This window comes from Halomonas sp. SIMBA_159, assembly GCF_046536035.1.
GTDB classification, from domain to species: domain Bacteria; phylum Pseudomonadota; class Gammaproteobacteria; order Pseudomonadales; family Halomonadaceae; genus Vreelandella; species Vreelandella venusta_A.
Genome location: NZ_JAWJBT010000001.1, coordinates 1 through 56,415, shown reverse-complemented (window position 1 = coordinate 56,415; position 56,415 = coordinate 1). Strand labels below are relative to the sequence as shown.

56 protein-coding genes (1 of these 56 only partly in view) are annotated in these 56,415 nt (G+C 57.1%); 25 read left to right on the top strand and 31 right to left on the bottom strand.

The window, feature by feature from the left end; translation table 11 throughout:
- Positions 1-83, bottom strand: the beginning of a protein-coding gene (gene argH / locus R0J87_RS00280; RefSeq protein WP_498883580.1) for an argininosuccinate lyase. It extends 1,321 nt beyond the left edge of the window; the window shows 83 of its 1,404 coding nt (coding positions 1-83); the start codon lies at positions 81-83; its stop codon lies off the left edge, out of view.
- Between the two features lie 94 nt (positions 84-177).
- Positions 178-2,628 (bottom strand): sensor domain-containing protein, encoded by a 2,451-nt coding sequence (locus tag R0J87_RS00275; protein ID WP_498883578.1) that lies wholly within the window; start codon positions 2,626-2,628, stop codon positions 178-180.
- A 137-nt stretch (positions 2,629-2,765) separates the two neighbouring features.
- On the opposite strand from R0J87_RS00275, the gene hemC reads away from it, so the two are divergent.
- From hemC to R0J87_RS00255, 4 genes are read left to right on the top strand one after another with little or no spacing between them, the layout of a single operon-like run.
- Positions 2,766-3,710, top strand: a complete 945-nt coding sequence (gene hemC, locus R0J87_RS00270) for a hydroxymethylbilane synthase (RefSeq protein WP_404344288.1) — start codon at positions 2,766-2,768, stop codon at positions 3,708-3,710.
- Positions 3,707-4,456 (top strand): uroporphyrinogen-III synthase, encoded by a 750-nt coding sequence (locus tag R0J87_RS00265; RefSeq protein ID WP_404344289.1) that lies wholly within the window; start codon positions 3,707-3,709, stop codon positions 4,454-4,456. The genes hemC and R0J87_RS00265 overlap by 4 nt, the downstream gene beginning before the upstream one ends.
- 43 nt (positions 4,457-4,499) lie before the next feature.
- Positions 4,500-5,891 carry a uroporphyrinogen-III C-methyltransferase gene (locus R0J87_RS00260; RefSeq protein WP_498883576.1) on the top strand — a complete coding sequence of 464 codons (1,392 nt, stop codon included), beginning with the start codon at positions 4,500-4,502 and terminating at the stop codon, positions 5,889-5,891.
- A complete protein-coding gene (locus tag R0J87_RS00255; protein WP_159343553.1) occupies positions 5,888-7,150 on the top strand; it encodes a heme biosynthesis HemY N-terminal domain-containing protein in 1,263 nt (420 codons plus the stop codon). The genes R0J87_RS00260 and R0J87_RS00255 overlap by 4 nt, the downstream gene beginning before the upstream one ends.
- A gap of 57 nt (positions 7,151-7,207) precedes the next feature.
- Here the strand turns inward: R0J87_RS00255 and mscL are convergent, their stop codons facing one another.
- From mscL to hglS, 3 genes are all read right to left on the bottom strand, one after another.
- Positions 7,208-7,699: a large conductance mechanosensitive channel protein MscL gene (mscL, locus tag R0J87_RS00250; protein ID WP_054644912.1), complete on the bottom strand. Its 492-nt coding sequence runs from the start codon at positions 7,697-7,699 to the stop codon at positions 7,208-7,210.
- Between the two features lie 111 nt (positions 7,700-7,810).
- Positions 7,811-8,257 carry a type II 3-dehydroquinate dehydratase gene (aroQ, locus tag R0J87_RS00245; protein WP_230834418.1) on the bottom strand — a complete coding sequence of 149 codons (447 nt, stop codon included), beginning with the start codon at positions 8,255-8,257 and terminating at the stop codon, positions 7,811-7,813.
- Between the two features lie 53 nt (positions 8,258-8,310).
- Positions 8,311-9,681: a 2-oxoadipate dioxygenase/decarboxylase HglS gene (hglS, locus tag R0J87_RS00240; protein WP_498883574.1), complete on the bottom strand. Its 1,371-nt coding sequence runs from the start codon at positions 9,679-9,681 to the stop codon at positions 8,311-8,313.
- A gap of 197 nt (positions 9,682-9,878) precedes the next feature.
- Here hglS and R0J87_RS00235 point away from each other — a divergent pair, with 197 nt between their 5' ends.
- Together R0J87_RS00235 and R0J87_RS00230 are read left to right on the top strand one after the other, a co-directional pair.
- Positions 9,879-10,748 (top strand): DUF72 domain-containing protein, encoded by an 870-nt coding sequence (locus R0J87_RS00235; RefSeq protein WP_498883573.1) that lies wholly within the window; start codon positions 9,879-9,881, stop codon positions 10,746-10,748.
- A gap of 155 nt (positions 10,749-10,903) precedes the next feature.
- The gene (locus tag R0J87_RS00230) at positions 10,904-12,247 is read left to right on the top strand and encodes a sodium-dependent transporter (protein WP_498883572.1); all 1,344 of its coding nucleotides are present in this window, start codon (positions 10,904-10,906) and stop codon (positions 12,245-12,247) included.
- Between the two features lie 110 nt (positions 12,248-12,357).
- Here R0J87_RS00230 and R0J87_RS00225 read toward each other — a convergent pair whose 3' ends face one another.
- Positions 12,358-12,576, bottom strand: coding sequence for a PA3496 family putative envelope integrity protein (locus R0J87_RS00225; RefSeq protein WP_062374507.1), 219 nt, complete (start codon positions 12,574-12,576; stop codon positions 12,358-12,360).
- Positions 12,577-12,830: 254 nt separating this feature from the next.
- Between R0J87_RS00225 and hexR the strand changes: the two genes are divergently transcribed.
- The 3 genes from hexR to R0J87_RS00210 all read left to right on the top strand — a co-directional run bounded on the left by hexR (position 12,831) and on the right by R0J87_RS00210 (position 17,209).
- Complete coding sequence (hexR, locus tag R0J87_RS00220; RefSeq protein WP_311064476.1) at positions 12,831-13,685, top strand: transcriptional regulator HexR; 855 nt, start codon at positions 12,831-12,833, stop codon at positions 13,683-13,685.
- Between the two features lie 91 nt (positions 13,686-13,776).
- A complete protein-coding gene (gene uvrD, locus R0J87_RS00215; protein ID WP_498883569.1) occupies positions 13,777-15,975 on the top strand; it encodes a DNA helicase II in 2,199 nt (732 codons plus the stop codon).
- Between the two features lie 145 nt (positions 15,976-16,120).
- Positions 16,121-17,209 (top strand): TRAP transporter substrate-binding protein, encoded by a 1,089-nt coding sequence (locus R0J87_RS00210; protein ID WP_498883567.1) that lies wholly within the window; start codon positions 16,121-16,123, stop codon positions 17,207-17,209.
- 80 nt (positions 17,210-17,289) lie between these two features.
- Here R0J87_RS00210 and R0J87_RS00205 read toward each other — a convergent pair whose 3' ends face one another.
- Positions 17,290-17,703, bottom strand: coding sequence for an acyl-CoA thioesterase (locus R0J87_RS00205; RefSeq protein ID WP_188639600.1), 414 nt, complete (start codon positions 17,701-17,703; stop codon positions 17,290-17,292).
- A 130-nt stretch (positions 17,704-17,833) separates the two neighbouring features.
- Between R0J87_RS00205 and R0J87_RS00200 the strand changes: the two genes are divergently transcribed.
- The 6 genes from R0J87_RS00200 to cysZ all read left to right on the top strand — a co-directional run bounded on the left by R0J87_RS00200 (position 17,834) and on the right by cysZ (position 23,767).
- Complete coding sequence (locus tag R0J87_RS00200; protein ID WP_404466497.1) at positions 17,834-18,778, top strand: PstS family phosphate ABC transporter substrate-binding protein; 945 nt, start codon at positions 17,834-17,836, stop codon at positions 18,776-18,778.
- A gap of 95 nt (positions 18,779-18,873) precedes the next feature.
- A complete protein-coding gene (locus tag R0J87_RS00195; RefSeq protein WP_498883564.1) occupies positions 18,874-19,992 on the top strand; it encodes an ABC transporter permease subunit in 1,119 nt (372 codons plus the stop codon).
- Complete coding sequence (gene pstA, locus R0J87_RS00190; protein ID WP_498883562.1) at positions 19,992-21,404, top strand: phosphate ABC transporter permease PstA; 1,413 nt, start codon at positions 19,992-19,994, stop codon at positions 21,402-21,404. The genes R0J87_RS00195 and pstA overlap by 1 nt, the downstream gene beginning before the upstream one ends.
- On the top strand, positions 21,398-22,210 hold the full coding sequence (gene pstB / locus R0J87_RS00185; RefSeq protein WP_404344299.1) for a phosphate ABC transporter ATP-binding protein PstB: 813 nt from the start codon (positions 21,398-21,400) through the stop codon (positions 22,208-22,210). The genes pstA and pstB overlap by 7 nt, the downstream gene beginning before the upstream one ends.
- 30 nt (positions 22,211-22,240) lie before the next feature.
- Positions 22,241-22,966 carry a phosphate signaling complex protein PhoU gene (gene phoU, locus R0J87_RS00180; protein WP_498883559.1) on the top strand — a complete coding sequence of 242 codons (726 nt, stop codon included), beginning with the start codon at positions 22,241-22,243 and terminating at the stop codon, positions 22,964-22,966.
- Positions 22,967-23,035: 69 nt separating this feature from the next.
- A complete protein-coding gene (gene cysZ, locus R0J87_RS00175) occupies positions 23,036-23,767 on the top strand; it encodes a sulfate transporter CysZ (RefSeq protein ID WP_498883557.1) in 732 nt (243 codons plus the stop codon).
- Between the two features lie 63 nt (positions 23,768-23,830).
- On the opposite strand, the gene R0J87_RS00170 is transcribed toward cysZ, so the two are convergent.
- From R0J87_RS00170 to R0J87_RS00145, 6 genes are all read right to left on the bottom strand, one after another.
- A complete protein-coding gene (locus tag R0J87_RS00170; RefSeq protein ID WP_404344302.1) occupies positions 23,831-24,151 on the bottom strand; it encodes a hypothetical protein in 321 nt (106 codons plus the stop codon).
- 588 nt (positions 24,152-24,739) lie between these two features.
- A complete protein-coding gene (locus R0J87_RS00165) occupies positions 24,740-25,039 on the bottom strand; it encodes a hypothetical protein (protein ID WP_498883555.1) in 300 nt (99 codons plus the stop codon).
- Positions 25,040-25,361: 322 nt separating this feature from the next.
- Complete coding sequence (gene phoR / locus R0J87_RS00160; RefSeq protein WP_404344304.1) at positions 25,362-26,654, bottom strand: phosphate regulon sensor histidine kinase PhoR; 1,293 nt, start codon at positions 26,652-26,654, stop codon at positions 25,362-25,364.
- Between the two features lie 2 nt (positions 26,655-26,656).
- Positions 26,657-27,346, bottom strand: coding sequence for a phosphate regulon transcriptional regulator PhoB (gene phoB / locus R0J87_RS00155; protein ID WP_404344305.1), 690 nt, complete (start codon positions 27,344-27,346; stop codon positions 26,657-26,659).
- Positions 27,347-27,457: 111 nt separating this feature from the next.
- On the bottom strand, positions 27,458-28,348 hold the full coding sequence (gene ubiA, locus R0J87_RS00150) for a 4-hydroxybenzoate octaprenyltransferase (protein ID WP_498883786.1): 891 nt from the start codon (positions 28,346-28,348) through the stop codon (positions 27,458-27,460).
- Positions 28,349-28,386: 38 nt separating this feature from the next.
- Complete coding sequence (locus R0J87_RS00145; protein WP_498883553.1) at positions 28,387-28,959, bottom strand: chorismate--pyruvate lyase family protein; 573 nt, start codon at positions 28,957-28,959, stop codon at positions 28,387-28,389.
- A gap of 87 nt (positions 28,960-29,046) precedes the next feature.
- Here R0J87_RS00145 and R0J87_RS00140 point away from each other — a divergent pair, with 87 nt between their 5' ends.
- The 4 genes from R0J87_RS00140 (at position 29,047) to R0J87_RS00125 (ending at position 32,023) form a co-directional block, all read left to right on the top strand.
- The gene (locus R0J87_RS00140) at positions 29,047-30,243 is read left to right on the top strand and encodes an NAD(P)/FAD-dependent oxidoreductase (RefSeq protein WP_498883551.1); all 1,197 of its coding nucleotides are present in this window, start codon (positions 29,047-29,049) and stop codon (positions 30,241-30,243) included.
- A gap of 107 nt (positions 30,244-30,350) precedes the next feature.
- Positions 30,351-30,623, top strand: coding sequence for an HU family DNA-binding protein (locus tag R0J87_RS00135; RefSeq protein ID WP_018918476.1), 273 nt, complete (start codon positions 30,351-30,353; stop codon positions 30,621-30,623).
- Positions 30,623-30,979: a hypothetical protein gene (locus R0J87_RS00130; protein ID WP_498883549.1), complete on the top strand. Its 357-nt coding sequence runs from the start codon at positions 30,623-30,625 to the stop codon at positions 30,977-30,979. Before R0J87_RS00135 ends, R0J87_RS00130 begins: the two co-directional genes overlap by 1 nt.
- A 105-nt stretch (positions 30,980-31,084) precedes the next feature.
- The gene (locus R0J87_RS00125; protein ID WP_089675576.1) at positions 31,085-32,023 is read left to right on the top strand and encodes a LysR family transcriptional regulator; all 939 of its coding nucleotides are present in this window, start codon (positions 31,085-31,087) and stop codon (positions 32,021-32,023) included.
- Here the strand turns inward: R0J87_RS00125 and R0J87_RS00120 are convergent.
- From R0J87_RS00120 to R0J87_RS00100, 5 genes are all read right to left on the bottom strand, one after another.
- A complete protein-coding gene (locus R0J87_RS00120) occupies positions 32,002-33,552 on the bottom strand; it encodes an aldehyde dehydrogenase family protein (RefSeq protein ID WP_498883547.1) in 1,551 nt (516 codons plus the stop codon). The two genes, R0J87_RS00125 and R0J87_RS00120, sit on opposite strands and share 22 nt — an antisense overlap.
- Positions 33,549-34,454 carry an NAD(P)-dependent oxidoreductase gene (locus tag R0J87_RS00115; protein ID WP_498883545.1) on the bottom strand — a complete coding sequence of 302 codons (906 nt, stop codon included), beginning with the start codon at positions 34,452-34,454 and terminating at the stop codon, positions 33,549-33,551. The genes R0J87_RS00120 and R0J87_RS00115 overlap by 4 nt, the downstream gene beginning before the upstream one ends.
- A 94-nt stretch (positions 34,455-34,548) precedes the next feature.
- Positions 34,549-35,706 (bottom strand): M20 aminoacylase family protein, encoded by a 1,158-nt coding sequence (locus tag R0J87_RS00110; RefSeq protein WP_498883543.1) that lies wholly within the window; start codon positions 35,704-35,706, stop codon positions 34,549-34,551.
- Positions 35,707-35,716: 10 nt separating this feature from the next.
- Positions 35,717-36,211 (bottom strand): hypothetical protein, encoded by a 495-nt coding sequence (locus R0J87_RS00105; RefSeq protein ID WP_498883541.1) that lies wholly within the window; start codon positions 36,209-36,211, stop codon positions 35,717-35,719.
- Complete coding sequence (locus R0J87_RS00100; protein WP_498883539.1) at positions 36,198-37,016, bottom strand: DUF3100 domain-containing protein; 819 nt, start codon at positions 37,014-37,016, stop codon at positions 36,198-36,200. The genes R0J87_RS00105 and R0J87_RS00100 overlap by 14 nt, the downstream gene beginning before the upstream one ends.
- A gap of 198 nt (positions 37,017-37,214) precedes the next feature.
- On the opposite strand from R0J87_RS00100, the gene yccS reads away from it, so the two are divergent.
- Complete coding sequence (yccS, locus tag R0J87_RS00095; RefSeq protein ID WP_498883537.1) at positions 37,215-39,422, top strand: YccS family putative transporter; 2,208 nt, start codon at positions 37,215-37,217, stop codon at positions 39,420-39,422.
- A gap of 27 nt (positions 39,423-39,449) precedes the next feature.
- Here the strand turns inward: yccS and recG are convergent, their stop codons facing one another.
- On the bottom strand, positions 39,450-41,528 hold the full coding sequence (recG, locus tag R0J87_RS00090) for an ATP-dependent DNA helicase RecG (RefSeq protein ID WP_498883535.1): 2,079 nt from the start codon (positions 41,526-41,528) through the stop codon (positions 39,450-39,452).
- Positions 41,525-42,454 carry a hydrogen peroxide-inducible genes activator gene (locus R0J87_RS00085; RefSeq protein ID WP_054640733.1) on the bottom strand — a complete coding sequence of 310 codons (930 nt, stop codon included), beginning with the start codon at positions 42,452-42,454 and terminating at the stop codon, positions 41,525-41,527. Before R0J87_RS00085 ends, recG begins: the two co-directional genes overlap by 4 nt.
- Positions 42,455-42,603: 149 nt before the next feature.
- Between R0J87_RS00085 and R0J87_RS00080 the strand changes: the two genes are divergently transcribed.
- Entirely contained in the window at positions 42,604-43,485 is an 882-nt protein-coding gene (locus R0J87_RS00080; protein WP_404344317.1) for an SDR family oxidoreductase, read from the top strand.
- A gap of 95 nt (positions 43,486-43,580) precedes the next feature.
- On the opposite strand, the gene R0J87_RS00075 is transcribed toward R0J87_RS00080, so the two are convergent.
- From R0J87_RS00075 to gmk, 4 genes are all read right to left on the bottom strand, one after another.
- The gene (locus tag R0J87_RS00075; protein WP_083025411.1) at positions 43,581-43,970 is read right to left on the bottom strand and encodes a RidA family protein; all 390 of its coding nucleotides are present in this window, start codon (positions 43,968-43,970) and stop codon (positions 43,581-43,583) included.
- Between the two features lie 93 nt (positions 43,971-44,063).
- Positions 44,064-46,196, bottom strand: a complete 2,133-nt coding sequence (locus R0J87_RS00070; protein WP_188639580.1) for a RelA/SpoT family protein — start codon at positions 46,194-46,196, stop codon at positions 44,064-44,066.
- Between the two features lie 26 nt (positions 46,197-46,222).
- Positions 46,223-46,483, bottom strand: a complete 261-nt coding sequence (gene rpoZ, locus R0J87_RS00065) for a DNA-directed RNA polymerase subunit omega (RefSeq protein WP_188639579.1) — start codon at positions 46,481-46,483, stop codon at positions 46,223-46,225.
- A gap of 90 nt (positions 46,484-46,573) precedes the next feature.
- Positions 46,574-47,206, bottom strand: a complete 633-nt coding sequence (gmk, locus tag R0J87_RS00060; RefSeq protein WP_498883530.1) for a guanylate kinase — start codon at positions 47,204-47,206, stop codon at positions 46,574-46,576.
- 135 nt (positions 47,207-47,341) lie between these two features.
- Here gmk and R0J87_RS00055 point away from each other — a divergent pair, with 135 nt between their 5' ends.
- A complete protein-coding gene (locus R0J87_RS00055) occupies positions 47,342-48,037 on the top strand; it encodes an extensin-like domain-containing protein (RefSeq protein ID WP_498883528.1) in 696 nt (231 codons plus the stop codon).
- Positions 48,038-48,046: 9 nt separating this feature from the next.
- On the opposite strand, the gene R0J87_RS00050 is transcribed toward R0J87_RS00055, so the two are convergent.
- From R0J87_RS00050 to R0J87_RS00035, 4 genes are all read right to left on the bottom strand, one after another.
- Entirely contained in the window at positions 48,047-48,310 is a 264-nt protein-coding gene (locus R0J87_RS00050; protein ID WP_404344321.1) for a YMGG-like glycine zipper-containing protein, read from the bottom strand.
- Positions 48,311-48,417: 107 nt separating this feature from the next.
- The gene (locus R0J87_RS00045; protein WP_498883526.1) at positions 48,418-49,629 is read right to left on the bottom strand and encodes an MFS transporter; all 1,212 of its coding nucleotides are present in this window, start codon (positions 49,627-49,629) and stop codon (positions 48,418-48,420) included.
- Positions 49,630-49,771: 142 nt separating this feature from the next.
- A complete protein-coding gene (locus R0J87_RS00040) occupies positions 49,772-50,092 on the bottom strand; it encodes a helix-turn-helix transcriptional regulator (RefSeq protein ID WP_498883524.1) in 321 nt (106 codons plus the stop codon).
- Positions 50,089-51,432: a type II toxin-antitoxin system HipA family toxin gene (locus R0J87_RS00035; RefSeq protein WP_498883784.1), complete on the bottom strand. Its 1,344-nt coding sequence runs from the start codon at positions 51,430-51,432 to the stop codon at positions 50,089-50,091. The genes R0J87_RS00040 and R0J87_RS00035 overlap by 4 nt, the downstream gene beginning before the upstream one ends.
- Positions 51,433-51,566: 134 nt before the next feature.
- Here R0J87_RS00035 and R0J87_RS00030 point away from each other — a divergent pair, with 134 nt between their 5' ends.
- Entirely contained in the window at positions 51,567-52,193 is a 627-nt protein-coding gene (locus R0J87_RS00030) for a DNA-3-methyladenine glycosylase family protein (protein ID WP_498883522.1), read from the top strand.
- Positions 52,194-52,200: 7 nt separating this feature from the next.
- Here R0J87_RS00030 and R0J87_RS00025 read toward each other — a convergent pair whose 3' ends face one another.
- Both R0J87_RS00025 and R0J87_RS00020 read right to left on the bottom strand, forming a co-directional pair.
- On the bottom strand, positions 52,201-53,076 hold the full coding sequence (locus R0J87_RS00025) for a pirin family protein (RefSeq protein WP_498883521.1): 876 nt from the start codon (positions 53,074-53,076) through the stop codon (positions 52,201-52,203).
- A gap of 98 nt (positions 53,077-53,174) precedes the next feature.
- The gene (locus tag R0J87_RS00020; protein ID WP_498883519.1) at positions 53,175-53,756 is read right to left on the bottom strand and encodes a histidine phosphatase family protein; all 582 of its coding nucleotides are present in this window, start codon (positions 53,754-53,756) and stop codon (positions 53,175-53,177) included.
- A gap of 355 nt (positions 53,757-54,111) precedes the next feature.
- On the opposite strand from R0J87_RS00020, the gene R0J87_RS00015 reads away from it, so the two are divergent.
- Together R0J87_RS00015 and R0J87_RS00010 are read left to right on the top strand one after the other, a co-directional pair.
- A complete protein-coding gene (locus tag R0J87_RS00015) occupies positions 54,112-54,648 on the top strand; it encodes a molybdopterin-dependent oxidoreductase (protein WP_498883517.1) in 537 nt (178 codons plus the stop codon).
- The gene (locus tag R0J87_RS00010; RefSeq protein ID WP_498883515.1) at positions 54,645-55,769 is read left to right on the top strand and encodes a GGDEF domain-containing protein; all 1,125 of its coding nucleotides are present in this window, start codon (positions 54,645-54,647) and stop codon (positions 55,767-55,769) included. The genes R0J87_RS00015 and R0J87_RS00010 overlap by 4 nt, the downstream gene beginning before the upstream one ends.
- 254 nt (positions 55,770-56,023) lie before the next feature.
- Here the strand turns inward: R0J87_RS00010 and R0J87_RS00005 are convergent.
- Positions 56,024-56,415: IS30 family transposase (locus R0J87_RS00005; RefSeq protein ID WP_498883514.1), on the bottom strand; the 392-nt coding region annotated here is incomplete at its 5' end.

The following is a 56,415-nucleotide window of genomic DNA, read 5'->3' as shown; positions in this document are numbered from 1 at the left end:
ACAGACGCGGTAAAGCGTGCAACAAAAGCATCGGTGGGCTCGCTAAAGCGACCGCCCCAAGACTGGTTCGTAGCTTGGCTCATCGGAGAGTTATCCTGCTGACAAAACTAAGGGAATCGTTACCGGAAAGTGTACCAGAGTCACTGCGTGGAACGGCATGCCGTTTTCGGACACCGCTTATAATGGGGTGGGCACCGCCACGCCGGTAACCATGTCTAGCGGCGCTTGTAAATACGCTTTCAGCGCGCTCAGCGCCATGGGGCGAGCAAAATAGTAGCCCTGAAAGTGGTCGCACTGAAGGGTGCGCAGATAGTGGAACTGCTCAGCGGTTTCAACGCCCTCAATCAGCACTTCTAAACCCAGTTTATCGGCCATGGTCACCACGCCCTCGATAATCGCGGCGTCGCGGGAATCCACCGCCACATCGTTAACAAAGGAGCGATCCACTTTCAGCTTATTAATCGGTAAGCGTTTGAGGTAGCTCAGGCTTGAAAAGCCAGTGCCAAAGTCATCAAGCGCAATATGCACGCCCAGCTGCCGAATGGCTTGTAGCGCCTGAATCGTGTGTTCGGCGCTATCCATTAGCACGCCTTCCGTGAGCTCAAGCTCAAGCAGTGCGGGGGGCAAGCCGCTTCGCGCCAGCACCTGTTTCAAGGAGTCCAAAAAGCCAGGGCGCTGGAACTGCATGGGCGATACGTTGATGGCCATGGTCATGGGCACCGAGCTCGTGGCATTCAGCGCCACTGCATCGCGGCAGGCGGTTTCCAGCACCCATTCGCTAATCGGAATAATCTGCCCGGTATCCTCAGCCAGAGAAATAAACTGCCCAGGCGGGATGTTGCCGCGTTCGGGATGGTGCCAACGGATGAGCGCCTCAACCCCGGCGACTCGCCCACTATGGTGAATTTGTGGCTGGTAGTGCAGCTCAAATTGCTCTTGCTCAATGGCTTGCTGCAGGGCGTGACGCAGATTGACCCGCTCAGTCACCTTTCGGTTGAGTTCATCGGTGTACCACTGAAAAGTGTTGCGCCCTCGCCGTTTGGCTTTGTACATGGCGAGGTCGGCCTGCTGAATCAGCTGGCGCGGCGCTTGAATCGTGCCGTTATCAGTGGCGATGCCGATACTGGCGGTAATTCTAAGTTCGCTATCTCGATACCAGTAGGGTGACGAAACCCGAGCCAACAGACGCTCAACCACCTGCAGCACGTCACTCTCATGAGCTAAATCCGGCAGCAGCACAATAAACTCATCGCCGCCAAAGCGCGCCACGGTGTCCCAGGGCCGCAGCTCCTCTTCTAGCCGCTTCGCCACTTCCAGCAAAATATAGTCGCCTACCTCATGCCCTAAAGTGTCGTTGATCGGTTTAAAATCATCCAAATCAATGAACAGTACGGCTATGTAACGCTGGTAGCGCCTTGCTAACAGGCAGCCTTGAGCAAGGCGCTGATCTAGCAACAGCCGGTTTGGTAGCCCCGTCAACGCATCGTGGTTGGCGTTATGGCTTAGCTGGGCTTGATACTCTCGTTGGGCAGTAATGTCGTTTTGCACACCGATAAAGTGGGTCACTACACCGGCTTCATCGCGCACGGGAGAGACGTAAAGATCGTTCCAAAAAGAGGCGCCGCTACGACGATAGTTACGAATCACCACGTGGACATCGCGCTGCTCTTGGATCCCTTTACGCAGCTGCGCTAGCGTCGCCGCGTCGGTATCGCCTCCCTGAAGAAAACGGCAGTTGCGGCCCAGCGCGGCCTCTCGCGAGTAGCCGGTAATGCGCTCGAAGGCCGCATTCACATACACCATCGGCAGGTCTGGGCATTGTGCATCGACAATCACGACGCCGTTAGTGCTCGATTCTACGCTGCGCTCCAGCAGAGTCAGTTGGCGTTCAGTGTCTTTGCGTTCGGTAATGTCTTGGGTTGAGCCCTGTACTTGAATAATGTGCCCTAGCTCATCGCGCACGGCACGGCCAATGACCCGCACCCAGCGCCGTTGCCCCTGCTGAGTAATAATCTCAAGCTCTTCGTCAAAACTTATCCCCTGCTCACAGCAGTGGGTAAACACGGCTTGAATACGCGGTCGAGAGCTTGGCGTATAAAAAGCGATGGCTTCATCCAGCGTGGGCTGATGGCCCACCTGCATGCCATGAAGTCGACACACCTCCTCTGACCAAGTTGGTATGCCAACCGCCAACTCCATATACCAGCCGCCAATGTGCGCGGTTTCACCGGCAATACGAAACAGCCGCTGATTGCGCCTTAGCTGCTTTTCTACGGCCTTGCGCCGGGTGATGTCCCGCGCAATCACATAAATCACCTGGTCGCCCATCGAGGCCGCCACCTCTAACCAGACCCGCCGCCCCTCTGCCGTTCGCGCGCACACATCAAAGGTGCTGACTTTCTCACCCCGGCACAAACTGGTCAGCGCCGCCTCGATCACAGGGTGATCGCGTGGCTCGACCACGATGCCACAGGGCTTTCCCAGCAGTGCTTCAGCCTGGTAGCCCAACAGCGATGTAAAGGTGGGATTGACGCTGAGCAGCGTGCCCGCAAAGTCGATGCAGCAGAACAAATCCTGCGAAAGCAGAAAGAATTGGTCTAGCTTGCCTTGCGGTTCAACAGGGGGCATGGCATTTCCTAACAGGCGTTAAACGCGTTCAGCGCTGGCCTTAAATTCGGCCGGTTATTTTTACTGTGTGGCTGGGTGCTTTATGATGAGAATTATCACAGTTCGACGCGCCGTGTCAGCGGCAAAGGGAGAATCAGGTGTCATCCATCACTAAATTGCGCATCGCCACGCGTAAAAGTCAGTTGGCCATGTGGCAGGCCGAGTACGTCCGCGACCGCTTGATGGCGGCACATAGCGGTCTGGAAGTTGAGCTTGTCCCTCTGTCTACCAAAGGTGACAAAATTCTTGATACGCCCCTCTCCAAAATTGGTGGCAAAGGGCTGTTCGTCAAGGAACTTGAGGACGCCATGCTGGATGGACGTGCCGATATCGCCGTGCACTCCATGAAAGACGTGCCGATGCACTTCCCGGAAGGGTTGGGGCTTTCTGTCATTCTGGAAGGCGCAGACCCCACCGATGCATTCGTCTCTAATCACTATAGTAGCATTGATGAACTGCCCGAAGGCGCACGCATTGGTACCGCTAGCCTACGCCGCGGTTTGCAAATGCGTGAGGCGCGCCCCGACCTGCAGATTCTGAATCTGCGCGGCAATGTGCAAACCCGCCTTGGCAAGCTGGATGACGGTGAATTTGACGCTATTATTCTGGCGACGTCCGGCCTGCAGCGCTTAGGCCTCGACGCCCGTATTGCCCAGGCGCTGCCGCCTGAAATTTGCTTGCCTGCCTGTGGCCAGGGCGCGCTCGGTATCGAGTGCCGCCTACACGATCCCGAGCTAATGACGCTGCTGGCGCCGCTAGACGATCAAGATACCGCCACCCGCGTTCGCGCTGAGCGCGCTATGAATACCCGCCTAGAGGGCGGCTGCCAAGTGCCCATTGCCGGGCATGCCATCCTGGATAAAGCCAACGAAACGCTGTGGTTACGCGGTCTCGTCGGCAACCCTGAAGGCACCGAAGTACTGCGTGCAGAAGGTCGTGGCTCTATCCATGAGCCCGAAGCGCTCGGCATTCGCATTGCCGAAGAGCTTTTAGATCAAGGCGCTGGCGATATCTTGGCCGAGGTGTACGGCCGCAACGTATGAACCAACCGGTACTGGTTTGCCGCCCAGGCGAGCGAGGGCAAGCACTGGCAGATGCGTTACGCGAACGCCATGGCTGGGTGGAATCGCTTGATGTGATGCGCCTGGAAGCGCTACCTGAAGAGGCCGCCCAGCGCCAAATCTGGTTGGATATTGATCAGTACCATAAGATAGTGGTGGTCAGCCCCTTTGCCGCTTACTGTTTAAGTGAAGCGATTGACCGCTACTGGCCGCAGCTACCCATCGGTATTGATTACTATAGCGTTGGACGGGGCACTGCCAGCATACTGTTTGAACAGCTTGGCGTGCGGGTGCGCATTCCCCCCCAGCAGGGAGAAAACACCAGTGAAGCGCTGCTGTCGCTGGCATCGCTTCAGCACCTAGCGCATCAGCGGGTGCTGCTGGTGGCAGGAGAAGGCGGCCGCCCGCTGATCGCCGATACCTTAGCGGAACGCGGTGCGGAAGTTACCCGGCTGGCGGTGTATCGGCGGATTTACCAGCCACCCTCTATGGCGATGCAAGAGCGCCTTAACACGGGCGACTACCGCGCATTCATCGTCACCAGCGGCGAACTGCTTGAATATCTGGCAAAATGGTGTGGTCCAGCAGCGTTGAACCAACCGCTAATCGTTTCCAGTCACCGTTTAGCTACACTGGCCGGTAAACTGGGTTTTTGTGACCTCAAGGTGGCGTCGGGAGCAACGCCGGCTGCGCTGGTGGCCGCGTTGGATCGGTCCTGCAACCCATAGGGTGCCGATGTCGATCAAGGAACTTAATAAGGGCTAGCGACAGATGAGCAAACAACCAAACGAGCAGGAAGGCGTTAACAACACGTCTGCCGATGCAAAAGACAGCGTGCAACCGAACGATACCACGGCATCATCGGCTAACAGCGAGTCAACTGCTGGCAGCACTTCCTCGTCTTATGCGGCCAAAAACAGCCGTTCGCGTCGCCGCAACAAAGGCGGCCCGACAAATACCAACACGAGCGCATCCAGCGCCCCTAACGATGCAAAAGCGACGGCAGCAGATACCAAACCGACTGCCACAGCTACGCCTGCAGCGTCCACATCTGCTAAAAGTGGCAACACATCCGCTACGGGCAGCCCCGGCAAACCGACGCCGCCCACTTCTACCGGCGGTGGCAGCAGCAAAGGTAGCGGCTTAGCCATTGCCCTGGTGATTATCCTGGCACTCACCCTGGGGCTGGTCGCTTGGCAAGGATGGCAGCGCCTGGATAGTCAGCAGCAGCGTTTAGATGAGCTGGCGCAGCAAGCCCAAAACAGCGCTTCTCAGCAGGCCGTTAGCGACCTTGCAACACGTATCGATGAGAGCGAAGCCGAGCGTGGCCAGGCGCTCGACAGCACCATGAGCGAACTGCGTAGCGAGCTGGATAGCTACCGCAGCGAAGTGAACGGCACGCTGGATGACGTCCTGGCGCAGCTTTCCCAAGAGCAGGACACCGACGAGCGCGACTGGCTACATGCGGAAGCGGCCTATCTACTGCGTCTCGCGAACCAGCGCCTACAGTTAGAAGGCGACGTGGAAGGCGCCGCTGCGCTGCTGCGTACCGCCGATGCCCGCCTAGCCGATGCCGATAACCCGTCCCTGACGCCCGTGCGTCGCGAGATTGCCAACGAGCTCGCTGCGCTAGACGCCGTGCCCCAAGTAGACCGTACCGGTATCTACCTGGCCCTGAATGCCCAGCAAGAGCGCGTGGCAAGCCTGCGCCTGTCTCAAGAGATTGAAGAGCGCGCCGTAACCTCAGGTATCGAACAGCCGCCTACCGGCACTTTCCAGCGCCAGTTAGCGCGTTTTGGTGAAGAGCTCAAAGATCTCGTAGTGATTCGTCAGCACGATGAAGCACTGGAAGCGCTGATCACCCCTGAGCAAGAGTCTTACCTGCGCCAGAGCCTGCGCCTGATTCTTGAGCAGTCTCAGCTAGCGCTGCTCAAAGAGGAGCCGGAGCTGTACGAAGCGAGCATCGACAAAGCCCTGGAACTGCTGAACGGCTACTACGACACCGAGCGTGAAGAGACTCAGAGCGTGATTGCCCGCCTGCAAGAGCTGAAACAGGTTCAGGTACAGCCCGAGCTACCCGATATCAGCGCCTCTCAACAAGCGCTGGCCAGCTTCATCGAAAACCGCTTTGAGTCGCGCCGTCAGGATGGAGGTGATGCATGAGAAAACTCATCCTGCTAATTGTTGCGGGCCTTGCGGTTGGCGCACTCTTCGGGCACCTGATGATGTCGGTGCCCGGCTACTGGCTGATTCGGGTCGGTGACACGTCGGTTCAAACCTCCTTCTGGTTTGGTCTGGTGCTGTTGCTGGGTGCCTTTATTGTGCTGCACTTCGCGCTGCGCCTACTCACTGGCATTATTCGCCCAGTGGGTCGCTTCCGCACATGGAATAGCCGTGCCCGTAACCGTCGCGCCATGAAACGCACCGTGCGTGGCTTGGTGGCGCTCACCGAAGGCCGCTGGAAGAAAGCGGAGAAAACCTTGGTGCGCGCTGCTGACGACTCCAGCACGCCGCTGGTGAACTACCTATCGGCCGCGTTGGCAGCTCACTACCAGGGCCACCACGAGAAGTCTCAAGAGCACCTGAACCAGGCCCAGCTGACCACCGACGGTGCGGATACCGCCATTGGCTTAATGCAGGCGCAGCTGATGATAGACCGTCAGCAGCCGGAAGAGGCCCTAGCAATTCTCAATCGCCTGGATAAGCAGCTCACCAATCACCCTCAGGTACTAAAGCTTCTGAAGCAGGTACACCTGAGCGTCAACGATTGGGAAGGCCTGCGCCGCCTGATTCCACGCCTGGCCGCGCAGAAACTGATTACCCAGCAAGAGCGCGAACAGCTGGAGTTCAAAGCGTATCGCGAGCTGATCATCTTCGAAGCGAAGAACCCTACCAATATCGAACGGGTTCGCGGGCTGTGGGCGGATATGCCCGACTACCTGCGCGGCAATACCGAGCTGATCGTGCTCTATACCGAGGCACTGCTACACGCCAACGAAGAGCCGATTGCCGAGCGTCTGCTGAACCACTCGCTGGATAACCACTGGGACGCCCGCTTAGTCAAGCGCTACGGCCTGCTCAATGTCGATGCCGCTCGCCAGCTGGCCAAGGCCGAAAAGTGGCTGCAAGAGCGCCCCAACGACCCCGAGCTGCTGCTCGCCTGTGGCCGCCTGTCGCTGCGTGTGGGCCAGTGGGAAAAAGCGCTGGAGTACTTTGAAGCCAGCCAGCGCCAGCGCCCCAATGGCGAAGTGTGTGCCGAGCTTGCCCGCCTCTACGCAAGTTTAGGCGAGCACAATAAGAGCCAGCTCTACTATCGCCACAGTGTTGATATGCTAGCCAAATCTCTGCCATCGCTGCCACAACCCAGCGATGCCAGTGACAGCACGCAGAGCGATAAGAAAGCAGCGAAAAAGACGGCGTAACCGCCTTCTGCAACGCAAAAAGGGTGCCCACGGGCACCCTTTTTTAATGACGCTTCGCTACACGCTCTCGGCAGGCTTCTCTGGGGCCGCCGCCTGCAGCTCAGACGTACAGTGACCACAGCGAACGGCCTTGATCGGCACCACCATAAAACAGTAAGGGCAGGGCTTTTCGGTTGGGTCTGCCGGTGCCACCGCCTCTTCGCGCTTTAAACGGTTGATGGTACGCACCAGCAAAAACACCACAAACGCGACGATGGAGAAGCTCACCACCGCGTTGATAAACAGCCCCACGTTCAGCGTCACCGCCCCCGCCGCTTGAGCTTCCGCCAAGGTGGCATAGGGTGCCCCCGCCACGCCTTCCCGCAACACAACAAACAGATTCGAAAAATCGATCCCACCCACCAACAGGCCAATCAGCGGGTTCATCACGTCTTTGACGAGGCTTTGCACGATCAGCGTAAACGCCCCGCCAATGATAATACCCACCGCCATATCAATGACGTTGCCCTTAACAGCAAACTCGCGGAATTCCCGAAAAAATTTAGCCATACCCCACCCATCCTCACCAAGCCAATGAAACCCCAAGGGCTAAGTTGCCCTGAGAGAAGAATGGGCCACGGTTAAAAGTGCGGCAAGGGCTAACGATACAAGGGAGTTATACTATTGGTGGGAGGCAGCCATCACCGCCTCTAGCGCCGCTTTATATCCCTGCACGCCTAGGCCAGCAATCACGCCATCGGCCCGTAGCGAGACATAGGAGTGGTGGCGAAACGACTCGCGCTTATGCACGTTAGAGAGATGGACTTCGATGACCTTGCCATCAAAGGCGTTCAACGCATCGAGAATCGCCACCGAGGTATGGGTATAGGCCGCCGGGTTGATAATGATGGCCTGCGTGCCATCCACCCTCGCTGCGTGGATGGCATCGATGAGTGCGCCTTCATGGTTACTTTGCAGGCAGGTGATCTCCCAGCCTGCCATCACCGCTTTTTCACGCAGCAGGTTATTCACATCGTCCAGCGTGTCATAGCCATAAATCTCTGGCTGACGCGTGCCTAATAAGTTGAGATTAGGCCCATGTAACACCAATACTTTGCCCTGCTGCATAGCGCTCTCCCGCAGTAATGTGATTAACCATATTTGACGTTAGTCGCCACGTTCTAACACCTTCCCCCAAGTGCTGCCAGCGCCTTATCCAGTGATACCTGCTGGCAGCTTGCATACAGCGCGATCTCATCAATCACGGAGGCCCCCAGGTCACGCTCGAACTGGGCTTGGTTAGCTTGGCTGGCGTATTCGTCGCGCTGCTCGCCGCCCAGGTTAGACTGGAAGATGCCCGCCGCGCTAACCGGCAGGAAGTCCTCATAAATCATGGGCTGGCAGGTCAGTACGCCCTGCTCGATGAGCGCTTCAAGGGTATCCGCGTTGATCTGCGCGGGAAGCGATACGTTGGTATCTGGCACCGCTTGGTAGTGGAAGAACGCGAGCCCTTCACGACGCAGCGTGGCGTGGTCGTCTGGAAATGCCTGGAACACCTCGGCCAGCTGCGTCTGATGAGCGCTGTTATCTTTGGCGGAAGGCAATTGCTGCGACTCGGCCAACAGGCGGTCGTATAGCGCACGCCCTTTCTGGGTGAGAGCAACGCCGCGCTGCTCGATTTCACCGAAGCGGGCGGTGTGATGCCCCGCCATGCTGTCGGCAAAAGTGATGGTCTCTTCCAGCGCTTTGAAGCTGGTTTGGCGCAGTAGAATCGGGCAGCGGCGACGGGGCGGGCCTTCGATCACCGCCTTGGGGTCGATGCCAACGTTCGGCATCTGCTGCTGTACTGCATCAATATCCAAGGTGCGCGGGGTTAAATGGTTGATATGCGGGCCACGAAAGCTCACCACGTCGGCAATAAGCCGATGCTCCTGGTGTAAACGGTTATAGGTGGCGCGGTCCACGGTGGCATCGTGGTGCCAGCGGAACGTATTGAGCGCGGCCTGCACAAACGCTTCGGCGTCGTCAGCATTCAAGCCACCTTGCTTCTCACAGCGGGCGATTAGCGCCTGGGCCTCGGGCGTGACGATCTCACGGCGAGAGAGAATTTCCCGGGCCTGCTCACGCAGCAGTGGGTTCTCGATAAGCTCAAGACGTAGCAAGGAAGTAAATACGCGGAAGGGGTTACGTCTTAAGGCGTCATCATCCACCGGGCGAAACGCCGTGGAGTGAACCGGCACACCCGCGGCGGCCAGGTCGTAATACCCCACGGGGTACATGCCCATCACCGCAAACATACGCCGTAGCAGTGACAGCTCTTCAGGCAAACCAACGCGGATCGCTCCATGGCGCTCAACGCTAAGGCGCGCCAGCTCGTCTGACGCTTCGAGCGTATGGGCTAAGGCGGCATCCTCTGCCAGCACGTCATGATTCACGCTCTCTACCAGCGAAAGCAGCGTGCCATATTGCGGTACTTCCTGTTGATACATCGCCGACATCGCTTTGGAAAACTGATCGCGAATATCGTCGGCGCTTACATAAGCAGCATCCATGGGGCGTTCCTGTCGGTAAGCTTATTGATGTTATGACCCTCACCATAGTAGCGCTGAGATAGCAGGAAAAATTTCATAAATTTGGCCGTTATCTTCATTAACACGCCTTGAGCCCCCGCCACAGCCCATGGTGTTACGGTTACACTAAACCTTTTCTGTTTCGACAATTCTACGTTTCGACAAAGGCCACCGCTTAGATGACTGCTTCACGCTCGCCACTACCGCTCTATCTTGGCTTGCCCATGTGGGCCAACCAGGATTGGCAGGGCAGCCTCTACCCGCGCCAAGCCAAAACCGACCTGCTCAGCGATTACGCCGCAGTATTTTCCAGCGTTGAGGGCAATACGACGTTTTACAGCGGTGCGCCTAAGCCCGATACCATCGCTGCCTGGGTACGTCAGGCACCTGCGCATTTTCGCTTTTGTTTTAAACTGCCCAGCCGCGTTACCCACGAACAGCGCCTAAGCCAGCTTGAAGATGCCTGGGCATTTCTGAGTGCCTTAGCACCGCTTCATGACCGGCTTGGCCCGACCATGGTGCAACTGCCGCGTGATTTTGGCCCTGCAGAGCTGCCTAAGCTGGAAGCTCTGCTCGCACAATGGCCAACGCACCTGACCTGCGCAGTGGAAGTGCGCCACCCTGTTTTTTTCCACAAGGGTGAGGAAGAGAAAGCCCTCAACCGATTGTTGATAACTTATGGGGCCAACCGCGTCATGCTGGATGTGCGGCCGGTGTTCTCAGCCCCTGCCAACGGCCACGCAGGCTTGGCGCACGCCCAGCAAGAAAAACCGAAACTCCCGCTACACGTGCTCTCCACGGCAGAGCAACCGATTATTCGCTTCATCGGCCATATTGACAAAACGATCAATACTCGCTATTTCAGCCCGTGGATAGATCGTCTTGCCCTGTGGATAAGTCAGGGGAAAACCCCTTTCTTATTTGTGCATACAGCAGATAACCGAGAGTCTCCAGACATGGCTCGCCACCTGTATCACACCCTTCAACAGCGCATCGCGCTGCCGGATCTTGAACCCTTTGCAGACGAAAAGCAGAGCCAGCTATTTTAAGCTCTCTTTTTAGGCGAGCTGACTGGCAAGCCCCCCTATGATCGGATAAATTGCGCGTTCTTTCGGAAAAGCACGCTGGCAATCTCTCTATTTCCGAAAATCGGTGCAGTGCGCCGAAAACGACTCATTACAATCGAACTTCACATAGGTGATTTATGGCAAAACTTGCACATGCACAGTGGTCATCACGCATGGGCTTTGTGCTAGCGGCAGCGGGTTCCGCCGTTGGCCTGGGCAACATCTGGCGCTTCTCTTACATGGTGGGCGACAGTGGCGGTGCGGCCTTCGTACTGGTATATCTCGCGTGCGTCGCGCTGGTGGGCCTGCCCATCTTGGTAGCAGAGTGGATGATTGGCCGTCGCGGCCAGAAGAACCCCATCAACACTATGTCTGATTTGGCAGCAAGCCACGGCCAAACAAAGGCATGGGCGGCGATTGGGGTAAGCGGCGTTTTAGCGGCTTTCTTGATTTTGTCGTTCTACAGCGTCATCGGCGGCTGGTCGCTGAACTACACCCTTGGCTCGGTGATTGGCACGTTTAACGGCCAAGACGCTGACAGCATTAGCGCCCTCTTTGGTGGCATGCTGGGTAGCCCGATGACGCTGCTACTATGGCACACCGCCTTTATGGTGTTGGTCATTGGCATTGTGGCGCGCGGTGTCACCAAGGGCCTGGAGAGTGCGGCACGCACCATGATGCCTGCGCTCGTGGTACTGATGCTGATCCTGGTCGGTTACGGCATGACCAGCGGCCACTTCGGTGAAGCGCTGAGCTTCATGTTCAGCCCCGACTGGGCAGCGCTGGATGGTGGCGTAGTACTGGCAGCCATGGGCCAAGCGTTCTTCACGCTCTCGCTGGGCATGGGCATCATGATGGCCTACGGCTCGTACCTGGGCGAAGACGTCAACCTAATCAGCACCGCGCGTACCGTTATCATTCTGGATACCGCTATTGCTCTGCTGGCTGGCTTGGCGATCTTCCCAATCGTATTTGCCAACGGCTTGAGCGCAGGTGAAGGTCCTGGCCTGATCTTTGTGACGCTACCGCTAGCGTTCGGCAACATGACGGGCGGCACCATTCTCGGCCTGATGTTCTTCCTGCTGCTCACGTTTGCAGCGCTGACCTCTGCTATCTCACTGCTGGAGCCGGTGGTGGAAACCCTGGAAGAGCGCACGTCAATGTCGCGCTTGGTAGCGACGTTTACGAGCGGTATTGCGGTATGGGCGTTAGGCGTTGCTGCCCTGCTCTCGTTCAACGTGTGGTCGGAGGTGCTGTTCTTTGGCTTGAATATCTTCGACCTGCTCGACACCTTCACCAGCAAGATTCTCCTGCCGCTGACCGGCCTGGGAGCGATTGTTTTCTTTGCCTTCTGCCTCGATAAGGAAGAGTCGAGAAAAGAGCTGAATATGGATATTTACGACTACACCCTTTGGAACCTTCTAGCGAAATATGTTGCTCCCATTGGCGTAATCGTAGTCTTCGTAGCAGGCTTGTTTTAAGAGACAAGGTGTCCTTTCCCTGGCTATCTGAGATTAGCCAGGGAATTAAGCGTAAATGTTGTTTGTTAACGTTTACGCTAGGCAATGGGCAACGCAGCAGACACGTTAACTTAGTGCAATTCGCTCTCTTGCGGTTCGTCATCGTCCGGCAAGGGAGCGATATCCCGCGATAGTTTCTGAAACTCCCGATGCAGCTCAATCCCTCTGCGTGCCCTTAGGCTACGCTGGGCGGCGCTGCGCCGACGTTGGGCATGCTCATCGACCTCCATACTCATGAATATGTCGAGCAATTCGCTTTTTACCGAGGTCATTCGTTCGACGTTTCTCATGATCGACGCTCCTCCAGGTGAAGTTGCCTACGTCCACCTGCATCCGTGACGACTGATTTTTAAATGATGCAGTGCGGCACGTCACTTCTTACTATAACCTACTTGACAAAATGATGACGATTCTTGAAGAAAGGGGTTAACGCCCTTTAAACGGCAGCCATTATGGGTGATTCCCGCTGCCCTCTTCGCGTCACTCAGGCATACTGTGGCCACCTAGGCTGCATAAGCACGATCGAGAATTTAAGGAGCTGAACGTGAGCCGCGCCCTGTTCGATGAAATGAGACGCCGCATGGAGCATTTCCGTCGCTCCGAACAAAAGGTAGCGCGGTTCGTGCTGCGTAACCCCGATGAAGTCATCCACATGCGGATCGTGGACCTTGCCACCGAGGCGAAGGTGAGCGAGCCCACCGTGGTGCGCTTCTGCCGTGCCCTTGGCTGCAACGGTTTCCAGGACTTCAAGCTTCAGCTCGCCCAGATGCTGGCCAGCGGCAGCCAGTTTGCTCAGTTCTCGATGAACGATAGCGACTCGGTGGCCGAGTTCTCTCACAGCATTTTTGACTCCACCGTCGGCACGCTGCTGTCGGTGCGCGACCGGCTCGATAACGATGCGCTGGGACGGGCCGTGAATGCGCTGGCCATGGCTAACCGGGTGGAGTTTTACGGCTTTGGTGCCTCTGGTGCGGTGGCCTTCGATGCCCAGCACAAGTTCTTCCGCCTGCAGATCTCGACCTCCGCCTACGCCGACCCGCACATGCAGAACATGTCGGCGGTGACGCTGCAAGAGGGCGATGTGGTGGTGGCGATTTCACAAACCGGGCGTACCAAGGCGCTGGTGGCCAGCGTGCGCTTGGCCCGCGAGGCGGGGGCGACGGTGATTGGCCTGTGCCCCAGCGAGTCGCCGCTGGCCCATGAAGTGAGCCTGCCGCTGTTTATCGATGTACATGAAGATACCGAGATTTACACGCCGCTCAGCTCGCGCATCGCGCACTTGGTGCTGATCGACGTGCTGGCCGTTGGTGTCGCGAAAACCCGCGGCCCCAAACTCGCCGAGCAGCTCAAAGCGGTGAAAAAGAGCCTGACCACGCTGCGTTACCCAGACGATCAATAAGCGCGGGCTAACGCGACGTACGCTGTATACCCAGCCAGTGGGCGGGCTGTGCTAAACTGACCTCCCATTTTTCGAACCGGCAGCGGCTTATATGGACGACGTCACGGCGATACTTGATCAGCTCAACCCCGCCCAGCGGGAGGCCGTTAGCGCCCCCCAGGGCAACCTACTGGTACTGGCGGGGGCTGGCTCCGGTAAAACCCGCGTGCTGGTTCACCGCATTGCCTGGCTGATGCAGGCCGAGGGGCTGTCTCCTTACGCGCTGCTGGCGGTGACGTTTACCAACAAAGCGGCGCGGGAAATGCGCACGCGCCTTGAAGCGCTGCTGGGCATTTCCATGCGCCATGTGTGGGTCGGCACCTTCCACTCCATTGCTCACCGGCTGCTGCGCACCCACTGGCAAGACGCTCGCCTGCCGCAACACTTCCAAATCATTGATTCCGACGACCAGCTCCGGCTAATCAAACGGCTGCTCAAAGATTACTCAATTGACGATGAGCGCTTCCCGCCCCGCCAAGTGCAGGGGTTTGTGTCTGGCTGCAAAGAGGAAGGGCTGCGTCCCCATCAGGTTAACGTCAACGGTGATGGCTATTTGGCACAAATGGTCGAGCTATACGAGCGCTACCAGCTCACCTGTGAACGCGGCGGGCTGGTGGATTTTGGCGAGTTACTGCTGCGCAGCCTGGAGCTTTTGCGCGATAACCCCCCGCTGCTGAACCACTACCGCGAGCGCTTTGGGCATGTGCTGGTAGACGAGTTCCAAGACACCAACACCCTCCAGTACGCGTGGCTGAAACTGCTCACCGGCCAGCAAACGCCGATGACGGCGGTCGGCGATGACGACCAGTCGATTTACGGCTGGCGCGGCGCCAAAGTGGAGAATATTCGCCGCTTTGAAGAGGAGTTTACCGATACCCATACGGTACGCCTGGAACAGAACTACCGCTCTACCAGCGCGATCTTGGAAGCCGCTAACACGCTGATTAGCCATAACAGCGAGCGGCTAGGTAAAAACCTCTGGACCGATGGCATCGAGGGCGACCCGATCTCGGTATACGCCGGGTTTAACGACCTGGAAGAAGCCCGCTACATCGTCGACACCATTAAAGAGAAGGTCGACGAGGGCTTTAACCGCCGTGATGTGGCCATCCTTTACCGCTCTAACGCCCAGTCGCGGCTGCTGGAAGAGACGCTGATTCGCCAGGGGATGCCCTACCGCATCTACGGCGGCCATCGCTTTTATGAGCGGCTGGAGATCAAAAACGCCCTGGCCTACCTTCGCCTGCTGCTCAACCGGGACGACGACGCCTCCCTTGAACGCGTCATCAACGTGCCCACCCGAGGCATTGGCACCCGTACGGTGGAAATTGTTCGCCACCGCGCACGGGAGCAGGGCGTCTCGCTTTGGCAGGCGCTCCACGACGCGATTCAGGACGGTACCTTAAGAGGCCGGGCGGGCAACGCCGTGCAAGCCTTCGCCAACCTGATCGAGCAGCTCGATAACGACGCCGCCGGGTTACCGCTGCATGAGATCATCGACCATGTCACCGCGCAAACCGGGTTAATCGAGCACCACAAAAGCGAGCGTGGCGAGAAAGGCCAGGCGCGGGTCGAAAACTTGGAAGAGCTGGTCACCGCCGCCCGCGCCTTCACCCATGGCGACGCCTTTGAAACCCCGGAAGCGGGCGAAGGCATGGCGGCACTGGAAGCATTTTTATCAGAAGCCGCCCTCAACGCAGGCGACCACGAAGCCGAAGAGTTCGAAGACAGCGTGCAGCTGATGACGCTGCACTCGGCGAAAGGGCTAGAGTTCCCCGTGGTGTTCATCGCCGGTGTGGAGGAGGGGCTGTTCCCGCATAAGATGTCGGTGGAGGAGCCTGGGCGCCTTGAAGAGGAGCGCAGGCTTTGCTACGTGGGCGTTACCCGCGCCATGCAGAAGCTCTACCTGACCCACGCGGAAACCCGCCGCCTGCATGGCAAAGAGGTGTTTCCACGCCCGTCGCGCTTTCTGCGCGAACTGCCGCCCCACCTGCTGGAAGAAGTGCGCCTAAGGGGCCATATCTCCCGCCCGGTGACCGCATCGCGGCAAAGCTTTGCCCAAACCAGTATCGAGAGCGACGGCGAGCTGCCTGCGCTGCATGTCGGCCAGCGGGTCGAGCACCCGGTATTTGGTGAAGGAATTATTCTCAACGCCGAGGGCGAAGGTGCCCGCGCTCGCGTGCAGGTAAGCTTCGACGGTAACGGCGTGAAGTGGCTCGTGCTCGGGTTTGCCAAGCTTACGCCGCTTTAAAACCTATCGCCGTTTTAAAGCCTAAAAAGGGCAAGGGAAGACAGACACTTGCCCTATAAAAGCTGCTTAGCGCATACTGGCGGGCGGACACTGCGCTCACTGCGCTTATAAAAAAACAGCCTATAATTTCGGAGTCATGCCCGCCATGCAACGCCGCCAATTTTTGAAAACCGCCGGCCTGGGTGCCGCCGGTGTCGCTGCTGCACCCTTTGTTTCTACCGCCAGCGCTAACGAAACCTACACCTGGGATATGGTCACCTCCTGGCCGAAGAATTTCCCCGCCCTTGGTACCGGTGCTAATGACTTTGCCCGCCGAGTGGAACAGCTCTCTAACGGCCGCATGCGCATTCGTGTTCACGGCGCAGGCGAGCTGGTACCGGCACTGGAAGTCTTTGATGCAGTCGCCGCTGGCACTGCTGAGATGGGCCACTCCGCGTCTTACTACTGGCGCGGTAAAGTCGCGGCTTCTCAGTTCTTCACCGCCGTGCCGTTTGGTATGAACACCACTGAAATGAACGCCTGGCTGTACCACGGCGGTGGTCAAGAGCTGTGGGACGAGATCTACGCTAACCACAACCTGAAGCCATTTGCCGTGGGTAACACCGGCACACAGATGGCGGGCTGGTTCAAAAAAGAGATCAACTCCCTCGACGATATGCAGGGCTTGAAGCTGCGCTTGCCGGGTCTCGCTGGTGAAGCCATGAACGGCATCGGTGTGAGCACCGTGAACATGGCCGGCTCAGAAATCTTCACCTCGCTGCAAACCGGTGCGCTAGACGCCGCTGACTGGGTTGGCCCGTATAACGACCTGGCCTTTGGCCTGCACCAAGTGGCGGATTACTACTACACCTCCGTGTGGAACGAGCCCTCTGCCGTCCTTGAAGGCACCATCAACCTGGATGCTTGGAACGCGCTGCCGGAAGACCTGCAGGACGTGATCCGCGAAGCGGCACGCGCCTCTAACCTAGCGATGATCAGCGAGTTTGCCTACCGCAACGCCCAGGCCCTGGAAACGCTGGTGGAAGAGCACGGCGTGCAGCTGCGCACCTTCCCCGAAGACGTGATGGCCGCGCTGTACGAGTCGTCTAAAGAAGCCATTCAGCGCCAGGTAGAGAGCGACGAAGAGTCTCGCCGCGTTTACGAATCCTACTCCGCGTTCCAGAAAGTACTGCGTCCGTTTAGCGATGCCGGCGAATACGCTTACCTGAAGAGCCGCGACAACGTAGGCGCATAATGACTCTCCTCGTCTCGGCTAACAAAAAAGGGTGCTTCGGCACCCTTTTTGCTGATGTAACGGTTATACAAACGTCGCCGTCAGCTGTGCACGGCGCGGATACGGCCATTGTCATCTAGCGCCACCATCACAAAGCGTGCTTCGGTGACTTTTTGGCGCTCTTCAATATGGCGGCCGTGGGGCGGGCGCACCCAGACTTCCACATCAATCTTGATTGAGCTGTGGCCTATCTCCTGCACTTGGGTATAGACACTGACCATGGAGCCCACCCGCACAGGGCTCAAAAAATCCATGGCTTCAATGGCGACCGTCGCGGTACGGCCACCGGCTTCACGCCCTGCGGCCAATTCCGCCGCTTGGTCCATTTGATTAACCAGCCAGCCGCCAGGAATATCCCCGTAGAAATTGGTATCTTGCCGAGAAGCCAGTAACTTTAAAGTGAGCTGCCCTTGTGGGGCGGGTATGTCGTCCAAGTCGGTGTCCAGCGGTGTCATAAGGTGGTCGCTTTGTAAGGTTATTGTTGTGATGATACGGGGTGGTATGAAGGATCATAACGTTGCTGCATCGCAACAGATGACCAACAGTTAATCATAAGAGGGGTGACGTTTGAAGGGCAATCGTTTGATGCGCTATCGCGGGCGGTGTCACCGGCTATATTGCCTCTTGGTGGCGGTGGGGCTGCTACTCTGTGGCTCTTTCGCCTGGGGGCAACCAAGCCCGGTGAGCGGCACCTTAGGTGCTGTTGGCTCTGACACCATGGCGGGGCTCATGCTGCGCTGGGGGGAAGCGCTCGATCATCGCTATCCTGATATTACCCTGCAGTTTCAAGCGGGCGGTTCCGCCAGTGCCCCCACCGCGTTGGTGGCAGGCACCACGCGTTTTGGCCCCATGTCGCGCCCCATGACCGACACCGAACGCCAGCAGTTTATCGAGCGTTATGGCTACCCGCCCCGTGAGTTAAAGGTTGCCCGAGATGCGCTGCTGCTGGTAGTTCATCGCCATAATCCGCTGGCGTCACTCACCCGTGAGCAGGCCGATGCCATCTTCTCAACCTCCCTCGATTGTGGCGGCCTTCAGCCGATTCGCCGCTGGGAGGCGTTGCTGCCCAGCGACCAGTGGCCCTACGGCAAGATTGCGCTGCATGGCCGTAACCTGGCCTCCGGTACCCACGGGCTGTTTCAAGACCGCGCTCTGTGCAATGGCCAATTTCGCCGCGATATCAGCGAACACCCTGGCTCTTCGGCGGTGATTGCCGCCGTGGGTGAGTCTCCCAATGCCATGGGCTATGCGGGCTATAACCACTTGAACCCCATGGTTCGGGCGCTACCTTTGCTCAACGAAGAAGGCACCGCTATCCGCCCAAGCGTGGCAACGATTCAAGACGATAGCTATCCGCTGTCGAGAGATCTCTACCTGTACGTTAATCTACCGCCCGGCGACACGCTGCCGCCTGCCGAGCAGGCGTTCATTGAACTGATTTTCTCAGAAGAGGGTCAGCAAATCGTTCAAGCGGCGGGCTTCGTGCCGCTGCCCCAGGCTCAGCGCCAGCCGCCGTTACTGGCTCCCTAGATTGTCACTTAACTGTCATAAACATACCGTAGGGTGGTTGCTTCGGCCATGTACGTACTTTTTTGCTACGGCACTCGTTCCTTTATGATGTCGACATGACTCCCCCACGGCTACCTCTTTCGCGTCAGCCGCTGCGCCTTATTCACGACCGTATTGCCACCGGGCTCATCACCGCCGGTGGTATAGGTGTTTTGCTGGCTATTTTGGCCATTGGCGTATTTCTTATTTGGGAAACGCTGCCATTACTGGCATTGGGCAACACTTTTTCGCTTGCCACCTTATCGCCACTGGCCTGGGGCACGCTCAAAGCCGCGCTTGCTGCGATGCTGTTTGCCACGCCCATTGCGTTAGGCGCCGCCATATACTCGGCGCTCTTTATGTCTACCCGGCTGCGCACTCGGATAAAGCCTATTCTTGAGCTGATGGAAGCCATTCCCGGTGTCGTCGTGGGCTTTATTGCCGGGCTGCTGCTAGCACCTTGGGTAGAGCGCCACTTGGCCAGTACCCTGCTCATCATTGTATGGCTACCCCTTAGCGCCGCGCTGGCAGGCAGCCTCTGGTATGTTGCCAGCGCGCGGCTGCGCCAGTGGCTGCCGCTCTCTTGGGCCGGTGTCTGGCTGGTGCCGTGGCTGGCCTTGATGGCAGCGCTTGCGCTGTGGCTGGCCCCGCTCATGGAGCAGGCATGGTTCGGCGGCGACTTACGCCGAATGCTCGATCAGCAGTACGGCCTAGACTACGCCACCCGCAACGCGCTGATTGTGGGGATCGCCATGGGGTTTGCGGTAATCCCCAGCATTTATTCGCTGGCCGAAGACGCCCTTGCGGATGTGCCCGCCAACTTGATGGAGGGCGCTCAGGCGCTGGGCGCCAGCCGTTGGCAAGCGCTGTGGAAAGTAGCACTACCCACGGCAGGCCCTGGGGTCTTTTCAGCGGTCATGATTGGTGCCGGGCGTGCCGTGGGCGAAACCATGATTGTGTTGATGGCTAGTGGCAATACTGCGCTCTTTAGCGCTAGTCCGTTTGAGGGGCTGCGCTCCCTATCGGCCTCAATTGCCATTGAACTGCCAGAAGCCTCCCCTGACGGCCTGACGTACCGTCTACTGATTTTTGCCGCCCTGGCACTATTTCTGTTCACTTTTTTAGTCAACACGTTAGCGGAAGTGGTGCGCCAACGCCTTCGGCGGCGCTATCAGCGTTTGGGGGGTAACCGCTGATGCGCTGGGCAAATCGACCCCGTCGTATCAGCGGGATGGGCAGTCTGCTATGGCCTTGGCTATGCGCCGGTAGCGTCGCAGCCTCCCTGCTGATGCTTGCCACGCTGCTCGTGCTGCTTGCCACGCGAGGGCTCGGGCACTTCTGGCCTGCCACGTTAGAAGAGATCACCCTTCACTCTGGCGAGACGGTGATCGGGCAGCCGGTGCGTGAAGCTCCTCTGCCTAATACACAAGGTATGGAGCGTCTCTACTTTACCGGCAACCGGGATGTAGACGGCGCAAGCTGGCGCTGGGTGGCGGTGGATGACATCGCACAAAAGGCGGCACCCAACGATATCGTTCGGCTCGAACGCACTCCGTGGGGGGACTTTATCGGCCGTTTAGTGGCCGTCGAGAGCGCCGATGAGCGGCTGGAAGGCCAGGCCGCTTGGGCATTTTTAAACAGCGCGCTTGCTCTGCCCGTCAGTCAGCGCCCAGATGCACAGCTCCAGCTAACCACCGCCAATGGCCAAACCGTGACGCAGCCACTGGCCAGTATCACGCTGTTTCAAACCCCTAACGCCATGTCATGGGGGCAGAAAGTAGCGGCGTGGAGCCAACGCATTTGGCAGTTCTTGAGTGAAGGGCCCCGCGCTGCCAATACCGGCGGTGGCGTCTGGCCAGCTATCTTTGGCACGGTATTGATGGTGATTCTGATGTCGGTCATCGTGACGCCCTTTGGCGTGCTGGCCGCCATTTATCTCAATGAAATCGCTCATCAAAATCGCCTGACCCATTTAGTGCGTATCGGCGTGCGCAACCTCGCGGGGGTGCCCTCGATTGTGTATGGCGTCTTTGGGTTGGGGGTGTTTGTTTACGGCATCGGCGGCTCTATCGACAGCTGGTTTTTTGATGACGCGCTGCCTTCGCCCACGTTTGGAACGGGCGGCCTACTGTGGGCGTCGCTCACCCTGGCACTATTGACGCTCCCCGTGGTGATTGTCGCCACTGAAGAGGGTTTGGCACGCATTCCTGCCGCACAGCGGGAAGGCGCGGTGGCATTGGGAGCAACCCGCCTAGAAACGCTCACCCGCGTGGTGCTGCCCATGGCGACCCCTGCCATGCTGACCGGGGTGATTTTGGCAGTGGCACGCGCGGCGGGCGAAGTCGCCCCGCTGATGCTAGTGGGCGTTGCAAAGCTAGCCCCACAAATGCCCGTGGATGGAGAGTTTCCTTATATCCATCTTGAGCGCAAGTTTATGCACCTCGGCTATCATTTATTTGATACCGCTTTTCACGGTGAAGATGTACAAGCCGCCATCCCGCTGGTGTTTGCCACCGCCCTACTATTAGTACTGATTGTGCTGGCGCTTAATCTAACTGCCATATTTCTGCGTCATTATTTAAGGCGTCAACGAGGAAACGAATGCTAGCGTTATCGTCCGCCAACCCGACTCAAGCACCGGTAACCCGCTTTCCAGACGAGGCCTGTTGTTTGAGTATCAACCAGTTTCACCTCGCTTATGCGGGGAAAACGGCGTTGCGCGACCTTACGTTAGAGGTACCGCGTCACCGGGTCACCGCGTTTATCGGCCCCTCTGGCTGTGGAAAATCGACGCTGCTGCGAGCTATCAACCGGCTGCACGACCTGAATGAGTCGGTCACGCATCAGGGCACGATTCAGCTAGAAGGTCAGGATATCCATCAAGCACAGATGAACGTAACCGAACTGCGCCGCCGCGTGGGCATGGTGTTTCAAACGCCCAACCCGTTTCCGATGTCTATCTATGAGAACGTCGCTTTTGGGCTGCGCCTGCAAGGGCGTCTGCCCAAACGCAAGCGAGACGATATTATCGAATGGGCGCTCACCTCGGCCGCTTTGTGGGATGAGGTAAAAGACCGCCTGCACCGTTCGGCGTGGCAGTTATCCGGTGGCCAGCAGCAGCGTTTAGTGATTGCCCGCACGCTGGCCGTGCAGCCCGATGTGTTGCTGCTGGATGAACCCGCCTCGGCGCTCGACCCTATTTCTACGCTTAAAATTGAAGAGTTGATTCGTAACCTGAAATCCCAGCTTACGCTGGTGCTGGTTACCCACAATATGCAGCAAGCCGCACGGGTATCCGACTACACGGCTTTTTTGCAGCAAGGTGAACTCGTTGAATACGGGCCAACGGATCAAGTGTTCACCAACCCGCGTTTACAACGCACCGAAAACTACATCACCGGCCGCATAACCTAGGCCCAACCGACGTTACGTCAGGAGTGCTCAATGGATATTACGAGCGATACCCACAGCCAGCATATCTCTCGCCAGTTCAACCAGGAGCTGGAAGAGCTGAAAACCCACCTGATGGCCATGGGCGGTCTGGTGGAAAAACAGGTGCAAGACGCCGTTCACGCCCTGCTGGAAGGCGACAGCCGCCTGGCTGAAAAAGTGCGCGATAACGACCGCCAAGTGAACGACCTGCAACTGCAGATCGATGACGAGTGTACCCGTGTACTGGCCCGCCGCCAGCCGGCCGCTTCTGACCTACGCTTAGTACTTGCCGTCATTCGCGCCACTTCAGACCTAGAGCGCATTGGCGATGAGGCGAGCAAAATTGCCCGCAACGCCCTGCTGCTGAGTGAAAACAGCGGCAGCATTCGCGGTCTGGTCGAAGTGCGTCACATCAGTGAACACGTGCGTAAGATGCTGCGCGATGCCCTGACGGCCTTTGCCCGCTTCGATACCGAACTGGCCATGCAGGTTGTGCGTGAAGATGAGTCGGTGGATGACGAATACGGCAGCGCCATGCGTTCTCTAATGACGTTCATGATGGAAGATTCGCGCTCGATCAGCTCGGTGCTCAGCATCATGTGGGTACTGCGGGCACTGGAGCGTGTGGGCGACCACGCCAATAACCTGGCGGAGTACGTGGTCTACCTGGTGAAAGGCTTGGATATTCGCCACAGCGACCCCGACACCTTAGATCAGGAGGTGCTTAAAAAGTCTTGACCTAGCGGGTAATTCCTCCTGCAATACGCCCAGATGACACATCTGGGCGTTTTTATTTAAGGAGCAAGCATGGTGGATGCGATGACGGCGTTGAGCCAAGGCACACGCTTGGTGTATCAGAAAGGGCTGCGGCGCTATATTTTCCTGCCGATCCTGGTCAATCTCATCGTGTATGCCAGCATGCTGAGCGTGGTGTTCAACCGCTTTGATGGCTGGCTAGACAGTGCCATGACCATGGTGCCCAGCTGGTTGGAGTGGCTCTCTTGGCTTATTTGGCCGCTATTTTTCATCAGCCTATTGGTGGTGATCTTTTTTACCTTCACCCTCGTTACCCACCTGATTGCCGCACCGTTTTACGGCTTTTTAGCCGCAAAAGTTGAGCGCCAGGCCACCGGCCGTGAGCCGCTGGATGATCGCGGGCTGGCTAAAACGGCCGTCGATGCGCTGGGGCGCGAGCTGGTCAAGCTCGGCTACATTCTACCGCGCATGGTGGCGCTGTTTATTATCAGCTGGATTCCAGGCCTCAACCTGCTGGCCCCCCTGTTATGGGCGCTGTTTTCCGCCTGGGTGATGGCGATTACCTACCTTGATTACCCGATGGATAACAACAAGGTCACGTTTCGCGATATGCGCAGCCGCCTATCGCGCCGCTGGTGGCCCAGCCTCACCTATGGCGGGCTGGTCATGCTGGTCACCTGGATACCGCTAGCCAATCTGTTTTTGATTCCCGGTGCCGTTGCCGGTGCGGTGCTGATGTGGGATGGCCATTACCGAGACGCCCAAGATGTGGCTAAGTCGTAGCGTCATCCAATGCATAGACGCAAAAAACCCCGCCTAGGCGGGGTTTTTAGTGGTAACGCTGGCTTACCAGCGGATACCGTCACCTTCGTCGCGGTTCAGCTCGTTGGCATCATAGCCCGCTTTACTCGTCGTACTGCTGTCAGAATCACTGGCGCTGCTTGAAGTGGAGTAGTCGAACGTATCACCTTCATCGCGGGTCAGGTCGCTGCCAGAGTACTGAGCCGGACCAGAGGTGTTGTGCGAGCTAGGCTGCACCACATCGTGGCCTGCAGAGCGGTCTTTGTTCAGCTCGATGGACGTATGGGCAAAGGCCATTGGGCTTGCCACTAAGCCAAACGCAACGCCTAACACAGCTGTTTTTTTAGCGAATTCTTTAAATAGCATAGTTTACTACTCCCTTAATATGGAGCCAGTCAGCGTAGGCTTAAGAACAATCAGGGCGCCTACGACTAATGGCTAACATTACATTTAGTTATTGCATCTGCGATGCCAAAAAACCTATAAAAACAAAAAATATATTAAAATCAATCACATAAAATATAATTTTTGTGCGCAATACAAATTTGCGCACGTATTATTTGCTCAAAATTATTGTGCAATAATGACACATGCGTCAGTTAAGTGACTCCAATTGACCCACTGACTTGCCATCTGGCTGGGTGCGACATGAAAAGCATCTGCTTGAGAGTATGCGCCACGGTGGGGGGTTTGTCTTTGTATCAGGTAGGCACAAAAAATTAGACCCCGCAGGGCGGGGTCTTGATCACTCTTACTTATCAACGATACTGACGTCTGGCTTCCTCTCCTTTTGCGGGACTCCAACCTTGGAATTTACCCTCACCAGCGTATTGATCGTTTTTAGATTCGTTCCGTGAATCTCAGAGCATCCATGCTTATAGGACATCCTTGCCCGTCAAATGCTCACTCCTAAGCGTAAGAGTTTTTTACAGCTTTGCAAAAAATTGTCACCAATTACATGCCGCTATTTTCTTCAGGTAGCTCTTCGGTGCTGTCAAAGGTAGCATCCGAGTCGTCGCTCATGGAATTCGGCTCCATGTCGCTGGCGTTGTCGCCCTCGTCATGGGTTAAATTTTGTGTGTCGTGATCAGACGACATCGTTGAATCACTAGACTGAGATTCTACTGGCTGCTCATCCGGTGAGATGTTATCTGCTGGATCTGCAGGCTCTTGAGCCATTGCAAGTGGGCTAGCTACTAAGCCGAACGTTACACCTAAAATACCAGCTTTCTTGAGTAGTTCCTTGGACATCATATTCCGTCTCCTCGATCGCTGTGAAATACCGCTTTTTAAGGAAGAGTGACTCGTCGTCTTACCAGTTCCTGCGGTAGTCTTCCTTACTAAGTAAGTTGCAGCCGTTGTGCCAACTATTTCTATTAAAAACAAAAAAACTTAAAAAACATGTATTTATATAGAAAAAGATATGCCAACTAGCTTTCCAGCGCAGGCTCAAACCGTCCATTAACTGGCTACATATGACACATGCGCGGTGTTTGACCATATTTGCATGCCAATATGGCACACTTATACATAGGTTATGCAAACAGAGAGAAGAGGGGACCGACTTGAAGCCGGGTTAGTCGTTAACGACACGGGCAGGAGGGAATACACAACGGAAAAGAGCGCCTTCACCTGGCAACGACTCTACTTGAAGCTGCGCATCATGACGCAGCAAAACATGCTTCACAATAGCAAGGCCAAGCCCCGTGCCGCCGGTGGCCGTGCTGCGCCCTTTATCAACGCGATAGAAGCGTTCCGTCAGGCGAGGGATATGCACTGGATCAATTCCCTCACCGTCGTCATCTACCTCAATACAAGCGCTACCGCTGGGCATCGCTGCCCAACGAAGCGTGATTTGGCTACCAGCAGGTGTGTAACGTATCGCGTTGAACGCTAGGTTCGAAATAGCGCTGCGTAGTTCCTGCTCACTGCCCACCAAGCGCGCCTCACACTCGAGCACGATCTGTACATTATGCTGCTGGTTAGAAAGCGCCAGCGCATCGCGACGAATACTCTCAAGCATAGGCCCTACGGCTAATGGCTGATGATCTTCGCCACCTCGGTCAATTTCAAGCCGCGAGAGCAGCAGCAGGTCATTCACCAAGTTCTGCATGCGCTTGGTCTGCTCTTCCATCTGGCCAATGCCTTTGCCCAGGCGCGGCGGCAACAGCTCTTTAAGGTCACCGTAGGTTTCCAAATAGCCAGAAAGAACCGTCAGCGGGGTGCGCAGCTCGTGGGAAACATTGGCTACGAAATCGCGGCGCATCTGCTCCAGACGGTGAAGACGGGTAATATCCCGCGCCATCACCAAACGCTCATCATCGCCATACAGAGTAATTTGATACTGAAGGATGCGGCGCTCATCGATAGGCGAGGTCAGTGTTAACGGTTCGCCATACTCACGGGCGTTGAAGTAGCTAATAAAACGAGGGTCACGCAGAAGATTGGTAATATGCTGGCCACGGTCATGGGCTATTTGCAGGCCGAGCATTTCTGTCGCGGCGCTGTTCCACCACTCTAGGTCGCCGTGGCGGTCTAGCATGACGACGCTGTCGCGCATCGCTTCAGAAGACTCTTGGATACGCGCAAGCGTGGCGCGCAGGCGGTTTTGAGTGATGCGCTGGCTTTTTTGGTAACGGTAAAGGCGGTCAAATAGCTCGCCCCACATGCCCGCAGCAGCAGGAGGTTCATCGTGGGGATTGAGCGTTAGCCACTTGTAGAGCGCTCTAAGCTGGCGGAGTTGATACACCAAACAGAGCGTCAGACCCGCAGCTAACCCGAAACCGGGGTAACCCAGCAGCCATCCCAGGCACATCCCCAGGAAAGCCAGCCAGATAATTCGCCACAGTTCACGGCTCCACAAGCGCACAATTACACCCGAGCAGAGAAACGATACCCAGTGCCGCGCACTGTTTGGATGAGGTTCTGGTGCGCTTCACCTAGCGCTTTGCGCAACCGGCGAATATGCACATCCACCGTACGCTCTTCCACATACACGTTACCGCCCCACACCTGATCAAGCAGCTGGCTACGGGTATAAGCGCGCTCTTGGTGGGTCATAAAAAACTGCAGTAAACGGTACTCGGTGGGGCCCATCTCTAGTGCTTTACCGTAAGCACTCACTCGATGGCTGATGGGGTCCAGCAGCAATCCGTTGATTTCGATAGGGTCTTCCACACCGCGTGGGGTTGCTCGGCGCAGCACGGCTTTCAGACGCGCCACCAGTTCACGGGGTGAAAACGGCTTAGTGATGTAATCATCTGCGCCAGCTTCTAGCCCCTGAATTTTATTATCCTCTTCGCCTTTGGCGGTGAGCATAATAATAGGCAGTTCGGCGGTGGCTTCTTCGCGCTTGAGGCGGCGGGCCAGCTCAATGCCGCTGGTACCTGGCATCATCCAGTCCAGCAGCAGTAAGTCGGGCTGGTGGTCGACCACCATCGCGTGGGCATCCTGGGCGTTGTCCGCTTCAAGCACGCGATAGTCAGCCATTTCCAGCGCCACAGCGATCATCTCGCGAATGGGCGCCTCATCATCGACAATCAGTACGGTCTTGGCGGTCATTCCAGGGCCTCACGGTGTTCTATGAAAACTCGTTTATGCGAAAACAGTTCAATGACATGTCTGTGACGATAACACCATGACTTAATGACAATTCTATGACACCCAGCGGAATTAACCAGCCATAGGCCACCAACTCAGTACAAATCCGGCAAATACCAGCAGCCCCGACCAGTGGTTATTCAGAAACGCCTGGAAGCAGCGGTCGCGGTCACGGTGAAAAATTAACCGCTGCTGATGGGCAAACGTCGCGGCCATGCCTGCCAAACCCAGCCAGAAAAAACCGCCTAACCCAACCCGTATACCTACCCAGATCAGCAGCGCCAGCGTCGCCAACTGCAGCAGGCCAATGATGAAACGGTCGGCGCTGCCAAACAGCACCGCAGTGGATTTAATGCCAATTTTCAGATCATCATCGCGATCCACCATGGCGTACTGGGTATCGTAAGCCACCGTCCAGAGTAAGTTGGCGCTGAACAGTATCCACGCCTCAAGCGGCACGTGGCCAAGCACGGCACCAAACGCCATCGGGATCGCCCAGGAGAACGCCGCTCCCAATACCACCTGGGGAAAGTGGGTGTAGCGCTTCATAAACGGATAAATAAACGCCAGCAGCACCCCACCCACAGAGAGCAGTACCGTAAACCCGTTGGTCAGCAGCACTAAAATAAAGGCGGCGGCTACCAGCGCCACAAACAGCAGCTGCGCTTCGGTTTCGCTAATTCGCCCGGTGGCCAGAGGTCGATGCTTGGTGCGTTTCACATGGCCATCAACGTGGCGGTCGGCGTAGTCATTCACCACGCAGCCTGCGGCGCGCATGACATACACACCGGCAATAAAAATCAGCAGTACATCACGGCCCGGCACGCCCTCTGACGCGACCCACAGCGCCCAAAGTGTGGGCCACATCAGCAGCCAAGTGCCAATGGGCCGGTCCAAGCGCATTAGCTGTAAAAAGTCTGCCACTCGGGCCCACCCGATCGGGCGCAACAGAGAACGGTCCATGCTCATGCTTACCTCGTCAAAAAAGCTGCTGCGTTAGCCTAGCGCGACGGAAGGCCCAGCGCATCCGCCATGGTAGATAAAAAATACTCCTGAACCAGTAACGAAAGCCCGCCATGTTCAAAGACAGAGCGCCGCCCCCATAAGCTATTGGCCGATAGCCCCGGCTGCTGGTGGGTAAAACGTGGCGGCGTCGCTGTGGCTTCCAGCGGCCCGCGAACCAAATCGGGCTGCTGAAATAGCCAACTGCCTAACGAGCGTTCACCCAACTTCCCCAAACCTTTCCCCTGTAGCTGGTGAAGCGGGGCCACCGAACGCGCTACCACCCACGGCGTTTCATCAATACACAGTGCCACCTCGCGCAGCCACGCGTAACGGCGAGGAGCAATGCTTAGAGCCAAGGCTTCATCGCGCTGGGGCAGGCCAATGGTTTGACGCAGCAAGCGCACCCGAAACGTTCCAGGCTCGCCAGCGGCCACAAGGCGCGCGGTTAAGGAATCCGTGGACGCTACCCACTGCCACCAAGGCGCGCTCATGGCTGGCTGAGCGGCGGCCACGGGCAGCCACTGAGGGAAGAGCGAAAACGCAGGTGTGGATAACACAGGGGCGGTCACCTAGGCCTCCAAGGCGGTCAATTCAGAGCGGGCTAGTGTAACATGGTGGCTTTACAGGCTTTTGTTCCACCGACGTTTGGTGACGGTATGCCCGACTCACACACGACATCTTCCAGAACACCTCATCACCACGCCGCGCTGGTGATTGTGGGCACTGGCATGGCAGGCGTTGGCCTAGCCCGCACGCTGCGACGCCAAGGGGATACGCGCACAATTACGCTGGTCAGCGCTGACAGCGGCGATGATTACAGCAAACCGCTGCTGTCGACAGGCTTCGCCAAGCGCTTGAGCCCTGACAAGCTCGCCCAGCGCAGCGCTGAAGCGCTCGCCGATGAATTAAACGCACATATCGTTACCCACACCCACGTCACGCAACTGGATGTGGATAACCTCGTACTGCAACTCAGCAGCGGAGCAACGCTTGGCTACGATGAGCTAGTGCTCGCCACCGGCGCGGCCCCTCGCACGCCATTTCACATACCGAGCGAGCTGGCCGAGCGCTGCTTTACCGTCAACGACTTAGATGACTACCGCCGCCTACACGCAGCGCTCAACCAGCCTACCCGCGTGGCGATTATTGGCGCCGGATTAGTCGGCTGTGAATTCGCCAACGACCTGCACGCAGGGGGGCACCAAGTCACTCTGATTGCGCCAGAGCGCGCTCCGCTGCCGCGCCTGCTTCCCGAGCCGTTAGGCCATGCGCTGGCCGACACCTTCCAAGCAGCGGGCATTCGCTTGGCGCTAGGGCGCACCTTAGCAACATTCTCCCAAGATGCTGATAACGACTTGGCGCTGCGGCTAGACAATGGCGAGCGCCACACGGTCGATATCCTCCTATTAGCCACTGGCTTGGTACCCCGCACGCAGCTTGCCGAAGCGGCCGGGCTGAGCGTCAGCCCCAGCGGCATACAGGTTAACCGGCAGCTACGCACCAGCCATCCGCATATCTATGCGCTGGGCGACGTGGCCTGTATCGACGGCGTGAATGCAATGTACGTACAGCCCCTGCAGGCCAGTGTAAAAGCGCTGGCCGCGACGCTGGGAGGCTCCCCAACATCGGTGAGCTTTGGCGCTTGGCCAGTGATGGTTAAAACGCCGTTATTGCCCGTCGTGGCTTACCCACCGGCTCAGCCGCCGGAGCACTGGCGAATTGAAGGCGACGGCGATGATTTTACAGCGCTAGCCGAAGATAAAGACGGACGTTTGATTGGTTTTGCGTTGACAGGCAGCTGCGTGAGAAGGAAAGTGGAGCTTTCCAGAGCTGCCCCAGCCCTGCTAGGCTGATTTGCGCCGCATTCACGACTAGGCTAAAGAGGCTCTGCCTGCTGGGGTGGAATGAGCTGAGCTACCGACAACATTGATGTTTGTTTTTTCACAAGGGAGATTCCTTTATGCGCAAACCTGAACTCGCTGCTGCTATTGCTGAAAGTGCTGACCTGTCTAAAGACAAAGCGGGCCAAGTCCTCAATGTCATCCTGGACGAAATCACCAACAGCGTCGCCAAAGGCGAAGACGTTGCCCTGATCGGCTTTGGCACCTTCACCGTTCGCGAGCGCGCTGCCCGCACCGGTAAAAACCCGCAAACCGGCGCTCCGCTGCAAATTCCGGCCAGCAAAAACGTGGCGTTTAAGCCCGGCAAAGCACTCAAGGACGCTGTTTCCTAATGAAGCTTTCGCTGACGCTGTGGCTGCTGGGCTTTATGCTCAAGCGTGCCCTGCGCCGCAAGCCGCGCTTTCGTGAGCAGCTTGAACGCATGCGCGGCCTCGACTGGGGTGTTGCCACGGAAGACCTAAGCATTGCCCGCTACTACCGGATGACGCCTAACGGCGTCACCACCGGAAAAGGGCTGCCCGTCGATCTAGACCTTGAGCTACGCTTTCGCGACCAAGACGCTGCGCTGCGCATTCTCAAGAAGCCTACCCAGCAGGCATTTCTAGACGGCATGGTGGCAGGAGACGTCCGCCTCGTCGGCGACTCCTCCGATATGAACAAGCTGCAAAAACTGCTGAAGTATCTATAGAAAAGTACGTGAATAGAAGTACTTATAAAGAAGTACCTATAGCAATGCTTTGCAGCCTAGCACGATCAGTGAAGGGTCAATCCCGCAGAGGTATAACAGGTATCGATGGACATACCTCATCAACGCTTAGTGTACTTCCGCGTTACCCTTGAGTCTGGCTCTGTGCGCCGCGCGGCGGCGCGCTTGGATATCGCTCCCTCGGCGGTCAGCAGGCAAATTGCGCTGCTGGAAGAAGCCCTGGGGGCGACGCTCATGGAGCGCCAACGCGATGGCATTTCACCTACTCCGGTGGGTGAAATGCTGCTTGAGTACTGCGAGCGTCGCGGTGCCCTTGATGAAGGCTTTATTGCCTCGCTTGAATCCTATCAGCGCATGGAAACTGGCAAGATATCGCTCACCGTCGGTGAAGGGTTCGTCAGTGACTTAGTGGCCTCCCCCCTGCACGAATTTACTCAACGCTATGCGGGCATCCAGCTCGATATCCATACGGCAGGCACCTCGGGCATCATTGATGCGATTGTGGGTGATCACAGCCACATCGGCTTGATGTTCCATGAACGGACGCATCCCCAACTTCGTTTCTGGTCCTCCAGCCCTCAACCGTTGATGGCAATTTTACCGCCCAATCATCCATTAACCTGCCAAACGTCGCCGCTCACGCTGACCCAGCTTAGCGACCAGCCCATGGCCATGTGGGACACCACCCATGGCGTGCGCCAGATGGTCGACCAAGCCTTCCAGCAGTCTCGCATCGCGCCGCGTATGGCCATGAATACCAACTCCATGGTGATTCTGGCGCAATATGTACGCAGCGGCATGGGCATTACCCTGCTGCCTGCTTTTGCCGTTGCGCACGATTTAGAAGTAGGAACGCTGGTGGCACGGCCGGTCGATCATCCTCTGTTTCAACGCTCACAGGCCCACATGGTCACGCGGGTAGGACGCCAACAGCCTAAGGCCAGCATCCTGCTACTGCGCCATCTACAGCGCTGGATGCAGGCCTTCCGCGACCCAGCGTTACATCAGCCAACACCACTGCCGTAACCAAACGCCACGCTGGCCTCTGGCGCGGTTTCCACCCATACGCTTTGCGGCACGGTATATTCGCGTAGGCCATCCAAACCACTGGAGCGGCCAAAACCGCTGTCTCCGAAACCACCAAACGGCGACATGACGCTGATCGCCTTATAGCTATTGATCCATACCGTACCGGCACGCAGTTGCCCGGCGACACGATGCGCCCGCGCCACATCCTGGCTCCATACCGCACCCGCCAAGCCAAAACGGGTCTCGTTGGCGAGCTGAATGGCTTGCCCTTCCCCGTCAAAGGCCATAGCGACCAGTACCGGGCCGAAGACCTCTTGTTGGGCGATTTCCATATCAGGCGTGACATCGACCAGCACGGTAGGGGCGATAAAGTAGCCCTGGGCTTCGTCAGACAAGCCTTCAGGACGTTTGCCCCCGGTGAGCACTCTCGCGCCTGCCGCTTCGGCGGCCTCAATCATGCGAGTGACCTGCTCAAATTGGCGGCGATTCTGTAGCGGCCCCATGCGCGTCGCTTCATCGCTGGGTAACCCCACCACAATTTGTTCTGCCGCCCGCGCCAAGCGGCGGGTGACTTGCTCAAACACCGAGCGCTCAATTAATAAGCGCGAGCCCGCCACACAGCTTTGGCCCGCAGCGGCAAAAATGGCCGCTTGGGCACCGGCAACGGCTTCGTCTAATTTGGCATCGGCAAACACAATATTGGCGGATTTACCGCCCAGTTCTAATACGCTGGGCACCAAGCGGCGGGCCCCCGCTTCGGCAATCATCCGCCCACTTTGGGGGGAGCCGACAAATACCAATTTACTGATAACAGGGTGGTCGGTTAGCGCCGCGCCGGTCGTTTTGCCCAGCCCATTAACAATATTGATCAACCCTTTAGGCAAGCCGCCACTTTCGAGCTGTTTAGCAATCACTACCGAGGTGAAGGGCGTCAGCTCAGAAGGCTTCAGTACCACGCCATTCCCTGCTGCAATGGCCGGGGCCAGCTGCCAGGCGCAGGTAAACATCGGCGCGTTCCACGGGGTAATCTGCCCCACTACCCCATAGGGCACGTGGCGCACATAGTTAAGATGCGAGGTAGGCACTGGAATCACTTCGCCGTGCTGCTTGTCGCACCAGCCCGCATAGTATTCAAACATCTCCCGTACTTTGCCTACTTCAGCCCGGCAGTCACGAATTGGCTTACCGGCAACAACGCTTTCCAGCTGCGCCAGCGCTTCTTCATGCCCCTCTAGCCGACGTATGGCAGCATTCATGCGCCGCCCACGCTCGCTGGCAGTGAGCGCCATCCACTCGCGCTGCCCCCGCTGCGCTGCTTGAGTGGCGCGTTCAATCAACCCAGCGCCCGCATCACGGTAGCTCGCCAGCGCTTCGCCAGTGGCCGGGTTAATCAGGGTGATCTCTTCGCCTTCTCCGGCGACTAAAGCGCCATCAACCCAGTTGCTTAGCAACGTGTCGGCGGCGAGGCCGAAGCCTTTCAGCAGCTCTGTAAGATGGTTGCAGGCGTATTGGCTGAGTGAGTTCATTGGTTCCCCTCCGCTTGGCTGGCACGGGCTAAAATCGGCGTGGTGATATGGTTAAAGTCGTCGCTATCGGTGGGCTGTTCAGGGTTGGCGTGCCAAGCATCTACAACAGCTTGTAGCAGCGGTAAGGGAATGCCCAACTGCTTAGCGGCATCCCGGGCCAAGCGCAGATCTTTACGCATCAAGCCCGTGGTAAAGCCTGAATCGAAGCGCTCGCTCAGCACCCACTCGGGGAAGTTCACCTCACTGATGGCGCTGCCCCCGGAGCCGCTATTGATGCCCGCCAAACAGGCGGCGGGGTCAACGCCCGCTTTGGCTGCCATCGCCACAGCTTCAGCGGTGGTGATTAAGTGCGCCGCACACAGGTAGTTATTGGCAAGTTTTACCACGTGACCGCTGCCTGGGCCGCCCACATGGGTGCGCTTGGCCGAAATAGCTTCCAGCATCGGCATGACCCGCTCAATGGTGGTGTCATCACCGCCTAACAGCATGCCCAACTTGCCACTCGCCGCGCCTTTAGGGCCGCCGCTTACCGGGGCATCCAACCAGTGAAGCCCTGCGGCCGTCACTTTTTCGGCTAATTCACGACTAACAGCAGGGTCGCTGGTGGAGGTATCCACAATCACACTGCCTTTCGGTGCTAGCGTGAGTAGGCCTGGGGAGTGTTCGATCACCTCACGCACATGAGCAGAGGTGGGCAGCGAAAGCAGATACACATCGCTTGGGGGCAAGGCATTGGGAGCCACCACGGCGAGTCCAAGGCCTTCGAGTCGTGCCCGTGCTACGTCAAACACATCGCTGCCCGTGACGGCAAAGCCTGCCGCTTGAAGGGTGAGCGCCATATTGCCGCCCATCTGACCCAACCCAACCACGGTGATCGATAAAGGGTTCGCAGCTAAAGACATGATTAAACTCCTTTCAATGCCATATTCTGGGTAAACGCTCCCCTACCCAGTGGGCATCAGAGAGCGAATCAACGCGTTAAGTCACGGTGACGACCTAGACGAGCAGTGCCCTTACCAGCTCTACCCAGTAGCGCGTCCCTAGCGGTAACAGCGCATCGTTAAAGTCGTAGTGGGGGTTATGCAGCGACGCGGAATCCTCGCCGTTCCCCATCCAGATGTAAGCACCGGGCCGTTCGGCAAGCAGAAATGAGAAATCCTCAGAAGCCATGCTGGGCGGCGGGTTACGCAGCACGTTGTCTTGGCCTAACAAACCTTCCAATACCGTGGCACAGTGCTGTGCGTGCTCTGGCGTATTGATCGTGGCGGGGTAGCAGCGCTGGTAATCTAGCTCAACGGTTAAGCCATGGAAGTCGGCTAAGCTGGCAATCGCCTGTTTAAAGCGTGCCTCTAAATGCTCTTTCAGCGCCATATCAAAACAGCGTAGCGTGCCGCGCAGCGCCACCTGCTCGGGAATCACATTAAACGTGTCTCCCGCATGAATGCTGGTGAAGCTCAGCACCGCCGATTTATCCGGAGGCGTTTCGCGGCTCACCAGTCCTTGCAGTTGGCTAATCAGCTGGCAGCTCGCCAGCACGGTATCAATGCCTAAATGCGGCATCGCGGCGTGGCAGCCTTTACCGGTGAGCGTCAGGCTAAAAATATCAAACGCGGCCATCACATCGGTATCGTGCACCGCCGCAACCCCCACGGGCAGCCCGGGCCAGTTGTGCAGGCCGTACACCGCATCCATCGGGAAGCGTTCGAACAGGCCCTCTTCGACCATCACCCGACCGCCGCCCGCGTTCTCCTCGGCGGGCTGGAAGATAAACACCACCCGGCCTTTGAAATCAGGCTGCTGCTTTAGCGCCCAGGCAGCACCGAGCAGCATGGTGGTGTGGCCGTCGTGACCGCAGGCGTGCATTTTCCCAGGCGTTTGCGAAGCATAGGCAAGCCCTGTCTCTTCGCGGATATCCAGGGCGTCGATATCGGCCCGCAGGCCGATGGTTTTGCCTTCACCCTGTTGACCGTCTAAAGCGGCCACCACGCCCGTTCCGGCGATGCCAGTGGTCACCTCAAAGCCCCACTCATCAAGCAGTGCGGCAATACGTGCGCTAGTGCGATGCTCCTCAAACGCCGTTTCCGGGTGCTGGTGGAAATCGTGTCGCCAGGCGGTCAGTTCTTCGCTATCAGGCAAGGGTATTGATATCGCCATTTTGTATTCCTTAAAGCATCACGTGGGCGACCACCGCCGAACCAATAAAGGTGCCGGTGAAGACGAGCAGAGCCACAATGACCAGCTTCCAACCGGTCTGCTTAAACATCGAGAACTCACGGTTAGTCAGTGCTAGCCCTGCATACGCCAGCACGGGCGTGACGACCGCCAAGAAATTCACCTCTGCCAACTGCGCGATAATCCAGCCATTCCCCGGGAAGACGGGCAGCGTCGCGATGATGCTAATCAGCGACACCCAGGCCACGCTGGGCAGGTAAAAAGGGCATAGCCGCCCGATCACTAAGCCGATAATGACCATGACATACAAAATCAGCATGCCAGGCAGCGCATCCCACAGCGGCGAGCCGTTGACGATGTTGCTAAACCATGCCGCCACACAGACAGCCGCCAGCACCAGTGCCGTTTTACCTAGCTGATTTTCAGGGCGCAGCTCTTTTAATGCCTCAGCGTCGAACTGATCGATCGTGCTTTCATGAGTTTTCATGGCGAATCTCCTGACGGGTACCCTTCAAGCGCTTAAACATCCACTCGGTGACCGGTAGGGCAATAAAGAGCGATACATACAAGCCCGTGGCATAGGTCAGCAAATTGCTGGCCCCGGCAAACGCAAGCAGCTCATCTTTGGCCGCAGGCACGGCTTCAGCCAACGCGGCGGAGCATGCCGCCACCATGCTGCCACTGCCCACACCACAGGCCATGGCCAGCGCGCGGATATCGAGAATGTCCAGCGAGGCGATGTAACCCGCCATCAGAGCGAAGTAGAGCGTACCGAACATGGTGCCAACGACGTATACCCCCATAATGCCGATACCTTCAGGGCTTCTTAGCCCGTAACGGTCTGAAATAATGGCAATGTTGGGTTCGCGAGCAATTGAATACGTAGCGCCAATCGCTTCCCTGCCCATTTTGAGCACGAGTACCGCAAAAGGCAGCGCGATCAGCATGGTGCCAAGATTGCCCAGTTCTTGAAGAATCAGCGCAGGACCAGCGGCGATAATTTGCTCTATCGCAGGCCCAATAGTAGAACCAAACTTGGCAATAAACGGCAGGATGGCGATCAGAATGATCGGACCTGCCGCATTACTGACCGGCTTGGGAATGACCTTGCCCATTGCTGAAAAGAGATGAGGATTAAAAAGAACGCCAATGATGAAGGCGAAAAGGAGCGGTAGTAACAATAACGTTCCCGGCCCAAGCGGAATCCGAATGATGCCTATCCACTCAGAAAAAAGTGACGTCATTATCACCAGCAGATGAAGACGCCAGTCCAGCAGCAGTTTTAGATCCATGGGAGTGATCCTGTTTTTTTTAGAGTCACTCCGAGTATCGAAAGGTTACTGTTTCAATAATAGCGCTTTGGTGCACTAATTTTTAGAACACATAGACGATCTAAAATCAGCGTTGATAGGTAGCGAACGACATCATCGTTGTGATGCATCTATACTAGACAAGACTAAAGTCTAACATCAATTTTTATAAGAGCCTCTATGCCCCTCACCCTTTCCCTGCGCCGCCTTTGGACATTGGACAAGTTCGCCTACAGCCTGCGGGTGTTTATCGCCTTCAGCGGGGCACTGCTGTTTAGCGGGCTGGCAGGGGATGTGGCGCTGGTCATTCCGCTGTTTCTGGGCATTATTGCCAGCGCCTTATCAGAAACCGACGACAGCTGGCAGGGGCGTTTACAGGCCTTAGCCGTCACGCTGCTCTGCTTTGCCTCGGCGTCGTTTGTGGTGCAGTGGCTGTTTCCGTGGCCGTGGCTGTTTGCGGTGGGTTTGGCGGTCTCCACCTTCACGCTGATTATGCTGGGGGCGATTGGCCAGCGTTACGCGACGATTGCCTCCGGAACGCTAATTCTCTCGATCTACTCCATGATCAATATTGAACAGCACGGCGGTGTGGATGAGGACGTCGCCTCCCGCCAGCTGCTGCTGTTGGCCGGTGCCGCCTGGTACGGAGCAATTTCGGTGGTGTGGTGCGCGCTGTTCTCCCGCCAGCCGGTGAAACAGAGCATGGCGCGGGTGTATAAAGCTCTGGGCGAGTTTTTGATTTTAAAATCGGCGCTGTTCGAGCCGGTACGGGGCGTCGATGTAGAGGCCCGCCGCGTGGCGCTCGCCCGCCAGAATGGCAAGGTGGTGGATGCGCTCAATCAGGCAAAAGAGATGATCTTTCGCCGCCTGGAAGGCCAGCGCGGCAGCCGTAAGCTAAACCGCTACCTGCAAATTTACTTTATTGCTCAGGATATCCATGAGCGGGCAAGCTCCACCCACTACCCCTACAGCGCGCTCACTGAAGCCTTTTTCCACCATGACGTGCTATTTCGCTGCCAACGGCTGCTGGACCAGCAGGGCCGTGCCTGCCGCCAGCTAGCCAAGTCGCTGCTGCTCAACCGCCCTTTCAGTCACGAGCAGAGCGAGCAGGCGCTGGCCGACCTACGCGCCTCGATTGATAACCTCAGCGAGCGTGGCAAGCCCGAGTGGCGGCCGCTGATACGCCCGTTGAATGCGTTAGCGGACAACCTCACCACGCTCGAAGCGCAGATTGCCAGCGCCCACAACCCGGCTACCGGCAGCGAACGCCGAGACAGCGCGCTTTATGACCGCTCGCCCTCTAGCCTGCTCGAAGCCTGGAAACGGGTGCGGCTGAACTTCACGCTGGGTTCGCCCACCTTTCGCCACGCGTTACGCTTAACCACCGCGCTGGTGGTGGGCTACGGGCTGTTGCAGTGGCTCGACCCGCAGCAGGGCTTTTGGATTTTGCTCACCACGCTGTTTGTGTGCCGCCCTAACTTCGCCACCACCCGACGCTTTCTCTCCCAGCGGATTATGGGCACGGTGCTTGGGCTGATTGCAGGCTGGGTGTCTATCAGCCTGTTCCCCCAGCCGCTCATCCAGAGCATGATTGCGGTGGCGGCAGGCGTATCGTTTTTTGCCAATCGGGAAAAGCACTATGTGATTGCCACCGCCTCTATCACGCTGCTGGTGCTGTGCAGCTTTAACCAAGTGGGGGATGGTTTTGACCTGATCTGGCCACGGCTGTTTGATACCTTGATTGGCTCGCTGATTGCGGGGCTGGCGGTGTTTTTCATTCTGCCAGACTGGCAGGGCCGTCGCCTGTACCGGGAAGCGGCCAAGGTGCTGACCAATCACCGCCGCTATTTAGACGAGATTGTTCACCAGTATGAAGAGGGCAAGCAGGACGATCTGGCCTACCGCTTAGCACGGCGTAATGCCCATAACGCGGATGCGGCGCTCTCGACGCTGCTCACCAACATGCTCCATGAGCCGGGGCACTATCGTAAGCAGGATGCCGATAACGGGCTGCGCTTTTTGGTGCTCTCCAACACGCTGTTAAGCCACCTCTCCGCGCTGGGTGCCCACCGCCACCGGCTGGCAGACGATGAGGACGATGCCGCCTTAGTGCCCCTCGCCAAGCGAATTAGCGCCCTGTTAGAGCAACTGGCCGAGCAGTTGGATAAACGCCTGCCCGTGGCGCTACTGACCGAGCCTGCCAACGAGCTGCTGAGCCAGTTAGAGGAGCAAAGCGGCGCAGCGGAAGAGAAGGCCGTCACGCTCTATCGGCCCATTCAAAGCCAGCTGCGCCTAATTGCCAGTCAGCTTGGCCCGCTGAGCGGTGCCGCCAACCGATTAACAAGCCCAAGCGCCGAAAAGCTCCACGAACCTAACGCAGCGGTTTAACACCGCGCGCATACCCACGCCCTGCCGCTACACCTGCCCGTAGCGGCCTGCCGCTTCACCCAGCCAGCGGCGCACCAGCACGGCCGTCACCTCGGCGTTGCCCTGCAACGCCTGGGCTAGGGCGGTCACCCGCTCTAGCTGGTCGGCATCGCGCTCTAGATCGGCAATCTTCATTTGGGCAAGGCCGGTTTGGCGCGTGCCCAGCACTTCGCCGGGGCCACGGATTTCCAAATCTTTTTCGGCAATGCGGAAGCCGTCAGTGGTTTCCCGCATCACGCCGAGCCGCTCGCGGGAGCTTTTGGAGAGTGGCGGGTGATAAAGCAGCACGCAGAAGCTTTCGGTGCTGCCGCGCCCTACCCGACCGCGCAGCTGGTGAAGTTGGGAAAGCCCTAAGCGCTCCGGGTTTTCGATGATCATCAGGCTGGCGTTGGGCACATCTACGCCCACCTCAATCACCGTGGTGGCCACCAGTAGATCCAGCTCGCCGCTCTTGAAGGCGTCCATCACCTCGGCCTTTTCCGCGGCTTTCATGCGCCCGTGAATCAGCCCAACGGCTAATTCCGGTAGCGCTTGGGTCAGTTCTTCCCGGGTGACCTCGGCGGCCTGACATTGGAGCACCTCGGATTCCTCAATCAGCGTGCACACCCAATATGCTTGGCGGCCATCGCTGCAGGCGTTGCGGATGCGCTCGACCACTTCCGGGCGGCGCTCGTCAGAGACCACCACGGTTTTCACCGGTGTGCGCCCTGGCGGCAGTTCATCAATCACCGACACATCCAGATCCGCGTAGGCGCTCATGGCCAGCGTGCGAGGAATCGGCGTGGCGGTCATGATCAACTGGTGGGGGGTTAATCCGCCGGCTTCGCCCTTTTCACGCAGGGCAAGGCGCTGGTGAACGCCAAAGCGGTGCTGCTCATCGATAATCGCCAGCCCCAGGCACTGGAAGTGCACGTCGTCTTGAAACAGCGCGTGGGTGCCCACCACCATGCGCGCGCGGCCGTCGGCAATGGCGGCTTTGGCATCCAGCCGGGCCTTGCCTTTTAGCTTGCCCGCCAGCCACGCGACTTCGATGCCCAGCGGTTCAAACCATGCTTTAAAGGAGCGGTAGTGCTGTTCGGCGAGGATTTCCGTGGGTGCCATCATGGCCGCTTGGCAGTTGCCAGCCAGCGCCGAAAGCGCCGCCATGGCGGCCACCACAGTTTTGCCCGAGCCCACATCCCCCTGCACTAGGCGCAGCATGGGTGCGGGGCGGGCCAGGTCGAGGGCGATCTCTTCCAGCACCCGGCGCTGGGCACCGGTGAGCGCAAACGGCAGCTGGGCTAGAAAACGCGTTTGCAGGCTGCGCCCGGAGGGCAGCTCTGGCGCGCCGTCCGCCTGAATGCGCAGGCGCACTTCTCGCAGGCTAAGCTGATGGGCCAGCAGCTCTTCCAGGGCTAGCCGTCGCGTGGCGGGGTGAAGTCCCTGGGAAAGCTGCTCTAAATCCACATCCGGCGGCGGCTGGTGCAGCAGTTGCAAGCTGGCGTGTAGCCCCGGCAGCTGGAAGCGCTGGCGCAGCGCATCGGGAATCACATCGGGCAGCGCTTCGGGCGCTTGCTCTAGCAGGCGCAGCGCCTGCTGGGTTAGCGCCCGCAGGCGGGCTTGATGCAACCCTTCGGTAGTCGGGTAAATGGGCGTGTAGTACTCCTCGACCGGCGTCTCGCTGCCGCCGCTAAGCCGATACTCGGGATGATAAATCTCAAGCCCCGTCGCTCCCGCCCGCGCTTCACCAAACGCCCGAACGGTGACGCCGGGGCGCATCTGTTGCTGTTGAGCGGGCGAGAAGTGAAAAAAGCGCAGGCTTAAAATGCCGCTACCGTCGCGCAGGCGAATCAGCAGGCTGCGCCGCCGCCCCTTAACGATATCGCTGGCGGTCACCTCGCCCTCTACCACCGCTTCATGGCCTGCCCGCAGCAGGCCAATGGGGGTAAGTCGCGTGCGGTCTTGGTAACGCAGCGGCAAGTGGAACAGCAGGTCGCTGATGCGTTCCACGCCGAGCCGGGCGAGCTTAATCGCCAGCGCTTCCCCCACGCCCTTCAGCGCCGTGACTGGTGCAGACAGCTCACTCATGAGGGAGCATTCTTCTTATGCACCGGCTGCTGGCACTGGCTGATCGCCTTGGCCAAGGCATCAATGGCCTTGGGCCGTGGGAAGCTGGCCCGCCAGGCAATCGCCACGGTGCGTGAAGGGGCGGGGTCCACAAACGGGCGGCTGACCAGCATGGCGTTTTCGTACTGGTCGGTGCCTAGCGCCGACTGCGGCAGCACGGTGATACCCAGCTTAGAGGCCACCATATGGCGAATGGTCTCGAGCGAGCCGCCTTCGGCAATCAGAGTGTTATTGGGGCTGTTGAGTTTTTGGGTAATCGCCGGGCAGGCTTCCAAAATTTGATCGCGGAAGCAGTGGCCTTCCCCTAATAGCAGCAGCCGCTCTTCTAATAAATCTTCTTTATGGATCGCCTCGCGCTCGACCCACGGGTGGCTGGCGGGCATTAGCACTTCAAAGTGCTCGTCGTAGATCGGCTTGGTGACCACGTCGGTTTCAGTGAACGGCAGCGCGACGATAATCACGTCCAGCTCGCCGCTGCGCAGCTTGGCCCGCAGCGTGCCGGTCATGCCCTCTTCAATATAGAGCGGCATTTGCGGCGCGGCGTTGGCCAGCGCAGGCACTAAATGGGGAAACAGATAGGGCCCGATGGTGTAAATCGCGCCAATACGCAGCGGGTTCGCCAGCTGGTCTTTGCCAGCGCTGGCCAACTCATAAATCAGCCCGCTCTGCTCCAGTACGCGCTGGGCCTGAGCGACGATTTTTTCGCCCAAAGGCGTAACTTGCACCGTGGATTTAGAGCGTTCAAACAAGGGAATTTCCAGCTCATCTTCGAGCTTTTTAACGGCCACAGAGAGCGTGGGCTGAGAAACATGGCAGCGCTCGGCGGCGCGGCCAAAATGACGCTCCTGGGCAAGGGTTACGATGTAGCGAAGTTCTGTTAAAGTCATAGCGGTGCCAGTGGCATCCTCTCGTTGCAGCTCGTGACTAGTCATCGTGTTAGCGAGACGGAAAAGGACAGACAAGCCCTATTGAAGATGGCACATCTCATAGGGACTTTGTATCTGATAGGGAATATTAATCAAGAGGGGTGAGCAAGTTGAAGCTAACGGTACTGATTATCGGCTGTGGAGACATCGGCGTCACGCTTGGACAAGAGCTGCTGGACGAGGGGCATCGGGTGATTGGCGTGCGCCGCCAAGCCAAGGCATTAGAGCATACCGGCATTGAGCCGTTAGCCCTGGATCTCAGCACCCTGGAAGGGGCCGACGCTAGCGCACTGCCCCAAGCCGACTACGTGATTTACACCGTCAGCGCAGACCGCTTTGAAGAGAGTGCTTACCAGAGCGCCTACCCAGACGGTCTCAAGCGCGTTCTCAGCGTCATGGAACAGCACGAAAAACCGCCGCGCCGCATCTTCTTTGTCTCCTCTACTAGCGTCTATGGCCAGCAAGAGGGCGAAGTCGTTAACGAAGAGAGCCCCACGGAATCGACCAGCTTCTCGGGCAACCTGATGTGCGAAGCTGAGCAGGCCCTGCTGAATCACCCGCTGCCGGGTACGGTGGTGCGTTTTTCCGGTATTTATGGCCCGGGGCGCGACCGCTTGATTCACCAAGTGGCAGAAGGCCGCATTGCTGCGGTGACGCCGGTGAGCTACTCCAACCGCATCCACCGCGACGACTGCACCGGCATTCTGGCGCACCTGATTCGCTGCCAGGAAAACGGCTCACCGCTGGCCGACCTTTATCTGGGCAGCGACTGCGAACCGGTCACCCTGCACAATGTCATGGCGTGGCTCGCTAAGCAGTTGAAAGTAGAATCTACCGAGACCATGCAATCGCCGCTGCGTCGACGCACCAGCAAGCGCTGCGACAACCGCCGCATTCTCGAGACGGGCTACACCTTCCGCTACCCCACTTATAAAGAAGGGTATGCCCAGGTGTTGAAAGAGGGTGGATTTTTAGAGCTGCAAAAAGCTTAATTACCCTAGCGCTATCCAAACGCAAAGAGCGAGCTGATCACAGCTCGCTCTTTTTTTATGCGCGGTTAAACGCTCCGCTTAGCGTAACGCGGCGATTAATCGCCAATCACCATCACGGCTTCGGCTTCTACCTGGCTGCCTTTAGGCAACGCTTTAACACCCACCGCCGCACGAGCGGGGAAGGGCATCGAAAAGAACTCTTCCATCACCTTGTTCACGATCGCAAAGTTGTCCAAGTCGACCAGGTAGAGGTTGAGCTTGACGATATCGCCCAGCGAGCCAGCAGCTTCTTCACATACGGCCTGCAGGTTGGTAAATACCTGACGCGCCTGGGCTTCGAAATCGTCAGAGACAATTTCCATGGTTTCCGGATTAAGCGGAATCTGGCCCGACAGGTAAACCGTGTTGCCCGCCTTGATGGCCTGGGAGTAAGGGCCGATGGCGGCGGGGGCTTTTTCAGTGTTGATAACCGCTTTATTGCTCATGGGGTGTCATGCTCCTGTAGGAATGAAACGTTGATTATTATCGCCATGGCTTACGCTGCCAGCCTGGCAGGCCAGCGCTCAACACATAGACGTTTAGTTTGCGGTACGGGTGATTTTGCCAACGTTGGGCAGGTTGCGGATGCGTTTGATAATCCGAGCGAGGTGGACCCGGCCTTTCACCGACAGCGTTAAATTGACGCTCGACAGACGCGCATCGCGCTCCTCAATGCCAATGCGCTCGATATTGGCATCGGCATCGGTCACTAGGCCTGCCAGTTCGGCCACTAGGCCACGGCGGCTTTCAATCTCAATGCGCAGCGCGACCGGGAAGTCCTCATCAATCTGCTCGGACCACTCCAAGGCAAACAGCTTTTCAGGGTCGTTTTTACGCTCAGCGAGGTTTTTGCACTCGCTGCGGTGTACCACTAAGCCTTTACCCACGGAAAGGTGACCCACCACCGGGTCGCCGGGCAGCGGGTGGCAGCAGCGAGCAAAGTTAATCACCATGCCTTCACTGCCGCTAATCACCACGGCTTTATCGCTATTCTCCGTCAGGCTCTTATCAAAGCTGTCGCCGTGGGCCACATCGACAAGGCGCCGCGCCACGATATGCGCCATCCGATTACCCAGCCCCAACGACTCCAGCAAGGTATCCAGCGATGACACATCCAACTCTTTAAAGGCCTGCTCGAAGATGCTCTCGTCCAGCTCCTCAAGGCTCGTTTCAAAAGGCGCCAGGGCTTTATTGAGCAACCGCCGCCCGAGCATCACCGCTTCGGCCTGCTGCTGGTGCTTCAAGGCATGGCGGATCGCTGAACGTGCCTTGGCAGTGGTCACGAAATTCAGCCACGCCAAGTTGGGCCGCGCGCCAGGGGCAGTAATAATTTCCAGGGTTTGGCCGCTTTCCAGGCGCGTGGAGAGCGGCGCTAGGTGGCGGTCGATGCGGCAGGCGATACAGTTGTTGCCGATATCGGTGTGCACGCTGTAGGCAAAGTCGATCACTGTGGCGCCCTGGGGCAGCTCCATGATGTCGCCTTTGGGCGTAAACACGTAGATATCGTCGGGGAACAGGTCGTTTTTGACGTGTTCGATAAACTCCAGCGAATCCCCCGCGTGGCGCTGCATCTCCAGCAACCCTTTCACCCAGGCGCGGGCGCGGGCGTGGCTGCCTTCGGCAATCGGATGCGCCGTCTGCCCGGCTTTATAAAGCCAGTGCGCGGCAATGCCGTTATTGGCCATGGCTTCCATTTCACGGGTGCGGATCTGCACTTCAATCGGCATGCCCCGCTGGCCAAACAGCGTGGTGTGCAGGCTTTGGTAGCCGTTCGCTTTGGGGATCGCAATATAATCTTTAAAGCGCCCTGGTACCGGCTTATAGAGGTTATGCACCACGCCTAAAATACGGTAACAGCTGGCCACGTCTTCGGTAATAATTCGAAAACCGAACACGTCCATAATCTCGGCGAATGGCTTACGCTGGTCACGCATCTTTTTGTAGATCGAGAGCAGATGCTTCTGGCGGCCAATTACGGTGCCTTTTAGGCCTTCATCGTCCAAGCTCTGCTGCAGCGACGACTGAATTTCCCGCATGGCGCTGCGGCGATTGCCCCGCGCGCTGGCCACCGCGCGCTTGATACGCTCAGCGCGCATGGGGTGAATCGCTTGAAAAGAGAGGTCTTCCAGCTCAATACGGATGGTATTGATACCCAACCGCCCGGCAATGCGTGCGTAGATTTCTAACGTTTCACGCGCAATGCGGCGTTTTTTATCGGGCCGCAGTGCGCCCAAGGTGCGCATGTTGTGCAGCCGATCCGCCAGCTTGACGATAATGACGCGAATATCCCGCGACATCGCCAACACCATCTTTTGAAAATTCTCCGCCTGGGCGACGGCTTTATCTTCAAAGGTGATTTGGGTCAGTTTGGAGACGCCATCCACCAGCTCCGCCACGGGCTTGCCGAACTGGGCCGCCAGGGCTTTTTTGGAGACGCCGGTGTCTTCAATCACATCATGCAGCATGGCGGCCATCAGGCTCTGATGGTCCATGTGCATGTTAGCGAGAATATTAGCGACTGCGAGCGGATGAGTGACGTACGGCTCGCCAGAGCGACGGCGCTGGCCGTCGTGGGCCTGCTCAGCATAGTAGAAGGCGCGCTTGACCTGCTGGATCTCGTCCGGGGGTAAATAGCCGCCGAGTCGGTCGGCCAGGTCATCAATGGTGAACATGTACCGCGCCCCTAATCGATACTGGCTTAATCGTCGATGTGAGTGCTAGGTGCCATGGCAGGACGCGCACGAACAGGCGCTTCAACCGGTTCATCAAGAACGGTGTGGTCCACAAGGCCAGCGGCAATTTCACGCAGCGCCATCACGGTGGGTTTGTCGTTTTCCCAGGGCAGCAGCGCATCGCGAGAGCCGCGAGCCAGCTGGCGAGCACGCTGGGTAGAAATCATCACCAGTTTGAAGCGGTTTTCTACATTTTCTAGACAATCTTCAACGGTTACGCGAGCCATGGGGGCCTTCCTGTAATAACGACGCCGGGCCGGCATGATGGAACAATGCCGCCGACCCAGCGAAAAAAAGTGGTGATAGAACCTGATAGATTACTCGACGCTAGGTGCCTGTGACAAGAGCGCATCGAGCAAGGGGGCGTGGCGTTCTTGCATTGCAGCACGCGTTAAGCGACGACTGATCACTAACGACTGCAGTTCCTGCAGGGCAGTGGTGAAGTCGTCGTTAATCACTAAGTAGTCGTACTCATCGTAGTGAGACATCTCGCTGACCGCATCGCGCATGCGCCGTGCAATCACTGCGTGCTCGTCGGTGCCACGGCTTGAGAGGCGGCGCTCCAGTTCGCTGCGTGACGGCGGCAAAATAAAAATCGACACCGCAGAGGGCATTTGTTCACGTACCTGCTGAGCGCCCTGCCAATCGATTTCAAGAATCACATCTTGCCCCGCATCTAGCAGCGTTTGTACTGCCTGACGCGATGTACCGTAGTAATTGTCGAAGACCTTGGCATACTCAAAGAAGTCGCCCCGGGCGATCATCGCTTCAAAGTCAGGCACTTGGGTAAAGTGGTAGTTCACGCCGTTGACTTCGCCTTCGCGCTTGGCGCGCGTGGTGTGCGACACCGACACCTGAATGCCATCCAGGCTTTCGATCAGCTCACGTACGAGGCTGGTTTTACCCGCGCCCGACGGGGCAGAAACAATAAAAAGCGTACCATGGGACATGAAGCGCTTCCCTAGTTAGTCAAAATGGTCGTTCGTTATCACACAGGCCGGACGCTGCCGACGTTATAGGGTGCGCAGTATCGCACACCCATGGCAGGGACTGTAGCGTTTCCAAGAAGCCACAAGGAGGTCAGCATGCGCAGCACAGTGATTATTTTATGCCTGATTGCGCTAGGGGTCGCGCTTCAGAAAGGCATTATCGAGATCCCCCGCCACTGGGCACCCTGGGCTCCGCTACATGTGGATGACCCCATCACGCCGGTCACGCAGTTGAAGCTCAAGCGATTAAACGATGACCGCGACGCCTGCCTGGCAGCGCTGGACACCGTGCCAGAGAGCGAGCTGCGCTATGCGCCCCTGGCCGACTACTCCCCCACCGCCAGCTGCCCGCTCAGCAACATTGTCCGCATGCAGAGCAGCAGCGTGCGCTTTAGCCAAAGCTTTGTGGCATCGTGCCCGCTGGCCATTGCATGGGTGATGTATGAACGCCATGCCTTGCAGCCTGCGGCGCAGGAGATCATGGGTAGCCGGGTCGCCCAGGTGAACCACGTGGGCAGCTTTGCCTGCCGTAATGTTTATGGTCGTGAGACAGGACGGCGTAGCGAGCACGCCACCGCCGAAGCGCTGGATGTGGTGGGGTTTCAGTTTGAGAACGGCCAGCAGATATCGCTGATTAACGACTGGGATGACGTGGGTAACGCGGGGAAGTTTTTACGCGCAGCGCGAGATGGCGCGTGTGATACCTTCGGCAATGTACTGGGGCCTGAGTACAACGCCGCGCATGCCGACCACTTTCATTTAGGCATGCGCGGCTTCAGGCTTTGCCGCTAGTGGGGCGAGTTAGTCGAGGTTGATATCGTCCTCATCGGTGGCGGCACCGGTGGCAGCACCCACGCCACCGCCAATCACGGCGCCTTGAGTGACGCTACCGCCCGTGGCCGCAGCGGCCCCAGCACCCACGGCTGCCCCTACGCCCGCACCGCTGGTGGCGCGCTCGCCAGTGGTGGAGCCACAGCCCGCCAGCGCCAGAGTAATGGCGGCAATTGCACTTAATGTCACGAGGCGCGGGGTTGCAACGCGCGATGTCTTCACTAGGTTATGCATAGGTCACCTCCTTATGGATTGCACCTTTACACCCTAGGAACGATACGCACTTTTTGCCACCTTAAATAACCTAAGCCTTTATTTAGCAAAGTCTTATTTATAGCACTTTATTTGTAACTCTGAGCCATCGACGGCTGCGCTGGGTAAGTGCGTTTTTCCAACCAGCGCCCCCAAGCAAAAATCACCAAGCCACACAGCGCAAGCCCGGTACCGACCAGCCCAGTACTCGACCAGCTAAACCCGGCGCTAATCGCCAAGCCCGCCAGCCACGCACCCAGCGCGTTCGCCCCGTTAAAGGCCGCGTGATTCATGGATGCCGCCATGGTTTGAGCGTCCTCAGCCACATCCATCAAACGGGTTTGCAGCGAAGGCGCCAGCGCCATGCTAGTGCCCACCAAACCCACGAACAGCAGCCCCGACCACACCTCGTTGGCAGCAAAGTAAAAGAGCCCCTGTACCACCGCACACCACACTAAAATGGTAGGTATTGCCCGCATCAGGTTCTTATCCGCCATGCGCCCGCCCACCAGGTTACCGGCGATAGAGCCCAGGCCAAAAATCACCAACACCAGCGGCCCCAGCGCTTCGCTCATGCCCGCCTGCTGGGTCAATGTCGGCATCACATAGCTGAAGATCGAGAACATGCCGCCGCAGCCAATACAAGCAATCGCGATAGTGACCAGCACCCGCTGCTTCACCAGTGCAGATAGCTCTCTCAATGGGCTGGCATGTGCATCAAACGGCTGCACCGGCACGCATAACCGAATGAGCAGCGCCGTTAACAGCGCAATGACCCCCACCCCAGCAAAAGCGATTTGCCAGCCAAAAGCGTTACCCGCCCAGGTACCCAATGGCGCGCCAATCAAAATCGCTACCGTGAGCCCCAACATTACCCGCGAAATAGCCCGCGCTCGCTGGTCAATTGGCACTGCTCCAGCCGCGACCAGTGCCGCTATGCCAAAGTAAGCACCATGAGGCAGCCCCGCCAAAAAGCGCAGACCCACAAACGACCAAAACCCCGGCGCCATGGCGCTGGCAATATTGCCCACGGCAAACACCAGCATCAGCGCAATCAGCAGCGCCCGCCTGGGTACCCGTGCAGCCAGCGCCGAAATCAGCGGTGCACCCACTACCACGCCCAGGGCGTAGCTACTAATCGCATAGCCCACTTGCGGCACGGTCACGGCTAAATCCTCCGCCACGCGGTTCATCAACCCCATAATGACGAATTCACTGGTGCCAATGCCAAACCCGCCCAGCGCCAGAACAAACTCTACCAATCGCGGGTTACGCGCCAGCCCCGATGACGACTCTTGCATACCTCTCTCCCCAGGCGCTAGATAAAGCGCCTGCTTATTAAAACGGTCTTAGATTGCGTCAAATGATGGCAGGATTAGACGAAAGTAGGAATATGAGACGCTAAAAAAGTTAGCGTGCAAACTCATTCATCAAGCGTGGGGGTCAAACGGTAGAAGATTTCACCGACAACAACCGCTCGCGCAACTCACGGTTACGCGGCAGTAAGCCGACCTGCAGGCCCAGCGGGCGGAAGACTTGGTTAAGCAGCGCCACGGTAGGACTTGCTTTATCAGCTTCCAAATCAGACAACGTGCGACGGCTGATACCCACCCGCTCAGCATATTGCGTCTGCGACATGCCCAATACATCCCGGCGTAGCTGACGCAACACCTGCCCCGAGCTGATTTCTTCACGCACCAGTTGAGTCGCGAGCGTCGTCAGCAGCGCCTCACGCTCAATGCTAGAGAGTTCTTTGCGCTTCATAGCAACCCCCAGCGCTGCAGCTTAGTGTCCAAATAATCAAACCCCACCGCTCTCGATGCCAGTAAGGCGTCGGGCACGCCCCGCTCAGCGAGTCGCTCTTTCAGGCCAACTAGCTGACTTCCCAGCGCTTTTAACTCTGTCATCAGTTGTTCTGGGGGAATATAGACGCTTAGACGTTCCGCAATGGCGAGCCAATTAAACTCCCGTCCTTCCTCAAACGGCGTTCCCCAAGTGGTGGTTCTTACAATTCCCTCTGGGTCAGCCTTCATGGGCGCAAAATCGTACACCGGTGCCCACCAGATACCTTGCGGCGTTTTCAGCAGCGCCGTATTACGGCCATGGTTGTCGCTGTTAGCAAACGCAATATTGAGCAGATCGCGTTTCACCCACTCACTGACAAAGCTCGCCGTATCGAAATGGCCACCCGACTCACGCACGCGGAACTGTTGGCTCAACAGACCCACCAACGCCTCAATCACGGCAAAATGATTCAAAAAGCTTCCCGGCTCCTTCCCCATGGCTGAATACACAGACTCCAAGCCATAAAGCGTGCACGCCCCCCCTTGATAACCAACGTCAAAGCGGGGCAACCATAGCGATGGATAACGCTCACCTTCTATTAACCTCATCCCTTGGGTATCGATGGTCGCGACACCCAATGCCGCTAGCTCGTGATAGAAATGATACTCCGCACGCAATATGTCGCTATCGATCACGGTGCGCTGACCGCGAGGAAATTTCACCAAATAGTGCTGATCGATATTCGTCAGATCATCCTGGTAGGTATCAATCCAGACCTGATCATCTGGCGAACAGCGCAGCAGCAGCTTAGGCGCTTCGCCACCTGCTCCGGTCGCACCGCCCCCGGCGGCCCCCATCTGCTGCGCATAGGCAAGAAAATCACTATCCCGATTGACGACGTCAGCCAAAGCAAAGCGCTGGTGCTCAAGCGTGCTGCCAGCAGGGCGCTCAGGAAGAGCCTCTTTGATGCGCAAATTGCCCACTGGCGCAATCGCGCCCTGGGCCAATAGCGCGGCATCCTGCTCCGCTTCACTAAGCGCCGTTATTCCCAACTGCGTGACCCAGTAACGTCGGCTGGCCCCGGACGGCATGATATCGTCTAAAAAAGCGAACCAACGTGGCGACTGATGGGTATTCATCAACTCAATAGGCAAACGAAGGCTACAAGCGTGCTCATCGTCGCGATCCAACCACTCAAGGGCATAATCCGTCAGGTAGCCCAGACGTGCAGGCCCCCGACGGCCTCGCTCTGGCTGTTCGATGATCAGCTCGGCGGCATCGTGCCACTGCCCTTGATGGAAGGCTTGAACGGTTAGCAACACAGCTCACCTTAATTGAGTAGTTTAATGCTCAAAAGTGTAGCCCAAGGCACCATAATGTGCATTTTAATACTCAAATTAAGATCAAAATGCGATTAATGAGCATTTTTCTACCCATTTTTCCAGGAGACATCATGCCGTCTGATCACACGTCCGTTGCTATGATTGAACGCGCCATGCAGGCACTGGCCAATGCCGACCCCGACATTGCCCGCGCCTACCCCTTAGTCGGCGCGCCCAACCCGCGCCAGCGCGACCCAGGCTTTGCGACCTTCTTCTCGACCATTGTGAGCCAGCAGATTTCTACCGAAGCCGCCCGGGCGATTATGGGCCGGGTGAATACGCTGCTGCCGGAGCTGCACGCCAAGGCGGTGATGGAGGTGGAAGGCCAAGCGCTGCGCGATGCGGGGCTATCGTGGCGTAAAATCGAGTATGCCAAAGGGCTGGCCGACGCAGAGCTGGCGGGCACGTTTAGTGCAGATGGCTTAGCGCATCTTAGCGATGACGAAGCCATTGCCGCGATTACCCAACTGCGCGGGTTTGGCCGCTGGAGCGCGGAGATCTATCTGATGTTCTCGCTCCAGCGGCCCGATATTTTCCCCGCCGACGACCTCGCCTTAAGGGTAGCGCTAGGCCGCTTGAAGGGCATGGAGAACAAACCCACGCCGAAGCAAGCTCGCCAGATGGTAGAGCACTGGTCGCCCTGGCGCAGCGTGGGCTCGCTGTTTTTATGGCACTACTATCGCGGCGAGCCGGTTTAGCGGGTCTTTAAAGCGTAAGCCCGCCAAACTTACCGTTCTGGTAATCCTCTACCGCCTGGACGATCTCATCGCGGGTGGTCATCACAAAGGGGCCGTGGGAGTAGACCGGCTCATCAATGACCTCGCCATGGCCAAACAGCAGGCGCGCATCGCTCGCTGCTTCAATGCTCAGACTTTCACCGTCACGGTCGACTTCGATCAAATGGTGAGCTTTAGCAGGCTCGCCGCCAACCGTCACGTCGCCACTCACCACGTATAGAAACACCTGCCGCCCAGGGGCCACGGGTAGCTGTTCATGCGCGCCCGCAGGCAGAGCCAGCGTCGACATGAATACGCCCGTCAGCGATTCAATCGGGCCTGCTTGCCCCTGCCACTCCCCAGCAATCAGGTTGAGCGTACCGCCGCCAGAAAGTTGAACGGCAGGGATACCCTCTTGCTGCAAGCCCATATAGCGCGGCTCGCTCATCTTCAGTCGTGACGGCAGGTTGACCCACAGCTGCAAGATTTCCAGCGGGCCGCCCTCGCGCAGAAACGCCTCCGGCGAAATTTCCGCATGGACGATACCGCTACCGGCGGTCATCCACTGCACGCCACCTGCGTGAATCACACTTTGGTGCTTGGCGCTGTCGGCATGGGCCAGCGAGCCTTCTAAAATAAACGTTACCGTTTCAAACCCACGGTGCGGGTGCGGCCCAAAGGGCAGCCCACGGTTATTGGCCGGGTAAACCTGCGGGCCGTGGTGATTCAAAAACAGAAACGGGTCGAGCTGATCCAACCCGGGCCCTGGCAGCGGCCGGCGGGTGACCAAATCACCGATATCGTCACGGTGGGCAGGATGCTGGGCAACCACGCGGCGAACGGATGGAGTATTGGCTGATGACATAACGCTCTCCTTATCAATACGCCCAGCGTAAAACCTCAGCTGACGGATGAGGAGCGAATAATTTGCCCCGGTTCGTTGAAGGAAATGAATAGAAAGCCTTAACGGCTGGGAACGCTCAGCCGCCCCACCACCGTGAAGCCCTCCTCTTGCGGGCGCACAACCACCATTTCCCCGGAGCTAACGCCCCCACCGGTCAGCGCCGTGATATTCACCTGATGCGTCACCAGCAGCATATTCCCCGGCCCCTGCCACCCCGCCATACGCTCACGAGCCGCTTGGGTAATGGCCACCTGATCCCCACGCCCACGAAAGAACGAATTCAGCCACGGCGCTGGCACCACCGACCCCAGCGCCATCAGTTCACCGGTTTCCAACGCCCGGCACCACTGGGAGCTGTACACCGCATCAATCGCCACGCCCCGCTCCCGCAACGCCTGCCCTGCTGCCACCGCATGGGCACGCCCTTCGCTAGAAAGGTTGCGCTGGGTCTCGCACGCTTCCAACACAAACCCCGGCGGGTCGCCGATACCGGGGGCCAGCGAGTGGCGCATGAGGATGACCAAACCGCCCTCTTGAAGCGCTTGCCAAGTGGCGGTGTTGGCGTGGGCGGTAAGGGGGAGTGCTGCTAACAGGCTAAGCAGCAAAGGGTTCGCGATTTTACGTAGTCGTGATAGAAACATGGCGAGGGAGCCCTTGATCAGTATTGGCAAGCAACCGCAGGTTAAGTTGAACTCAAAGGAAAGGTCTAGCCACAAGCCAAAACTGCCATGAATTTATGGGTTGCTTGCATACTGTGCATGAGGCTTCTAAATTTTCGTGTCACACACTCCCGCCATCACAGTGTATGAATCACTTATCTTGCTCAAGGCTCGGGACCTGCAAACAAATAACGAGGCGCTGTTCCTAGGGCATGTCGCAAATTTTGATCTACCTTACAAGACAATACAGTATCGTTTAATGCAAAATACTCCAGATATAATTAACCCCACAAACAAAGCCATTTAATTTTCAATATTTTCAAAGAGTTATAAAAATATGAATAATTTCTCATTGCTTGGTGTTCGCAAACGCCTAGGGTTGTTATTAATAATATCACTGAGCTTCTTTGCTACTATTTTACTGGCAGCTGAGGTTCAGCCTGCTTCTGGCACTTTTGCTCTCTCTCAGGATGAGGCTCCCATATTGATGATGGATACGCCAGAAGGACACCATTACCTTAGCCGTGCTGACATCGAATCCTTGCCACTTTATGCAGCAAATTTGCGACACTTCAAAGGATTACATGGCAGCTTTGCAGGCGTATGGCTTAAAGATCTACTATTTGCTCAAAATATTGATGAAGCGGCTACGCTTCGCTTCATCGCTCATGACGATTACAGCGTTTTTATAACTTCAGAAGATCGCCTTCAGCGGGACCACCTGCTCGTTACCCGCCTCAACGGAGAGCCTCTAACGCTGACTGATTTTGGTCCTACAATGCTGATTGTACCCGCTGAGGCAGAGTCTGTTGAAGCGGGTACAGCCAACATGACCCACTGGATTTGGTCAATTCGAGATATCGTTGTCCAATGAAGTCGAATGCCATCAAGTCCGTAGGCTGGAAATTGGGGTTAGCTTTTATTCTAGTAGCGGGTACTTCTGCCATTGCTACTGCATTATATGGTTTACATGTTCGTCAAAATATGGGGTCTAATTATACCTCGTTAGTAGCCGTAATTGTTCGCTCACAGACACATGCCGTTATGTTTCGAAACGCTCTGGAAGATTTACGTCATCGTCCTGGAGAACCTGAAGTTTTCAGTCGGCTAGAAAATCTTATATGGCGGATACCACAGCATATTGATGGAATTAGTTTTAGCATACAGGCCAATCAGCTTTCCAAACCTGCTTATAATGACTCTCTGGCACAGCTACTGGATGTTAAGGAGCGTATGGCCAAGATGCGAGAGCAGTTTGATGGAATTATCTTAGGCGGCTCAACCGAAATTTTTTTGCATCATGGCCAAGTGATTGAAAACGACTTAGCCATGATTTACAGCACCTTGGAAGGGCTTGTGCACTCAGAAGCAGCCCAGCAGCGTATTGTCATGGAGCGTTTGGGGCGCACTATATCAGTGTTGGCTTTTATGACTCTGATACTAATAGCAGGACTTCTGATATCTCTATTTAGACTCAAGCGTCAACACCATAAGGTAATGCAACTCAGTCAGTTTGATGAATTAACAAAATTAGGCAATCGCCGCTATTTACTAAGCTGTGCAGAACACTTTTGCAAACACACCCAACGAACTGGCTGCCCGCTAGGTTTGATTCTCATAGATATAGACCACTTCAAATATGTCAATGACACATATGGACATCCTGCAGGCGATCAAATACTTAAGGTATTTGCAGAAGTATTAAAAAATGAAGCTCGTGAAGTAGATATATTAGCTCGGATCGGAGGTGAGGAGTTCTGTGTGTTAGTACCAGATACGGAAGAAGACGGTATCATGAAATTAGCAGAAAGGCTGCGTCAAAAAGTGAGCGAACTAACACATCAACAATTAAGCATCACAACTTCTATTACGGTGAGTATAGGCGTGGCGGTATCACGCCAAAAGGAAGTGACTTTTCAACATCTCTATGCGCGTGCAGATAAAGCTCTATATCAGGCGAAATCGCACGGTCGCAATCGCGTAGAAATCGGTTAGAAAAGGCATATCTATCATTTTGACATCCTAAGCTTTGGCAGCACCTTTAATGATAAATAAAATGTAACTTTTCAAGCCACTTTGCAGTGACTTAAAAAGAATTATTAGAAATAAAAGACAACGTCTGATGTAAAAAATAGCGTTTATAAAACTATTAAATATTTCACTCAATATTATTAATATTAATGTAGCTTAGAAAAAATACACCTCAAATATCAATGAGTTGGCGGATGCAGACTCTGAGTGCAACACACTCATTGGATGGTTGATGGGCTTTCATGGTACTTGGCCATCAGCTCGCTCATCACTTCTATCGGACATTTAAATCCAAAGCGTTTTCGAGGTCGCATATTCAGCTCAAAGGCAATGGCATCCAGCTCTTCCTGGCTATGTGCTGAAAGGTCCATTCCTTTCGGTAAATATTGACGGATAAGACCATTGATATTCTCATTGGCCCCACGTTGCCAGGGGCTGTGGGGATCGCAAAAATAAATCGCAACGCCCGTTTCTTGAGTGATTTTTGCATGCTGTGCCATTTCACGCTTACTGACCTCGGGCGGACGTAAGTAAATGCTGACCATGTCAGGGATCTGTCCACGTCGATCCACTTCGCCACGGCGAGGCTTGCGTGTGGTTTTACCTTGTC

Excerpts from the sequence above, each read along its gene's own strand:
- R0J87_RS00275 (WP_498883578.1), bottom strand. The coding sequence starts at position 2,628 with ATGCCCCCTGTTGAACCGCAAGGCAAGCTAGACCAATTCTTTCTGCTT.
- R0J87_RS00265 (WP_404344289.1), top strand. The coding sequence starts at position 3,707 with ATGAACCAACCGGTACTGGTTTGCCGCCCAGGCGAGCGAGGGCAAGCA.
- R0J87_RS00260 (WP_498883576.1), top strand. The coding sequence starts at position 4,500 with ATGAGCAAACAACCAAACGAGCAGGAAGGCGTTAACAACACGTCTGCC.
- R0J87_RS00255 (WP_159343553.1), top strand. The coding sequence starts at position 5,888 with ATGAGAAAACTCATCCTGCTAATTGTTGCGGGCCTTGCGGTTGGCGCA.
- mscL (WP_054644912.1), bottom strand. The coding sequence starts at position 7,699 with ATGGCTAAATTTTTTCGGGAATTCCGCGAGTTTGCTGTTAAGGGCAAC.
- aroQ (WP_230834418.1), bottom strand. The coding sequence starts at position 8,257 with ATGCAGCAGGGCAAAGTATTGGTGTTACATGGGCCTAATCTCAACTTA.
- hglS (WP_498883574.1), bottom strand. The coding sequence starts at position 9,681 with ATGGATGCTGCTTATGTAAGCGCCGACGATATTCGCGATCAGTTTTCC.
- R0J87_RS00235 (WP_498883573.1), top strand. The coding sequence starts at position 9,879 with ATGACTGCTTCACGCTCGCCACTACCGCTCTATCTTGGCTTGCCCATG.
- R0J87_RS00230 (WP_498883572.1), top strand. The coding sequence starts at position 10,904 with ATGGCAAAACTTGCACATGCACAGTGGTCATCACGCATGGGCTTTGTG.
- R0J87_RS00225 (WP_062374507.1), bottom strand. The coding sequence starts at position 12,576 with ATGAGAAACGTCGAACGAATGACCTCGGTAAAAAGCGAATTGCTCGAC.
- uvrD (WP_498883569.1), top strand. The coding sequence starts at position 13,777 with ATGGACGACGTCACGGCGATACTTGATCAGCTCAACCCCGCCCAGCGG.
- R0J87_RS00210 (WP_498883567.1), top strand. The coding sequence starts at position 16,121 with ATGCAACGCCGCCAATTTTTGAAAACCGCCGGCCTGGGTGCCGCCGGT.
- R0J87_RS00205 (WP_188639600.1), bottom strand. The coding sequence starts at position 17,703 with ATGACACCGCTGGACACCGACTTGGACGACATACCCGCCCCACAAGGG.
- R0J87_RS00200 (WP_404466497.1), top strand. The coding sequence starts at position 17,834 with ATGCGCTATCGCGGGCGGTGTCACCGGCTATATTGCCTCTTGGTGGCG.
- R0J87_RS00195 (WP_498883564.1), top strand. The coding sequence starts at position 18,874 with ATGACTCCCCCACGGCTACCTCTTTCGCGTCAGCCGCTGCGCCTTATT.
- pstA (WP_498883562.1), top strand. The coding sequence starts at position 19,992 with ATGCGCTGGGCAAATCGACCCCGTCGTATCAGCGGGATGGGCAGTCTG.
- pstB (WP_404344299.1), top strand. The coding sequence starts at position 21,398 with ATGCTAGCGTTATCGTCCGCCAACCCGACTCAAGCACCGGTAACCCGC.
- phoU (WP_498883559.1), top strand. The coding sequence starts at position 22,241 with ATGGATATTACGAGCGATACCCACAGCCAGCATATCTCTCGCCAGTTC.
- cysZ (WP_498883557.1), top strand. The coding sequence starts at position 23,036 with ATGGTGGATGCGATGACGGCGTTGAGCCAAGGCACACGCTTGGTGTAT.
- R0J87_RS00170 (WP_404344302.1), bottom strand. The coding sequence starts at position 24,151 with ATGCTATTTAAAGAATTCGCTAAAAAAACAGCTGTGTTAGGCGTTGCG.
- R0J87_RS00165 (WP_498883555.1), bottom strand. The coding sequence starts at position 25,039 with ATGATGTCCAAGGAACTACTCAAGAAAGCTGGTATTTTAGGTGTAACG.
- phoB (WP_404344305.1), bottom strand. The coding sequence starts at position 27,346 with ATGACCGCCAAGACCGTACTGATTGTCGATGATGAGGCGCCCATTCGC.
- ubiA (WP_498883786.1), bottom strand. The coding sequence starts at position 28,348 with ATGGACCGTTCTCTGTTGCGCCCGATCGGGTGGGCCCGAGTGGCAGAC.
- R0J87_RS00140 (WP_498883551.1), top strand. The coding sequence starts at position 29,047 with ATGCCCGACTCACACACGACATCTTCCAGAACACCTCATCACCACGCC.
- R0J87_RS00135 (WP_018918476.1), top strand. The coding sequence starts at position 30,351 with ATGCGCAAACCTGAACTCGCTGCTGCTATTGCTGAAAGTGCTGACCTG.
- R0J87_RS00130 (WP_498883549.1), top strand. The coding sequence starts at position 30,623 with ATGAAGCTTTCGCTGACGCTGTGGCTGCTGGGCTTTATGCTCAAGCGT.
- R0J87_RS00125 (WP_089675576.1), top strand. The coding sequence starts at position 31,085 with ATGGACATACCTCATCAACGCTTAGTGTACTTCCGCGTTACCCTTGAG.
- R0J87_RS00120 (WP_498883547.1), bottom strand. The coding sequence starts at position 33,552 with ATGAACTCACTCAGCCAATACGCCTGCAACCATCTTACAGAGCTGCTG.
- R0J87_RS00115 (WP_498883545.1), bottom strand. The coding sequence starts at position 34,454 with ATGTCTTTAGCTGCGAACCCTTTATCGATCACCGTGGTTGGGTTGGGT.
- R0J87_RS00110 (WP_498883543.1), bottom strand. The coding sequence starts at position 35,706 with ATGGCGATATCAATACCCTTGCCTGATAGCGAAGAACTGACCGCCTGG.
- R0J87_RS00105 (WP_498883541.1), bottom strand. The coding sequence starts at position 36,211 with ATGAAAACTCATGAAAGCACGATCGATCAGTTCGACGCTGAGGCATTA.
- R0J87_RS00100 (WP_498883539.1), bottom strand. The coding sequence starts at position 37,016 with ATGGATCTAAAACTGCTGCTGGACTGGCGTCTTCATCTGCTGGTGATA.
- yccS (WP_498883537.1), top strand. The coding sequence starts at position 37,215 with ATGCCCCTCACCCTTTCCCTGCGCCGCCTTTGGACATTGGACAAGTTC.
- recG (WP_498883535.1), bottom strand. The coding sequence starts at position 41,528 with ATGAGTGAGCTGTCTGCACCAGTCACGGCGCTGAAGGGCGTGGGGGAA.
- R0J87_RS00085 (WP_054640733.1), bottom strand. The coding sequence starts at position 42,454 with ATGACTTTAACAGAACTTCGCTACATCGTAACCCTTGCCCAGGAGCGT.
- R0J87_RS00075 (WP_083025411.1), bottom strand. The coding sequence starts at position 43,970 with ATGAGCAATAAAGCGGTTATCAACACTGAAAAAGCCCCCGCCGCCATC.
- R0J87_RS00070 (WP_188639580.1), bottom strand. The coding sequence starts at position 46,196 with ATGTTCACCATTGATGACCTGGCCGACCGACTCGGCGGCTATTTACCC.
- rpoZ (WP_188639579.1), bottom strand. The coding sequence starts at position 46,483 with ATGGCTCGCGTAACCGTTGAAGATTGTCTAGAAAATGTAGAAAACCGC.
- gmk (WP_498883530.1), bottom strand. The coding sequence starts at position 47,206 with ATGTCCCATGGTACGCTTTTTATTGTTTCTGCCCCGTCGGGCGCGGGT.
- R0J87_RS00055 (WP_498883528.1), top strand. The coding sequence starts at position 47,342 with ATGCGCAGCACAGTGATTATTTTATGCCTGATTGCGCTAGGGGTCGCG.
- R0J87_RS00050 (WP_404344321.1), bottom strand. The coding sequence starts at position 48,310 with ATGCATAACCTAGTGAAGACATCGCGCGTTGCAACCCCGCGCCTCGTG.
- R0J87_RS00045 (WP_498883526.1), bottom strand. The coding sequence starts at position 49,629 with ATGCAAGAGTCGTCATCGGGGCTGGCGCGTAACCCGCGATTGGTAGAG.
- R0J87_RS00040 (WP_498883524.1), bottom strand. The coding sequence starts at position 50,092 with ATGAAGCGCAAAGAACTCTCTAGCATTGAGCGTGAGGCGCTGCTGACG.
- R0J87_RS00030 (WP_498883522.1), top strand. The coding sequence starts at position 51,567 with ATGCCGTCTGATCACACGTCCGTTGCTATGATTGAACGCGCCATGCAG.
- R0J87_RS00025 (WP_498883521.1), bottom strand. The coding sequence starts at position 53,076 with ATGTCATCAGCCAATACTCCATCCGTTCGCCGCGTGGTTGCCCAGCAT.
- R0J87_RS00020 (WP_498883519.1), bottom strand. The coding sequence starts at position 53,756 with ATGTTTCTATCACGACTACGTAAAATCGCGAACCCTTTGCTGCTTAGC.
- R0J87_RS00015 (WP_498883517.1), top strand. The coding sequence starts at position 54,112 with ATGAATAATTTCTCATTGCTTGGTGTTCGCAAACGCCTAGGGTTGTTA.
- R0J87_RS00010 (WP_498883515.1), top strand. The coding sequence starts at position 54,645 with ATGAAGTCGAATGCCATCAAGTCCGTAGGCTGGAAATTGGGGTTAGCT.